The organism is Leifsonia sp., from assembly GCF_051955155.1.
GTDB lineage: Bacteria > Actinomycetota > Actinomycetes > Actinomycetales > Microbacteriaceae > Leifsonia.
In genome coordinates this window covers 1-44,218 of the sequence record NZ_JBQCGZ010000107.1, presented here as the reverse complement: position 1 = coordinate 44,218, position 44,218 = coordinate 1, and the positions used below count along the sequence as shown (strand labels likewise).

Below are 44,218 nucleotides of genomic sequence, written 5' to 3'. Positions count from 1 at the left end.
GGCGGGCCATGGTCGCGGGGGGGCGGGGCGGCCCCCGCCCGGCGACGGTGGGGGGGGCGTCCGGGAGTGCACGCCCACCCCACCGTCTCCGGTGAGTCCGTCCCCGTCGGCGCAGAGCCGGATGCGCGTGTCGGGAGGCGCGGCGAGCAGCGCTCGCAACACCCCCCCGGCGTCGGCTCGCGCCGCGAGGCTACCGCCCGTCAGACCCCGAAGGTCGCCAGCCAGGTGTCGACCGACGGGATGTCCACGCGCTGGTAGCCGCCGAGGTAGCGGCAGTTGTCCGTGTAGCCGTAGCTGGTCACGGCCACCAGCTGGTCGCCGAGGAAGACCGGGCCGCCGGAGTCGCCGAAGCAGGTGCCGCCGGTTCCCCGCGTGTCGTTGGGGTTGCCGTTCGTCTGCAGGATCTGCGGGGTCAGCTTCTGGCCGGGCATGTCGACGTAGCGGCGCAGCAGCGGGTAGGTCATCGGCTGCGGCTTCTGCGGGCCGGACTCCGGCTTGCGGACCTCGGTGCCGTATCCCACCGCGGTGAACAGCGTCTTGGAGAGGTTGCTGGTCTTGATCGCGTCCAGTGTGCCGACCGGCGCGATGGCAGGATAGCCGGACCCGAACGAGGCGACCGGGTGGTCGAGCACGATCACGCCGACGTCGTTCCAGTTCGCGGTGTCCGTGAAGTCGGAGTAGTCGGGGTGCGTGTACGCGGTGCCGGAGAGGTAGCCGGCCGCGGCGATCTCGGCGGAGGTGTACCCGGCGCTCGGGTCCGCGGCCACCGGGAACGGCGTGGGCGGCTGCTCGGCGATCACCGAGTCGAAGGTGACGAGCGTCTTGCCCAGCGTGCCGGACGTGCAGTGCGCGGCGGTGAGCACCACCGTCGGCGACACCAGTGTCGCCGAGCACCGGAAGCGCCCGTCGGCGTCGTAGAACAGGATGAGGCCGACGTCGGGATGCCTGTTCCCGTCCGCGGTTCCTCCCGTGCTGGCGACGGCGGGTGTGCCGACGGCCAGTGCGGCGAATGCGGCCAGCGCGATGGCGGCGGCCAGGATTCTCTTACGCATGGATCCTCCTTCGGATCGTGCAGCGGTTCTCGATTGCTCCGAGTATGCCGATCCCCCGGACAGGGGCCAAGAGTGAAAAACCCTTCAGGCAGACGTCTCCGGCGCGACGGGTGGCTTGGAGCGGCGGGCCGCGGCCTTCCAGACCAGGTCGATCAGCACGGCCAGCGCGATGATAGCCAGCAGCGCCCAGGCGGTCGCGGGCTCGGCGACGAGGGTGGTCGTGCAGAAGATGACGAAGGTGCCCAGGGTGGCGACCCGGCCGATCGGCAGGACGACGATCGAGGCGCCGGTCTGCGCGCGCACGCGCAGGTGCGCGATGCTGACGGAGGAGAACACGAGCAGCGCGACGGCGCTGCCGATGGACGCGATGGCGTTCAGGTTGAAGAACGCCACGAGGACGATCGCGAACGCCGCCATGACCAGCAGGCCCGCGGGGAAGCGTCCGGCCGAGCGGCCGAAGAACGGCGGGAACTGGCCGACGCGGGCGAGGTGCTGGGTCATCCCGATCGACGGGTACAGGCCGGCGTTCACGGCCCCGGTCGTCGAGAACAGCGCGGTGATCACCATGAGCACGTAGCCCGCGTCGCCGAGGATCGGCTTCGCGGCCTCGGCGAGCGCGGTGGGACCGTACCGGACGACGTCGTCCGCCGGCAGCGTCCCGAACACGCCGAGCGAGACGGCGACGTACACCGTGGTGGCGATGAGCAGCGCGAGGAAGATCGCTCTCGGCAGCTGCTTCGCCGGGTTGGGCAGGTCCTTCGCCGTGAAGGTGATCACGCCGAAGCCGAGGAACGCGAAGAAGGTGAGCGCGACGCTGGAGACGATCTGCCGCCAGTCCGGGTAGCCCGACGGCGCGAGCAGGGCGGGGTTCCAGGTGGCGATCGTGACGACGGCGAACAGCACCAGGATGATCAGCACCACGGTGACGATGACCGACTGCACGCGCGCGACCGCGCGCGAGCCGATCGCGTTCAGGCCGGACATCACCAGGCTCAGGAACGGACCTCCCGCCCGTGCACGGTCACCGCGTAGATGACCAGCACGTCGAGCGCGACCATCACGATCGACCACCAGGGCTGGGCGGGGAGCGACATCAGGTGGGACACCGCGTTCACCGCGACGATGATCGCGACGAGCACGCGCGCCCAGGTCCTGCCGGTCAGCAGGAAGAACGCCGCGACGACCAGCGCGATCCCGACGATCAGCGACCACCACCCCCAGGCCGCGACGTCGAACGACGCGACGCCGCCGCGCGGGCCGACGAAGTACGCGGTGTTCGGGCCGACGATCGCCATGATCCCGTAGAAGATGTCGATGGCCGCCCCGATCAGGAGGACGATGCCGGCGAAGTACACCCAACCGACCCACCCGGTCCGCTGACGTGCCTGACTGCTGGTGTCTGTCTGAGCCATGATGACTAACTCCCTGCGGTCTCGGTGGTGCCCCGGAACTCCCGGTCAGCCGCATGATGCAGCGCGAGCACGGGCCTTGGCAATGGGGCAGAATCGCGCCGAACTGACCCCTGCCCGGGGCCTCCCCGCGGCGTTACCGTGTGGCTGCCGCGGGACCCACCCGGCGGCGGAGACCAGGCCGGCCCGGCGCAGGCCCAGCAGAACGGAGCAGGAGATGGCTGATCAGCCGTACACCGCGATCGCCGCGCAGTACGCGAGCGAGGACGAGGCGGTCGCGGATTTCGACGCGCTGCACGCGCACTTCAAGCAGTCGGGTAAGCACGCGGCCTTCGACGCCGCGGTGGTGAACCGCGACCTGGAGGGCAACGTCAGCATCCCGAAGCGGGACGACGGCGGCAAGCACCACGGTGGCAGGAAGGGCCTGGCGATCGGCCTGGCCGGCGGCCTCGTCGTCGCGCTGTTCCCCGCGGTCGCGCTCGGCGGAGCGCTGCTTGCCGGCGGTGGAGCGGGAGCGGGCATCGGCGCCCTGGCCGGGCACCTGTCCAAGAACGCCTCGGCGGACGCTCTGAAGTCGATCAGCGAGACGCTGCACGCCGGAAGCGCCGGGATCGTGGCAGTGGTCGACCCGTCCCTCGCCGACGAGGTCGCGGGGCTGCTGACCCACGCGACGGGCGTGACGCGCAGCGAGCTCGCGGTAGACGAGGAGAAGCTCGACAACGAGGTCCAAGACGCCGCCGACTGACCCCGCACCCCTCACGACTGACCCCGTCCGGTACGTCCGTCCCCGCGCGAGCAGGGTCGGGACGTACCCGCCGGGGTCCCGTCGCGGGAGGTGGCGGACTGGGCGGGACTACGCCGTCGCCTCTGCGGAGCCGCGCGCCTCGGACGGCCGCGCGGGCAGGAAGCCGGAGACGGCCGCCCCGCCGACGGCCACAACGACCAGCACGATCATGGCGAGCACGTAGCCGCCGGCCCGCTGGCCGACGCCGAATCCGAGGACCGTCCCGACGATCGCCGTGCCGAAGCTCGAACCGAGGTTCGAGACGCTGCGCGAGAGCCCGGAGATCTCGCCCTGCTGCGCCTCCGGGAACGCCGACTGCACGACGTTCACGCTCGGGGTCAGCATCACGCCGATCCCGAGCCCGATCACGAGCAGGCCGGGAGCGAACGGCCACGCCCCCGGCACCGCACCGACCAGGAGCAGCAGGAGCGTGCCGATCCCGGTGACGAGGAACCCGCTCAGGATGAGGGTCCGCTGGGCGATCCTGCGCGCCAGCCGGCCCGCCGCGAGCGAGGAGACGAGGATGCCGAGGGTCGCCGCCGTGAAGATGACGCCGGTCTCGATCGCGTTGTACTTGCGCACCACCTGCAGGTGGCTGGAGACCAGGAACGAGACGCCCATCAGCAGCAGCCACTGGAAGTTCTGCGTGACGAGCCCGAGGTTGGAGACGCGGTTGCCGAACAGCGCGGTGGACAGCAGCGGTTCGCGGCCGCGGCGCTCCAGCCGCCGGATCCACGCGAAGAACGCGGCGATGATCCCGGCGCCGACCACCAGCAGGACGATCGCCAGGAGCGGCGTGCGGTCGATGGCGAGGATCCCGGCGACGAAGACGATCAGGCCGCCGCCGGAGAGCAGCGCTCCGACGACGTCGTAGGGGCGGTCGGGATCGGCGGGCAGCGGGTCCCTCAGCGCGAGCGCGAACAGGATGATCACCACGATGATCAGCGCCTGGAACAGGAAGGCCGCCCGCCAGCTGATGGCGCTGCAGATCCAGCCGCCGATCAGCGGCCCGGTCGCGGCGCCGATGCCGCCGGCGGCGCTGACCAGGCCGAACGACCTGGCCCTGCCCTGCATGTCCTTCCAGTACAGCGTCACCAGGATGTAGACGGGCGGGATCAGCAGAGCGGTCCCCGCGCCCTCCAGGATCGAGTTGCCCAGGATGAGCAGGCCGAGCCCGGGCGACAGCGCGCTGAGCACAGCGCCGACGCCGTAGATGCCGAGCCCGAGCAGGAAGCAGGTCTTGCGTCCCAGCCAGTCGGTCAGCTTGCCGAACGGCACCATCAGCGCCGCCATGGTGAGCAGGAACAGCGTGATCGACAGCTGGATGCCCGCGACGGTCGTGCCGAGATCCCTGCTCATGTCGGTGAGCATGACGTTCATGTTCGACCCGGCGAACGAGCAGATGAATTGGGCGAGCGCGAGCGGGACCAGCGTCCAGCCGGCAACCGCCCTCCCCGTAGAGCTGCTCATCGTGCGCCTCCGTCCGATCCGGCGTGCGAACGCTAACGCCGCCGGCCGGCCGCTGGCTAGACCGGACGGAGGGGGGCTCCCCACCCGTCGAGTACGCAGAAAGTGGGGCCGAAACGGCCGAGTACGCAGAGAATCTGCGTACTCGGCGGTTTCGGGGGGCGGGCGCCGGGGGAGGGGGTGCTGAGGCTAGTTCGAGGTGTCGTTCCAGGACCAGATGTCGTCGCCGCGCAGCGTCGCGTCGGCGCCGCCGTCGTCGTAGATCACCTGGCCGGCCATGTGGGTGTTCTCGGTGCTGGTCAGCCAGATCAGCAGCGCGGCGATCGACTCCGGGGGCTGGTGGTAGTTCAGCGGCATCGGGACGCTCGCGTCGACCATCGCCGCGCCCTCCGGCGTCTTCAGCAGGTCGGCGGTCATCGGCGTGATCACGGTGCCTGGCGCGACCGCGTTCAGCGGGATGCCCGCCCCGGCCCACGCCGGGGTGATGGACTCGCGGCGCACCCAGCGGGCCAGTGCGCGCTTCGAGGACGGGTAGACCAGGTATCCGGTCTCCGGTCCCTGGGCGGTGAGGCCCTCGGCGATGGCCAGAGCGCCCGCCTCATCGCCCGCGAGCGCGGCCTCCACCATCTCGGCCGAGTTCGCCTGCAGGGACGCCATCGACGAGACGACCGCGGCGCGCGGAGCCTCGGAGGCGGCCAGGGCGGGCAGCAGCGCGGTCAGCAGCTCGGTGACCCCGAAGTAGTTGACCGAGATGGTCTTCGGGATCGGCGCGGCGATCCCCGCGCACGCGATCACCGCGTCGATGGTGCCGCCGGCGAGCTCGATCGCGCGGGCCGCCGCCTCGGCCCGCCCCTCCGGGACGGACAGGTCGGCCTCGACGTCGGCGTTCTTCAGGTCGATGCCGATCACGCGCTCTCCGCGCTCGGTCAGCCTGCGGGCGGTGGTGGCGCCGATGCCCGACGCCGATCCGGTGACCACATAGGTGCGGGTCATTCTCTACCTCTTCTTCTTCTTCTTCTTCTTCTTCTCTGGCGCGGCGGGTCCCGCCGTGCTGGGCTGCTTCCCGGCTCCGCCGTCGACGGCGAGGGCGGAGACGAACCGGGAGAGGTCTCGGGCGAACGCGTCCGTGCCGGCCGCATCCCACTCGGCCAGGGCGGCGTGGACGATGGCGATGCCCTCGCTCACCAGCCGGTCGTATGCCTCCCTGCCGCGTGCGGACAGCGAGAGGGTGGAGGCGCGCGCGTCGCCGGGGTCCGGCTCGCGCTCGACGAGGCCGGCCTCGGTCAGCCGGCGGAGCTGCTTGCTCATCGTCGGGCGGCTGAGCCGCAGGGTGTCGGCGAGGGCGCTCGCGCGCTGCGGGCCGAGCTGGCCGAGCGCGTAGAGCGGCTGCACGTCGACGGGGTCGACGTCGACGCCGGCACGCCGGGCGATCGCCTCCTGCGTCGCGACGGACGCCCAGTCCGCCACGAGCAGCGTGAGCGCGGCGAGCAGCTGGCGCTCGGGGCCGTCGGATGGGGTCGTCACTCCGACAGGATACGTCCGACTAGTTGCCTGAGGCAACCAAACTAGCGCGACTGCTCGGGACCGAGCGGGTCGCCGGAGGCGGGGGAGGCCGGCGCGTCCTTCAGCTCGACGATGATCGTGTGGGTCGGGGTGTCGCCGGTGTTGCGGCCGGTGTGCGACTGTGCGGGGATCCAGACGGCCTGCTCGGCGGCCAGCCGCACGTCCCTGCTGCGGTCGCCCGAGGCGAGGCGAGGCGTCGCGAGAACGACGTGAGGGTGACCATGACGGAGTCCGGGTGCCGGTGCGGGGTGGTCTCGTCGCCGGGGGCGTCCCGGTACTCGAGAACGCGCACGCGCTCGTTCTCCCACAGCAGCGCATAGTGGTCGGGGTTGCTCACGACCGGGTCGTCGTCCACGCACGCAGGGTAGCGCCGGGGGTGTGGGTTCGGGGAGGGGTGAGGACGAGTTAGTATCTGCGTATGGATGCAGATAAGCCGATTTGCGGCCGCCTCCCCGACAGCCAGTTCGTGGAGCTCGCGGTCGAGGTGTTCGCGATGCTCGCCGACGCGACCAGGGTGCGGATCGTGCTCGCGCTGAAGGATGCGGGCGAGCTGTCGGTGAACCACTTGGCCGACATCCTCGACAAGCAGCCGTCCGCGGTGTCGCAGCACCTCGCCAAGCTCCGGCTGGCCCGGATCGTCGCGACCAGGCAGGACGGCCAGCGCGTCTTCTACCGGCTCGAGAACGAGCACGCGAGCCGCCTGGTGGCCGACGCGATCTTCCAGGCCGAGCACTCCCTCGGCGGGACACCGCGGCACCACCACGCCGAGGCTGCGTCCGCGGAGGAGGCGTCGGCGTGAGCGGGGGTGGCGTCCCCCACGTGCATGGGCACGGGACCGCGCATCCGCACGACCACGACAACCCGCACGACCACGACCACGACCAGCCGCACGACCACGACCACGACCACGACCACCCGCACGACCACGACCACGACCACCCGCACGGCGGCGTGCGCGGCTTCCTCTACGACCTGTTCGTCCCGCACACGCACGACGCCGCGGACGCGGTGGACGACGCGCTGGAGGCGAGCCGGGCGGGCGTGACCGCCGTGAAGGTGTCGATGTTCGTCCTGCTCGGCACCACCCTGCTGCAGCTGCTCTTCGTCTGGTTCACCGGGTCGGTCGCCCTGCTCGCCGACACCATCCACAACTTCGCCGACGCCCTCACGGCCGTTCCGCTCTGGATCGCGTTCGTCCTCGGCCGGCGCGCTGCCACCCGCAGGCACACCTTCGGCTACGGCCGCGCCGAGGACCTCGCCGGCCTCTTCATCGTCTTCGTCGTCGCCCTCTCCGCCGTCATCGCCGGGTGGGAGGCGATCGACCGGTTCATCCACCCGCGTCCCGTCGAGAACGCCTGGTGGCTGATCGTCGCCGGCGTCATCGGCTTCGCGGGCAACGAGCTGGTCGCGATCTACCGCATCCGCGTCGGCAGGAGGATCGGCTCCGCAGCGCTGGTCGCGGACGGCATGCACGCGCGGCTGGACGGCGTGACCTCGCTGTCCGTCGTCCTCGGCGCCGTCGGCGTCCTGCTCGGCTTCCCGCTCGCCGACCCGATCATCGGCCTGCTGATCGCGGTCTCGATCCTGGTGCTGCTCTGGGGGACCGTGAAGTCGATCGGCGCGCGGCTCATGGACGCGGTCGATCCGGGGCTCGTCGAGCGCGCGGAGCACGCGCTCCAGCGCACCGAAGGGGTGGCGGCGGTCCGCGACGTCCGGCTGCGCTGGTCGGGGCACCGCCTGCTCGGATCGGCGGTCGTGGCGACCGGAGCCGTGAGCCTCGCCGACGCCTCCCTGATCGCGGAGCACGCCGCGGAGTACGTGCGTGCCGAGCTGCACAGCGTCGACGACTTCGTGGTGACGCCGACGCCCGCCTGACCGCCGGACGTGCCGTTCAGCCCCGGGTCGGGATGCGGCCGAGACGCACCAGGAGCTCGAAGCGGTCCGGGACGCCCCAGTGCTCCACGATGCGGCCGTCGGCGATCCGCGCGATGTCGATCACGGTGAGCCGGACCGGGAGCCCGGTCGGCGGCCCGGCGAACGGGCCGGTGTTGGTGCCGGCCCCCTCCGCCCGCACCCAGACGATGTCGTCGCGTTCCGCCCAGTCCTGCACGGTGAAGCGCAGGTCGGGGAAGGCCGCATGCACCTCCGCGATGCCCTTCTTGACCTTGGCGATGGCCTCGGCGCCCGTGCCGGAGAGCCCGAACTGGTGCTCAACCAGGTCGGGCGAGCACAGCTCGTCGACGATGGCGGTGTCCCCGGTGGCGAAGCCCTCCGCGAGCATCCGCTCGATGATCCGGAGCCCCGAGGGCTCGGTTCGCGTGCCGACCATGACAACTCCCTTGTTCGCAGTGGTCATGCATTGGATGCAGTGTGACTGCACCCAATGCAGTCACTAGTATCGATCGCATGGATCGCGCCGTCAAGACCGGAGTCTCGACCTACCGCCAGCAGCAGGCGGCGGAGACGAAGCTCCGCATCGCCACCGCGGCGCAGACGCTGTTCGCCCGGGACGGCTACGCGGTGACGAGCATGGAGGCGATCGCTCAGGCGGCCGGGGTGGGCACGCGCACGGTCTACGCGGCCTTCGGGGCCAAGCGCGAGATCCTGAACGCCATCTGCGAGCGCTGGCTGGAGCGCGCGAGGGCGCGCGAGCTCGCGCAGGAGGTGCTCGCCCAGCCGGACACCGACGCCAGGATCGCGGGCGCAGCGCACTGGCTGACCGTCCTCTACTCCACCGACTTCGACGTCGTCCGCATCCTGGACGCCGCCCTCGACGAGGATGCCGAGACCCAGAGCCTGCTGCGCGCGAAGCTGCGCGGCCGCAATCGCGTGATGGACGGGCTGATCGCCTCGATCGAGCCCGCGCTCGCGCTGCCGCTCGCGGAGGCGCAGGCCGTCTACCGCGCCCTGGCCGCCCGGGGCGTGTACGAGGAGCTGGTCGTCGGCTCGCGCTGGCCGGTCCCGCGGTTCGAGTCCTGGCTCGCCGCGACGCTCAGGGCACAGCTGCTCGGAGCGCCCGCCTCCTAGTTGAAGATCGCCCAGTCGGCGCGGTCGAGGACCATGGGCTGGCCCTTCGCGACGACCTGCCAGTGCTGGTCGTCCCGTCCGGCGTACTCGACGAGCATTGTCGTGTACTTCCAGTCGCCGGCGACCCGCTGCCAGTGGATCAGGGAGATCAGCTGACCGTGGCGCAGGTAGGGGACGGGGGCGTTCTCGTCGGGGTGCGGTTCATGCTGAACAGACGCGTGCATCGTCATGGGCGGACCTCCTCAGCACCGGTGCCCGTCACCCGCCGCGGAACGCGCCGGCGGTACCGGATGCGCACAGTGTGACTCCTGTCAATCCCTGCGGCTAGACCTGATTTGTGCACTAAGAGAAACGGGTCGCGCCGGCCCGCGCGCGGCCCTCGGCACATCCACGGGAACCCCCCGGTAGCCGCAGGAAGCCGGGCACCGCGCGCGGCGCCGACACTTGCAGGATGCCCCGCGCAGAGCGGTTCGGCAATGCCGATTTTTCCGGGATCGGTGCCGCTGCGTCAGCGGCCGTCGAGGGCGATGTACCAGGCCTCGACGCTCGTCAGGTCGACCTCCTTCACCAGGATCTGGTCGACGCCCGTCACGGTCATGCCGAGCAGGTCGACAGGGTGCGGGCCGTCGGCGCATTCGGCGTCTCCCGGCACTGTCGTGGACCCGTGCGCCGTCCTGGCGGTGATCGTGACGTGGGCGCTCCCCGGGCCGAGGCACCAGATCGTCGCGCCGGTGACGGTGGCGGGATCGCCGAGGTCGAGGGTGATGGTCCCGTCCCGACCGTGGACGCCCGGTGTGTCGCCGACACCGCCGCCCCCTCCGAGCGTCCCTCCGCGGTGCCGGTCCATCCAGCGCGAGATCTCGGCGTCCGAGTGCCGTGGCGGCGCGCTCGCGCAGCCGGCGAGCAGGGCCGCGATCAGCGCGGGGACGAGCAGGGCGGCGCGGTGCGGGCGGCGGGTCACGGAGAGAACATAGCGCGCCGGGGCTCGACCGCGGCGGCGGCACACTCCGGCGCCGAGTGCCGGCTGACCGAGAACGATGCCGGAGGCGCCTGCTCGTCGGCGTCGGACTCGCCGCGCGCGCCATCATCCGGCGGCCGGCGCTAGTCGTCGAGGTAGAGGCCGAGCTTCTCGGCGAGGCGGTCGCGCTCCAGCAGGCGGCGGCCCGCGCCCTTGGCGCTCGCCGTGGTCAGCGTGGTGAGGATGTGGATGACGAGGGCGACGGACGTGGGCGAGTTGGCGAACGAGGCGCTCGCCGTGTCCACGATCAGGCACTCGTCGGCGATCGACACCAGCGGAGCGTCCGCGGCATCGGTGATCACCACGAGCGTGCCGCCCGCCTTCTTGAAGAGCTCGGCGATGTCGACCGTGTACTTGCGGTAGCGGGCCAGCGAGAACGCCACGAGCACGTCGCTCGTGCGCACGTCGCTCAGCACGTCGAGCGGGCGCACGATGGTGCCGTCGATCAGCACGACGTTCGCCAGTCCCGCGCTCAGGTCCATCGCGAGCAGCGACGCGTACGTGAACGACTTCGCCGCGCCGAGCACGAAGCGGCGGCGCGCGGCGACGATGAGCCCCGCGGTGCGCTCGAAGGCGGGGTCCTCGGCCGCCCAGTCGAGCGCGTGCGCGAGCTGCTCGCGCTCCTGCTCGATCACGCGCCGCTTCAGCACGAGCGCCGACCGGCGCTGCACGCGGGCGTCGTACCGCTCGTGCGGGCTTCCCAGTTCGACAGCGTTCACATCTCGCCTCTCGGGGGACATAGCAGAAGTATCACAGGGCGCCGCCGCCGGGGCGGGATTCCGCGAGCCGGTTCCGTAACACGTCGCCCGCGGAGCGCATGACGGCGAGCACGCGGTCGCGGGCGTCGACGTCCCGCGGCCAGTTCGCCAGCACGGCGTACGCGACCCGGCGCTCGGGCGACATCACGAGCCCGGTGTCCGCGCGCACCGTCGAGATCGTGCCGGTCTTGTTCCAGAGCCAGACGTCGCGGTCGAAGGAGTAGTGGGCCAGCGGGTCGAGGCCGAACGCGGACGCGACCATCGACAGGTCCATGCCGGCGCCCAGCCAGCGCTGCAGGGTGTCAGCGGAGGCCGGGCTGAGGTCGGCCGCGGTCGCCGTGTTGCGCACGAACCGGACGAGCTCGGAGGCGGTGGCATGCGAGAGCGTGCGCGGCGCGCCGGGCGGAAGCGGCCAGCGCACGACGTCGTCGAGGCCGGAGTCCGTGTACCCGAGCGCACGGGTGTGCTCCTGCACCACGGGGAGGCCGATCACCCGGCACAGCGTGTTCGTCGCCGCGTTGTCGCTGACCGCGCCGATCAGCGCGGCCACGTCGTACAGCGACAGCGTGTCCGCCTGCAGCAGATACCAGAGGCCGGAGTTGTCCATCCACTCGGACGGTCGTCTGGTCACGCGCTCCTCGAGCGTGCGCGTCCCGGCGTCCACCTCGGCGAGCAGCCGGTGCAGCAAGAACACCTTCCCGACGCTCGCGGTGTCGAGCACGAGGTCCGGCCGGTGCTCGAACAGCGTCTCGCCCGAGTCCACATCCACGGCGAGGGCGGAGAAGCGCAGGCCGTCGAGCTCGCGCTCCGCCTCGGCGAATCCGGCGCTCATGCCCTGGCCATCCCGGTGACGTGGGCGCGCAGCTGCTCGCCGATCGCGTGCATGGCGTCGAGCACCGGCGCGCGCAGGTCCGTCTCGGAGTCCTTCCAGTTCGCGGCCACGGCGTAGGCGACGGAGGCCGCCGGTCCGGCGAGGTGACCGATGTCGGCGCGCGCGAACGAGGTGCTTCCCGTCTTGTGCCGCAGCACCATGCCCTGATACTCCGGCTCGACGTGCGCGAGCGGGTCCAGCAGCAGCGCGTCGGCGACGAGGGAGGTGTCGGTGTCCGCGGCGAGCCAGTCGAGCACGCGGCCGCTCACGCCGGGCGAGATCACCTCGCCGGCGCCCAGCCGGCGCATGAGCTCGGCGAGCTCGGCGCCGGTGCCGTAGGACGGCGTCCACGGCAGGTCGGGCGTCCGCTCGTTCCGGATGAAGTCGTGCAGCGACGTGTCGGCGAAGCCGAGCGACGGCGCGACGGCGCGCACCGTGTCCAGCCCGCACAGCCAAAGCAGGGCGTTCGTCGCCAGGTTGTCGCTGACGGCGCCCACCAGCAGCGCTGCGTCCTCGACGGTCACCCGCTGGTCGCGCATCCGGTACAGCAGCCCGGAGTCCGCGACCCGGTGCTCGTCCGGGATCTCGATGCGGCTTCCGGGGTCCAGCTCGCCGGCCTCCAGCCGGCGGGCCACCTCGATGAGCAGGAAGACCTTGCCGATGCTGGCGGTCTCGCAGACGACGTCCGGCGCGTGCGACGCGAGGACGGACCCGTCCGCCGCGTCGAGCACGCGGATCGACCAGCGCACCCGGGGATCGAGCGCGGGAAGCGCGACCGCCATCAGCGGTCCTCTCCCACCACGAGCCGGACCGGGCCGTCCTGGGGCGCGTCGAGCACGCCGTCCACGTTCAGCGGAACGCTGAGCGCGTCCGGGTCGTGCCCGAAGCCCTGCTCCCACAGCACAGGGACGCCGAGACCGGGCAGCAGCTCCTCCGCGAGCGCGCGCACCGCGTCCAGCTCGCCGCACTGGTGCCACGAGCCGAGCACGACGGCGGCGGCGTCGCCGAGCCGGCCGGAGCGGGCGAGCTGGACGAGGAAGCCGTCGAGCCGGTAGGTGTCCTCGTCCACGTCCTCCAGGAACAGGATGCCGCCGGGGCGATCCAGGGACTCGGGGGCGCCCATCGCGCCGGCGAGGAGGCTCAGGTTGCCGCCGGTGAACCGGCCGCTCGCCGCGCCGGGCACCAGCACCTCGGTGCGCGGGCCGACCAGGTCACGGCCGCGCCACGGCTCGAACAGCCAGCGCCGCACGTCCTCGCGCACGAACGCGGAGTCGCGGAACACGTCGTTGCCCGCCATCGGGCAGAACAGCGTCGGCACGTCCAGGTGGACGCGGAACGCCTCGTGCAGCGCGGTGATGTCGGACGAGCCGGTGAGCAGCTTCGGCCGGCCGTCGCGGCGGGTCGCCGCCCGCCGCATCCGCTCCCAGTCGATCCCGTCCAGCAGGCGCATGGCGCCGTAGCCGCCGCGGATGCACACCACGGCGTCGGCGTCCGGGTCGAGCCACGCGTCCACCAGATCCTGCCGGCGGGCGTCGTCCGCTCCGGCCAGGTAGGAGGCGCGCGGGTGCGGGTCGAGCACGTGCTCACCGACGACCACGTCCAGCCCCCAGTCCCGGTAGTAGCCGACCGCGCGCTCCAGGCTCTCGGCGCTGCCGAGCCCGGAGGGCGAGACGAAGCGCACCCGGTCGCCCGGCTTCAGCGGCGCGGTGTCGAGGTAGGCGAGCCGTGCGGTCTCGACGGCGGCGGCGGTCACACGAGCCTCCGCTCGATGCTCGGGGCCGCGGCGAGCAGCCGGCGGGTGTACGCGTGCTGCGGGTCGAGGAGCACCTGCTCGGTCGGCCCGTACTCCACGATCTCGCCCTCGTACATGACGGCGACCGTGTCGGCGATGTTCCAGGCGAGCCCGAGGTCGTGCGTGATCACCAGCGCGCTCAGGTCCAGCCGGTCGCGCAGCGAGAGCAGCAGGGCGAGGATCTCGCCGCGCACCGAGGCGTCGAGCGACGCGACCGGCTCGTCGGCGACCAGCAGCTGCGGCCCGACCGCGAGGGCGCCCGCGATCACCGCGCGCTGCCGCTGGCCGCCCGACAGCTCCTGCGGGATGGCGCGGAAGAACCGCTCCGGAGGCAGCAGCTCGGCGTCCGCCAGGCTCTGCGCGACGCGCTCCTGCTCGTCGCCGGCGAAGCGCTGCACGCGCAGCCCCTCCGCGACCGACTCGTAGACGCTGATCTTGGGGTTGAGCGCGGCAGACGGGTCCTGCAGCACCATCTGCACCTGGCTGCGGAACTCGCGCAGCGCCCGGCCGCGGTGCGGGATGTCCGTGCCGCGGAACCGGATGACGCTGCCGGCGTCGGCGCGCTGCAGCCCGACGATGGTGCGGGCGAGCGTCGTCTTGCCGGAGCCGGACTGGCCGACCAGGGCGAGGATCTCGCCGCGGCGCAGGCTCAGGTCCACGTTCTTGACCGCCGACAGCGGTCGTCCGCGCCCGCGGTAGGTGACGGTGACGCCTCTGGCCTCCAGGAGCACCTCGTCGGACAGCGTCCGCTCGCGGTCCCGCATCGCGCCGGGGTCGGCGCGGCGCGTGACCGGGTTGAGCCGGGAGGCGGGGTCGCCGATCGTCGGGAACGCCTCCGCCAGCTGACGGGTGTACGGGTGCTGCGGGTCGGTGCAGACCTCGTACGCGTCGCCGAGCTCGACCAGCTCGCCGTCGCGCATGATCGCGATGCGCTCGCACGCGGTCGCGAGCACCGAGAGGTCGTGGCTGATCATCAGCAGCGAGATGCCGCGCTCGGACACCAGGGTGCTGATCATGTCGAGGATCTGCTTCTGGACGATCACATCCAGTGCGGTCGTCGGCTCGTCCGCGATGATGATGTCCGGCTCGCACGCGAGCGCCATCGCGATCATCACGCGCTGCTTCTGGCCGCCGGAGAGCTCGTGCGGGTACGCGTCCTTCTTGGCGGTGGCGAGGTCGACGGCGTGCAGCAGCTCGACGACGCGGGCGGCGCGCGCCTTCTCGGTGCGCCAGCCGTCCGCCACGTGCAGCTCGAGGGCCTCGGTGATCTGCTGGCCGACCGTCCGCACCGGGTTGAGGGAGTGCATCGCGCCCTGGAAGACGATGGACGCCTCCGCCCAGCGCACGGCGCGCAGCTCGCCGAAGCGCAGGTCGGCGATGTCGGTGTCGCCGATCCGCACGCTGCCGCTCAGGGTGGCGTTCGGCGGGAGCAGGCGGAGCACGCTCATGGCGAGCGTCGACTTGCCGGAGCCGGACTCGCCGGCCACGCCCAGGGTGCCGCCGGTCGGGAGCGACAGCGAGACGTTCCGCACCGCGGCGACCTCGCCCCGGTCGCCGGTCCTGCCGGCGGTGCGGTAGGTGATGCTCACATCGTCGAACGTCAGCTCCGGCATGTCAGCGGCTCCTCAGGGTCGGGTTCACGATGGTCTCGACCGCGCGGCCGACCAGGGTGAAGGCGAGCACGACCAGCACGATCGCGACGCCGGGGACGAGCACGTACCACCAGTAGCCCGCGGTGGCCGCGGACACGTCCATCGAGTTCTTGAGCACCGAACCCCACGACTGCAGCGTCGGATCGCCGAGCCCGAGGAACGACAGCGTCGACTCGGCGATGATCGCCGACCCGACCGTGAGCGTCGTGTTCGCGAGCACCAGCGGCAGCACGGCGGGCAGCAGGTGCTTGACGATGATGTGCCAGTGCCCGGCGCCGAGCACGCGGGCGCGCTCGATGTAGTCGCGGGACTCGACGGACAGTGTCTGCGCGCGCACCACGCGCGCGGTGCCCGCCCACGAGGTCAGGCCGATCGCGATCACGATCGTCCACACCCCGCGCGAGAGCACCGAGGAGAGCACGATCGCCAGGATGAGCGAGGGCAGGACGAGGAAGAAGTCGACGATGCGCATCAGCAGGCCGCCGGTCCAGCCGGTGAAGTGCCCGGCGGCGATGCCGACGATGGTGCCGATGATCATCGAGACGGCGGTGGCGGCGAAGCCGACCAGGAGCGACACCCTGGCGCCCCAGATCATCCGCACCCACAGCTCGCGGCCCTGGTCGTCGGTGCCGAGCGGGTGCGCGAGCGACGGCGGCGCGAAGCGCGGCTGGTCGAGCAGCTTGGTGACATCCAGCATCCAGGACGGCGCGAGGACCGGCGCCAGCAGCGCGAGCACGATCACGACGACGAGGAAGATCAGGCCGACCATGCCGGCCCGGTTGTGCGAGAACTCCCGCGAGAACTCGGCGAGCGCGCGGCGGCGCCGCGCCCAGGCCATGCTGCGAGGCGACCGGGCGACGGTCGCGGTGGAGCCGCTCATCCGCGCCTCACTCTCGGGTCGAGCCGACGGTACACGAAGTCCGCGACGAGGTTCATGACGATGATGATCGCCGAGAAGACGACGAAGGTCCCCTGCAGCAGCGGCAGGTCGGGGCCCTGGATGGCCTCGTAGGTCAGCTTGCCGAGGCCGGGCCAGGAGAACACCGTCTCCACGGTCACGGCGCCGGCGATCAGGCCGCCGATGTGCATGAAGACGAGCGTGACGGTGGGCAGCAGCGCATTCGGGACGGCGTGCTTGCGGCGCAGGTCGTCGTCCTTGAGGCCCTTGGCGCGGGCGGTGATCAGGTAGTCGGCGCTCTTCTCCTCCATGACGGAGGCGCGCATCACCATGACGTACTGCGCGTAGACGACCGCGACCATCGTGATGACCGGCAGCACCATGTGCGAGATGACGTCGAGGGCGAGGCCGAGCGGATCGTCCGGCGCGTCCGGGGAGACCATGCCGCCGGTGGGGAACCAGTGCAGGGTGCCGCCGAAGACCATCAGCAGGATGAGCGCGAGCCAGAACGTCGGCACCGACCACAGCACGAGCGAGGTGGACGTCGTGAGCTTGTCGAACCGCGAGCCGGCGCGCCAGCCGGAGAGCTGGCCGAGCCAGAGGCCGAGCGCGATCGCCAGGACGGCGGAGGTGCCGGTGAGCAGGATGGTGTTCCAGAAGTACTCGCCGATGAGCGAGGCGACGCTCTGCTTGTAGACGTAGCTCTGGCCGAAGTTGAGCGTGAACACGTTGCCGAGGTAGTCGATGAACTGCTGCCAGAGCGGCTTGTCGAGGCCGAGCTGCGCGCGCAGCTGGGCCATCTGCTCGGAGGACATCGGGTGCTCGCGCGCCATCGCGGCGACCGGGTCGCCCGGCAGGATCTTGAACGCGAAGAAGCCGAGCAGGATGACCATGACCAGGCTGATCGCGGCTCCGCCGATCTTGCTCAGCGCGAACTTCAGGGCGGGCGCGCTGCGGACGCTCGCCTCGCCCTGTTCTTCGAGGATCACCGCCTCGGTGACCGGGGTTGCATTGCTCATATGCCTTCTTCTCTGACGCGGCGGGAGAGCGGTGGCCGCGCCGGGCGGAGCCCGCCGCGGCCACCGTATCGGTCATTCGACGTCGGCACTCCTGCGCCGGCGGACGGCGAAGAACACGATCGCGCCGATCACGATGACAACGATCACGCCGCCGGTCACGAGCAGCCCCACGTTCGGGCCGCCGTCGCCGCTGCTGCTCCCGGCGCCGTCGCCGGCCGGGGCGACGTCCATGAATCCCCAGTAGCCGGACTGGTTGGCGATGATCCCGCCCTTGGCCGGCATCATCCGGAAGTCGGTGAACCGGTCGGAGCGGTAGGCCTCGAGCCCGCTGGCGTACCAGTAGACGATCTGGGCCGTGTCGGTGTAGTTCAGCTGCAGCATCTTCTGGACGATCGCCTGGCGCTTGTCCGGGTCGGTCTCGGTCTGCTGCTGCTTGTACAGCTCGTCGTAGGCCGGGTTGCACCAGCCGTCCTGCGAGGTCGCGCCGGTGCCGTCCGTCTTGGTGGGCAGGCTGCCGCAGGTGTTGATGCTGAGCTGGTAGTCGGGGTCGGGCCCGACGCTCCAGCCGCTGAAGTAGATGTCGTAGTCGCCCTTCACGGTCGCGGCGTTGATCGTGTCGGAGTCGGTCGCGACCTGCTTGATCTCGACGCCGATGTCCTTCATCCACGGCTGGAAGTACTGCGCCGCGGCCTGCTCGGTGGGGTCGGAGGAGTCGACGAAGAGGCGGAGCGAGAGGCGCTGGCCGTCCTTGACGCGGATGCCGTCCGCTCCCGGCTTCCAGCCGTCGGCGTCGAGCTTCTGCTTGGCCTTCTCCGGGTCGAACGCGAGCTCCTTCACGGCGGCGTCGTCGGTCGGGAGGGTCCACTGCGGGTAGGAGGACGGAATGAAGCTGGTGCCCGGCTCGCCCAGGCCGTTCAGGACCTTGTCGAGCAGCGTCTTGGTGTCGGTGCCGAGCCGGATGGCCTGGCGCACCTCCACGTCCTTCAGCGCGGGGTTGCCGTTGCCGAACGCCTGGCCGTCGACCGTCTTGAGCCCGGAGTTGAAGCTGAACGAGGAGAACCGGCGGCCGATGCCCGCGTGCTCGGTGATGCCGTCGGCGCCCTTCAGCGCCGTGTACTGCGTCGGGGTGAGACCGGAGACGAAGTCGACATCGCCGGAGCGCAGCGCCTGCACCTGGGCGTCGGAGTTCGTGTAGTAGACGTACTGGATGGTGTCGATCTTGGGAGCGCCCCGCCAGAACGTGGGGTTGGCCTTCAGGGTGATGAACTGGTTGGCCTTGTAGCTCTCCAGCAGGAAGGGACCGGAGCCGACGACGTCCTTGTCGTTCGGGTACTTCGCCGGGTCGGAGACCTTCTCCCAGATGTGCTTGGGCAGGATCGGGACCTCGATGCCGGGGTTGGGGGCCTGCGCCGCCTTCAGGTCGATGATCACGGTCTTCTCGTCCGGCGCCTGCACGTCGGCGAAGTTCGCCACGAAGCTGCCGTTCGCGACCGCGAGGTCGGGGTTGGTCATCATCTGGTCGAACGTGTACTTCACGTCGGCGGAGGTGATCGGCTCGCCGTCCGACCACTTCAGGCCGTCCTGCAGCGTGAACTCCCACTTCTTGCCGCCGTCCTCGGCCTTCCAGTGGTCGGCGAGGCCCTTGGTGGGCGAGCCGTCGACGTCGCTGTTCTGCACGAGGTTCTCGTACATGTAGCGGAAGATGTTCGTCGGCAGCAGGTAGATCGACGTCCACGGGTTGAAGCTGTCCACGAAGCCGGAGGTGGCGATCCGCATCGTCTTGCCGTCCTTCGCGCCGGAGGTCGGGGTCGCGGAGGCGGCGTGCAGGCTGTCGCCGGTCGCGGCGTTCGCGGCGCCGGCGGGCGCGGCCATCACGGCTGCGGCGGCGGCGAAGGCGAGCGCCCGGATGAGATGCGTGCGGGGTCTGGTGCGCATGTGAGTCCTTCCATCGGGCCCAGGTCCAGCGATTCAGGACCACCAGGGTTGGAGTAATGGAACAGCATGGAGCGCGTCCAGGTCAACGTATTCGTTCCAGATATTCGACGAGGGATGAAGATTCGGTGAACGCTCTTCGCGTGACGGGTGATGTGGTTTGCGCGCAATATGCACCATTGAGCGGTGTCACAGAGCATAGAACGTGCGTCAACGAGGGCAAGGGCGCGCATTATGTGCACGACGATCCGATTCGGATGCGTTGACGCCACGACCGGCGATGGGAGATGATCCGTTCCAAATCATTCCGCGCCGAGGAGAGGGAGCCGATGTCGTCGGAACCGAGAGCCCGCTTCTGGTGCACGTCCCTGGTGCGCGCCGCCGTCGATGCGGGCTGGGAGGGGCGCACCTGGACCTCCACCGCGCTCGAGACCGGCTGGAGCGACGGCGTCGCCGCCGACCAGGCCGTCGCCTCCTGGAATCTCGACGCGGGCACGACGGCGCTGGTCGAGATCCGCGCGCGGACCACGGACGGCTCGTGGCAGCCGTGGCAGCTGCTCGCCCGCTGGGGCGCGCCGGGGGAGCGACGCAGCGGCGAGCGTGGTGACGCCGGCGCCGGGCCGGCCGTGGACACCGACGTCCTGACCGCCGGGGCGGGCGGCCGGTTCGACGCGGTGCAGCTGCGGGTGACGCCGGCGGACGACGCGCAGGGCACGGGCCTGCGGCCGCTGCGCCTGGCCGCCGTGAGTTTCAGCGCGCCGGACGGGACAGGCCGGCCTGCGTCGGTGGCCGGCGGCCCCGGCGTCGCCCCGCACGGCGCCGCCGCCTCCCTCGCGCCGCTCTCGCAGCGGGCGTACCCCGCGCGCGCCGGCCTCGGCGGCGGCGGTCCCGCCTGGTGCTCGCCGACCTCCCTCACGATGGTCGCGCTGGCCTGGGGCGCCCGCATCCAGGGCGCCGCGCAGGAAGAGGTGCCGCCGGGCGCCGACCCGCGGGTCCCGTGGCTGGCGCGCGCGGTCTACGACGCCGCCTACGACGGCACAGGCAACTGGTCGTTCAACGCGGGCGTCGCCGGGGAGCTCGGCTTCGACGCCGTCGTGACCCGGCTCGCGTCGCTGGCCTCCGCCGCTGTGCTGACGGACGCCGGCATCCCGCTGATCGCCTCGATCTCGTTCGGTCCCGGGGAGCTGGCCGGCGCCGACTACGACACCGCCGGCCACCTGCTGGTGATCCGCGGGTTCGACCAGGACGGCGACGTGCTCGTCGCCGACCCGGCGAACCCCGGGGGTGAAGCGGGGCTCCGCAGCTACCCGCGCGCAGCGTTCGACGCGGCGTGGCAGCACAGCAGGCGCACGGTCTACCTGATCGTGCCGCGGGGCTATGCGCTGCCGGCAGCGCCGGACGGGGAGTGGTGAGGAGGTCGGGCCGGCGCGGGCCGGTCCGCCGGTCAGCCCGCGGCGGGCGGGTCGGCGAGCACGGCCTCCAGCAGGTCGATCCGCTCGGCCAGCGAGGCGAGCGAGAAGTGCTCGCCGACCGCGTGCGCGCCGCCGCCGCGCGGACCGAAGCCGTCGACCGTCGGCACGCCCATGCTGCCCAGCAGGTTGGTGTCGCCCGCTCCGCTCGCCGGGCGGCCCGTCACCTGCTGGCCGATCCCGCGCCCCGCGGCCGCGATCCTCGCGAGGAAGGCGTCGTCCGCGGCCGACGGACTCCACGCCGGGCGGTGGCTCAGCAGCCGCGCCTGGAGCTCCGCTCCCCGGCGGACCGGTTCGAGGGCGCGCAGGGCGCCGAGCACGGCCTCCTCGGTCGCGCCGTCCACGAAGCGCAGTCCGATCTCCGCCTCCGCCGCGGCCGGGACGACGTTGGCGCGCCCGCCGCCGCGGATCGTTCCGACATTGCAGAGCACCTCCGACGGCAGCGCGTCGTCGCCGACGATGCGTCGCACGGCGATCAGCTGGTCCACCAGCTCGTCGATCGCCGAGACGCCGCTCTCCGGGTCGAGCGCGGCGTGCGATGCGCGCCCGCGCACCCCGAGCAGGACGCGGGTGCTGCCGCGCCTGCCGACCTTCAGGGCGCCGTCGGGATGCGGGGACTCGAAGCCGATCGCACCGGCGACGCCCTCCGCGCACGAGCGCAGCAGGCCCTGCGTCGTCGGGGAGCCGACCTCCTCGTCGCACACGATCACCGCGCGGACGGCGCGATGCGGGCGGCCGGCCAGCCGCTCGACGGCGGCGAGCATCGCGAGCAGCCCGCTCTTCATGTCGAACGCGCCGGGACCGCGCACGGTGTCGCCGTCCACCGACCACGGGACATCGCCATCGATGGTGCCGCGCGGCCAGACGGTGTCGGAGTGGCCGACGAGCAGCAGCGGATCGCCCGTCCCGTCGACTTCGGCGACGAGGTTCGCGCCCGCGTTGGTGCGCTCGATGCGCACCGCCGCGCCCGCGTCGCTCCACCAGCCGGCCAGGAGCTCGGCCGTCCGCTCGCTGGCCCGCACGTCCAGCGAGGGCGATTCGATGCGGGTCAGGCGCTCCAGCCGGGCGAGAACGTCGTCGGTCATGTCGTCTCCGATCGCAATTTTACGAATCATATCTGTTGCTCTATCCGGCGAACTGATAAACATAATCTGCGCACCAAGCTTTCAGCGGCCAAACATAGGAAACGTATCGTGCCCCAGGCTCCCTGCTCCGCCCTCCGCACGGAGACGCTGACCACCGGCGACGACTTCCGCGCCGCCGCCGAGCTGTACACCCGGGTGTTCGGCTACGAGCGTCCCGAGTTCTCGCTCAACCCGAATCTTCTCAGCGCGCTGGCGCGCAACGGCGGATCCGCGGTCGGCGTGCGCGGCGCCGGAGGCGAGCTGATCGGGTTCGCCTACGGCTTCGCCGGCCGCGACGACCGCGGGCGCGACTTCCACTACTCGCAGGCCGCCGTCGTCGACGCCGCGCACCAGGGCGAGGGGATCGGCCGGATGCTCAAGGAACGGCAGCGCGAGGTGGCGCTCGGCTGGGGGCACCGCACCATGCGCTGGACCTTCGACCCCGTGCTCTCCCGCAACGCCCACTTCAACTTCAGCTCGCTCGGCGCCGACGGCATCGGCTTCGTTCGCGACTACTACGGCAGGCCGGGCACCGACCGGATCGTCGTCGAGTGGACGCTCACGGACCGCGCCGATCCCGTCGCCGACCTGCGCAGGGCCGCCGCTCCCGCCCTCGGCCGTTCCGACTGGGGCCGCGTCTCCCGCGGCACGGTGACCCGGCCGGACGGCACCGTCCAGGATGCCGCCTGGCTGGCGATGCCCGCCTTCTCTCTCGCGCTCTCCGACGACGAGGAGGAGCGGGCGTCGCACGACCTGCTCCGGCTGCACGTGCGGGACGCGCTGGAGGCGCTGCTGGCCGAGGGCCGCGTCCTCGTCGCCTGCACGCGCGTCGACGCGAGCACCTCCGCCTACCTCGCCGTGGACGCCGCGGCCCTGCGCGCACCGAACGCATCCCGAACGCCCGCGAACGACCAGGAGGTCACCGCATGAGGATCGACCGGCTGCGGCTGTTCGACGTGAATCTGCCGCTCGTCCACGGCTTTGAGACCAGCTCGCACCGCAAGACCGGACTCAACCACCTGCTGGTCGAGGCGACCGACGCGGACGGCAGGGTCGGCTGGGGCGAGATCGCGACGCCGGCCGACCCCTACTACGGCTCGGAGACGACGCGCGCGGCCTGGGACATCGCGCAGCGCTACCTCGTGCCCGCCGCGCTCGGCGCCCCCTGGGAGACGCCGGAGGAGCTGGAGGCGACCTGGCGGCGGATCCGCGGCCACGAGTTCGCCAAGGCCGGCTTCTCCGCCGCGGCCTGGGACCTGCACGCGCGCGCCGCCGGCGTCCCGCTCGCGACCGCGCTCGGCGGCACGCGCACCGAGGTGGTCGCCGGCGTCTCGCTCGGCATCGAGCCGACCATCGACGAGCTGCTCGCACAGGTCGGCCGGCAGGTCGAGGCGGGCTACGGGCGGGTGAAGCTGAAGATCGCGCCCGGCTGGGACGTCGAGCCGGTGCGCGCCGTCCGCGCGGCGCATCCCGGGCTCGACCTGCACGTCGACGCCAACGGCGCGTACCGGGACACCCCCGAGTCGGCCGCGATCATGCGCGCGCTCGACGGCTTCGGGCTCACGATGATCGAGCAGCCGTTCGCACCGCGCGACTTCGTCGCCCACGCCCGCCTGCAGTCCGCGATCGCGACGCCCGTGTGCCTCGACGAGTCCGTGGTCGACATCGCCGATCTGCACACCATGCTCGCGCTCGACGCGGGCCGCGTGCTCAACATCCAGGTCTCGCGGATGGGCGGCCTCACCGCCGCGCGCCTGGCTCACGACGTCGCCCGCGACGCCGGGGTGCCGGTGTGGTGCGGCGGGATGCACGAGTTCGGGGTGGGCAGGGCGGCCAACGTCGCGCTCTCCTCGCTGCCGAACTTCTCGCTGCCGTCGGATGTCTCCGGCTCCGACAAGTACTACGCGCGCGACGTCATCGTCCCACCCGTCGTCGCGCACGACGGGATCGTGCGCGTCCCGGTCGCGCCCGGCATCGGCCACGATGTGGATGTGGACTGGGTGCTCCAGAACTCCGCGCGCACGCTCGACACCGCGGCCGTCGCCGCCTGACACCGAGGAACCCATGCACACTCTCACCCTGCACCGCCTCGATCTCGCCTCGGACGCCGCTGCCGCGGACTGCCTGACCCGCATGGAGCCGGGGGAGGCGCTGCTCGCCGCCACCGACCTGTCGGCGACGCGCGGCGACGGCATCTTCGAGACCGTCGGCATCGTCGACGGCGTCCCGCAGGCGCTGGACGCGCATCTCGACCGGTTCGAGCGCTCCGCGGAGATGCTCGACCTGCCCGCGCCGCGGCGCGAGCTGTGGCGGCTCGCGGTCACCGAGGCCGCCGCCGCGCTGCGGGAGCACACGCCGCGCGCCGCCGTGAAGTTCGTGATGTCGCGCGGCGACGAGGCGGGCGAGCCGGTCCCGACCGGCTGGGCGCTTGGCTTCGCGCCGGACAGCCGCCCGGGCGGCGTCACGCCGGAGGTGGACGTCGTCCTGCTCGATCGCGGCTACCGCCACGACGTCGCCCAGACCTCGCCGTGGCTGCTGCAGGGCGCCAAGACGCTCTCCTACGCGGTCAACATGGCCGCGCTGCGCGAGGCGAGGAGGCGCGGGGCGCAGGACGTGATCTTCACGAGCATCGACGGGATCGTGCTCGAAGGCCCCAACTCGACCGTGATCGCGCGCATCGACGGCGTCTACGTGACCCCGCCGACCGACCTCGGCCTGCTGCCGGGCACCACGCAGGCGGACGCGTTCGCCGCGTTGCAGGGATGGGGCGAGCCGGTGCAGACCCGCCGGATCACCGTGCAGGAGCTGCGGGAGGCGGATGCCGTCTGGCTGTGCTCCAGCACCAGGGGCGTCGCCCCGGTGCGCTCGCTCGACGGCGCGGAGGTGACCGTCGACGCCGCCGTCACCGCGCGGCTGAACGCGGCCCTCGACGCCAGGGAGGCCTGAGCATGATCCCGGTGATCGACGGGCACAACGACCTGGCCTGGGCACGCCGCGAGGCGAACGGTTACGACGTCTCCGCGGTGGACGGCCCGTGCCCCGGCCTGCACACCGACCTCCCGCGCCTGACCGCGGGCGGCGTCGGCGGGCAGTTCTGGTCGGTGTGGGTGGACCCGGTGCTCGAGGGCGCGGAGCAGGTGACGGCGACCCTCGAGCAGATCGACTTCGTGCACCGGCTGGTCGACGCGCACCCCGAGCGGCTGCGGTTCGCGCGCACCGCCTCCGACGTGCGCGCCGCGATGGCCGAGGGCAGGATCGCCTCGCTCATCGGCATCGAGGGCGGCGACCAGCTGAACGGCTCGCTCGCGGTGCTGCGCCAGTTCGCCCGGCTCGGCGCGCGCTACCTCACCCTGACCTGGTCGCGGACGACGGACTGGGCGGACTCGGCGACCGACGAGGCGCGCCACGGCGGGCTGACCGACTTCGGCAGGGAGGTGGTGCGCGAGCTCAACCGGATCGGCGTGCTCGTCGACCTCTCGCACGTCGCGCCGACCACGATGCGCGACGCGCTCGCCGTGACGACGCGACCGGTGATCGTCAGCCACTCGTGCGCGCTCGCGCTGTGCGACCATCCCCGGAACGTGCCGGACGACGAGCTGGCCGCGATCGGCGCCGGCGGCGGTGTCGTCATGGTCGCCTTCGTGCCGTCCTTCCTCTCGCAGGCGCGGGCCGAGTGGGTGCGCGCGGGGGAGCACGGCGAGCCGCCCGCCGTCGGCATCGCCGACGTCGCCGACCACATCGAGCACGTCCGCCGGGTGGCCGGTGTGCACGCGGTCGGCCTCGGCGCCGACTACGACGGGACGGACGCGATGCCGGCCGGTCTCGGCGACGTCTCGCACTACCAGGAGCTCTTCGACGAGCTGCGCGCTCGCGGCTGGTCGGAGCAGGATCTGGCGGCGCTCGGGCACGGGAACGTGCTGCGCGTGCTCGAAGCGTCCGACGCCGACCACCTGGCCTTCCTGGCCGGCGACGCCCCCGCCCCGCGGCCGGCGGCGCTCGTCCCCGCCGTCGACACGACCGAGCGGACCGCCGACGAGCGGCCGCGCGTCCTCGTCGTCGTGAACGCCAAGGAGTCGGCGCCGCGCCGGCTCGGCGTCTGGCTCGAGGAGCAGGGCATCGCGGTCGAGCCGGTCCTCGGCACGGACGGCCTGCCGGAGAGCCTCGACGGCTACGCCGGGCTGGTCATGCTCGGCGGCGGGCTGATGCCGGACGACGACGACCGCGCCCCGTGGCTCGCGCGCGAGCGCGAACTGGCGGCGGCGGCCATCCGGGCCGATGTCCCGACGCTCGGGATCTGCCTGGGCGGCCAGATCATCGCGCACGTCGCCGGCGGCGAGGTGCGCGCGGCGTTCGGGCCCAAGGAGCGCGGCGCGACCATGATCGCCGCCTCGGAGGCGGGCCGCGCCGACCCGGTCATCCGCGGCTTCGGCGACGCGGCGCCCATGATCGAGAACCACCAGGACATGATCACGGAGCTGCCGGCCGGCGCCGTCCTGCTCGGCTCCAGCGATGCGGTCGCCAACCAGGCGTTCCGGATCGGCGAGCGGGTCTACGGGCTGCAGTTCCATCCCGAGGTCTCCGCGGACGACCTGGAGCGCTGGACGGAGCCGACAACGCCGGCACCCGGCGACCGGCCCGTCGCCGAGCTGGTGGCGGAGGCCAGGGCCCTGGACGAGCAGAACACCCGGGCCAGCCGCGCGCTGGTCGCCGGCTTCGGCGAGCACGTTCTCGCGTTCGCCGCGGAAGGCGCCCGCCGATGATCGACGATGGCGCCCTCGCGGGCCACGCGCGCGACGCCCTCTCCACGCGGCTGGATGCGCAGACGCTGCGCCGTGCACCCGCGTCGATCGCGGCCGTCGTGCGCGACGGCCGGGTGGTGGCGTCGAGCGCGCACGGCGAGCCCCGGCGCGACGGCGCGCCGACGACGGACGGCACGGTCTTCCGGATCGCGTCGATGTCGAAGAGCTTCCTCGCGGCGACGGCGCTCGCGCTGAGCGACGACGGCCTGCTCGATCTGCACGCGCCCGCCACCGCGTACGTGCCGGAGCTGGCGTCCGCCCGCTTCGGCGACGACGGGGCCGAGCCGACGCTCGACGACCTGCTGGCGAACCGGGCCGGGCTCGCGGAGGACAACGCCTGGGGCGACCGCATGCTCGGGGCGCCGCGCGCTGAGCTGGCCGCGATCGTGGCTGCAGGCCTGCTGCCGGCGACCCGGCCCGGCACGGCCTACGAGTACTCCAACCTGGGCATCTCGCTGATCGGCCGCGCCGTCGAGCGGGTCACCGGCCGGCCGGTCGAGGACGTGATCCGGGAGCGGATGCTCGACCCGCTCGGGATGCGCGACACCCGCGCGGAGGCCGGGCTCTATCCCGCGGGGGCCGACCTCGCCGCCGGTTTCCGAACCTTCGACGACGGCGCGACGTTCGTGCCGGAGCCGTACGTCGGCACCGGCGCCCTCGGCTGCATCGGCAGCCTCTTCAGCACCGTCGGGGACATCGCGCGCTGGACGCACTTCCTCGGCTCGGCGTTCGGCGACGCCCCGCACGCGGGCGACGTGCTCTCCGCCGCGTCCCGCCGCCGGATGCAGACGGCCCGCACGCTCATCCCGACCGGCTCCGGCTGGCTCGCCGACCGCGCGCTCGACGGCGCGGGCTACGGCTACGGCCTGGTGGTCGAGCACGACCGCCGCTTCGGCCGCCTCGTGCAGCACGCCGGCGGCCTGCCCGGCTTCTCGTCGCACATGCGCTGGCATCCGACGACCGGGATCGGCGTCGTCGTCTTCGGCAACACGGACGCGTTCGGCGCGGGCGGGATCGCCGCCGACTTGCTCACCGACGTGCTCACGCGGGCCGACGCCCCGGCCGCCGTCGTGCGCCCGTGGCCGGAGACGGTCGCAGCGGCGCGCGGCATCGACGCGCTGCTGGCGGCCGGCCTGCCGCTGGACGCCGGCGACGTTCCGCTCGCCGACAGCGTCCTGCTGGATGTGCCGGCGCCGGTGCGCGCCGAGCGGCTCGCCGCTGCGCTCGCCGAGACGGGCGCGATCCTCCCGGAGAGGCAGCCGTTCGCCGAGCGGATCCTGAACGCGGCCGACCGCTCCCGGCTGCGCTGGCGCATCCCGTGCGAGCGCGGCGCGCTGATCTGCGACGTCCACCTCGTCGGGCTGCACGAACCGCTGGTGCAGGAGTTCGACGTCGCGGTCGCGGACGCCGCCGGCGCGAAGCCCGTGGACGAGCGGCCGATGGTCACCGACCACCATCGGGTCGCTCTCGGCTGAGCCGCGAGTCGAACCCCAGGTCGTCGAGCACCTCCTCCGCGTGCCGCAGGAACAGAGCCGCCGTCTCGGCGGGAGCGGTCGGCGCGACCAGGGCGAACACCTCGCGGGAGAGCCGCAGCTCCGGGACGTCCAGCACCTCGACGCCCGCCGGCAGGTCGCCCAGTGCGATCTCGGGGATCAGGGACGCCGCGTAGCCGGTCGCGACGATGTCCAGGGTCACGGCGAAGTCGTCGCAGCGGGCGACGGCGCGCGGCTGCAGGCGGTGCTCGTCGAGGAACGCGTCGACGACCGCGGCGTCGCTCGACCCCGGGTGATGCAGGATCCACGGGCGGCCCACCAGCTGGTCGGCGGCGACCGCGCCCTGACCGTGCAGCCGCCAGGCGCTCGGGACCACGAAGCGCATCGGGTCCTCGCCGATCCGCACCGGTTCCAGCGAGCGCGGCCAGCTCAGGCCGCGCTCGCCCACCCAGTAGACGAGCGTCACGTCGGTCTCCTCGCCGCGCCGCATCGCCTGGATGGCCGGGGAGGGATCCCGCACGCTCAGCCGCAGGGCGATGTCGTGCGCCAGCCAGCCGGGGGAGCGCAGCAGCCGGGGCAGCACGGTGCGGGCCAGGCTCGGGTAGAGGCTCACCCGCAGCTCCTGGCGCGCGTGGTCCGCGCTGCCCGCGGACTCCAGCAGGCGGTCGATGTCGGCGAGCACGATCGTCGCGTGCCCGGCCATGACGGCCGCCGCTTCGGTGGGCCGGACGCTCCGGGCGGTCCGCTCGAACAGCCGGATGCCGGTGTCCTGCTCGAGCGCCGCCATCTGCTGCGAGACCGCGGACGCGGTGTAGCCCAGCCGGTTGGCCGCCGCCGCGAAGGAGCCCAGCCGGATCACTTCGAGGAGGGTTCGGAGGTGGACCGGATTGACCATAAGCGTTCCTTGCTCTCAGCGTCGAGAATTCGCGCCCACGGCCGAATCTCGCCTGGATAGCCTGACAAGACGCGCGAGAACGCGCCCCCATCCTAAGGAATGCTGATGGTCACGACCCTGTACCGCCACCCCGCGATCCACCTGCTGGACGGTCGCGGCGGCACCGCGGACGCCCTGCTGGTGCGCGACGGCGTCATCGTCGCGATCGGCGCCGCGGCCGAGGTGGCGGACCGTGCGCCGGCGGGCACCGCGATGCGCGACCTGCCGGGGGCGGCGGTGATCGCCGGCTTCCACGACGCGCACATCCACACGGCGAGCCTCGCCCGCAGCCTCGACGAGCTGGACCTGCGCGAGACCACGAGCCTCGGCGAGGCGCTCGCCGCCATCGACCGGTTCGTGCGCTCCCGCGAGGGCGGAGACGGCTGGATCACCGGTGGCCGCTGGGACGCGAACCGCTGGAGCGACGGCGTGCCGAGCCGCGCCGCGCTCGACCGCATCTCGCCCGTCCGGCCGCTCTGCCTCTCCAGCGTCGACGGCCACTCGGTCTGGCTGAACAGCGCGGCGCTCGCCGCGGCCGGCATCGACGTCACGACCGCCGACCCCGCCGGCGGCCGCATCGAGCGCGACCGGGACGGCGTGCCCACCGGCATCCTGCGCGAGACGGCGGCCGACGCCGTCATCGAGCGCGCCGAGCGCGAGACGCCCGCCGACCTCTCGGTTCTGCTGGAGCGCGCCCAGGACCGGCTGCTCGCCGAGGGCATCACGCACGTGACGGACCTCGACGGCGAGGACGCCCGCGCGGCGTTCCTCCGGCTGCGGAACGCGGGAGAGCTGCGGGTGCGCGTGCACAAGGGCACGCCCGCGCACGCGCTGGAGGACGCGATCGCCGAGGGCAGGCGCACCGGCGACGGCGACGACTGGTTCACGAACGGGCCGGTCAAGCTGTTCTCCGACGGCTCGCTCGGCTCGCACACCGCGAGCATGGGCGCCGACTTCGCCGATCAGCCGGGCAACCACGGCGTCGAGGTGCTCGACCTCGACGAGCTGTCGCGGCTCGTCGCGCTCGCTGTCTCGTCCGGGATCGCCGTCGCCACCCACGCGATCGGCGACCGGGCGAACCGCACGGTGCTGGACGCGTACGAGCGCGCGCACGAGGACGCGGTCCGCGCCGGGCTCCGGCTGCGCGTCGAGCACGCGCAGCACCTGCGCCCGGAGGACGTCGCCCGGTTCGCGCAGCTCGGCGTGATCGCGTCGCTCCAGCCGACGCACTGGGCGAGCGACATCCCGCTCGTCTCCCGGATGCTGGGCGGCCGCACGCTGGCGAGCTACGCGTGGTCGGCGCTGCTGGACGCCGGCGCGGTCGTCGCCTTCGGCTCCGACGCGCCGGTCGAGCCGTCCGCGCCGATGCTCGGCGTGCAGGCCGCCGTGCTGCGCGGCACCGCGGCGTCGCCCGGCGGCGTCGAGCCGGGGCTGCGCCCGCTCGGCGTCGAGGAGGCGCTGTCCGCGTACACCGCCGGACCCGCGTTCGCTGCGGGGCTCGACGGCCGCGTCGGGTCCCTCGCGGTCGGGATGCGCGCCGACTTCGTCGCGCTCGACCGCGACCCGTTCACGACCGAGCCGTCCGAGCTCGGCACCATCCGTCCCGTCGCCACCGTTGTCGACGGGCTGCCGGCGTTCGGCCTCGGCTGAGCACGGCGCACCTCGTCACCCAGGGAGATCAGCCATGCGATCCACGACCCTCATCCGCACCTCCATCGTCGCCGCCCTCGCGGGCCTGGTGGCCGCGAGCCTGGCCGGCTGCGGCGCGCAGAGCCTCAGCGAGGCGGCCGATGCCACCGACCGTCCCGCCGCTGCCGCGATGCCCGTCCCCGCCGACGAGCCGGCCAAGGCCGTCATCGAGGCGGTGAAGGCGGACGCCGACCTGACCGCGAAGCTGCCCTCCGGGATGGCGTCCGCCGGCATCAAGTGGACCACCTCCGTCGGCTACCCGCCGATGGAGAAGTGGGGTGCGAACGGCAAGGAAGTGATCGGCGTCGACGCGGCGATCGCGCAGGCGATCAGCCGCAAGCTCGGCACCGGCATGACCATCCAGGATCAGGAGTTCAACTCGATGATCCCCGGCCTCATCTCGGGGCGCTACGACGCGCTCATCTCCTCGATGACGGACAATGCAGAACGGCAGAAGACGACCACGTTCGTCGACTACGTGAAGGCGGGCAACGCCTTCCTCGTGATGGCGGGCAACCCGCAGCACATCCGGAACCCGCAGGACCTGTGCGGCAAGACGGTCGCCGTCGTCGCCTCCGGCTCGTCCGCCGGGCTCGCCGAGCAGTACTCCGCGGACTGCACGAAGGCCGGCTCGCCCGCGTACGACATCCTGAAGTTCGAGGGCGACAGCGAGGCGAACCTTGCGGTGCAGAGCGGTCGCGCGGTCGCCACGATCACCGACTACCCGGTCGCGGAGGACCGTGCCGCCGACAAGGCGAACAACGTCGCGGCCGTGAAGATCGACGGCGACGAGTCGCTGTGGGGGATCGGGATCGACAACTCCAAGAAGGCGTTCGCCGCCCTCATCCAGAAGGCTCTGCAGGCGCTGATGGACGACGGCTCGTACGGCAAGATCCTGGAGGCGTACCACGTGACCGGCATGGCCATCGACGCCGCCTCGATCAACGGCGGCGCATGAGCACCCGTCGGGAGCCCATCCCGCTGGCGGACGGCACCGCCGTCCCGATCGCCCCGCGCTGGCACTGGGGGCGCTGGATCGTCGGGATCGTCGCGGTCGCGGCCGTCGGCTGGGCCGTCTCGATCGTCGTCCTGAACCCGCGGATCCGCTGGAACGAGGTCTGGCACTATCTGTTCTCGCCGAACATCCTGAACGGCGTCGTCGTCACGCTCTGGGTGAGCGTCGCGGCGACGCTGCTCGGGCTGGTGCTCGGCGTGCTGTTCGCGATCATGAAGCTGTCCAAGAACCCGGTGCTGCGCTGGATCGCCGAGGGCTACATCTGGTTCTTCCGCGGGACGCCCGTGCTGGTCCAGCTCATCTTCTGGTTCAACCTGGCGTTCCTGCTGCCGTACATCACCCTCCAGGTCCCGTTCACGCAGATCGGGCTGCGCTGGGACACCAACCAGCTAATCAGCGGGTCGGTGGCCGCGCTGCTCGGCCTCGGCCTCAACCTGGCCGCGTACTTCGCGGAGACGGTCCGCGCCGGCATCCAGGCCGTCGACCACGGCCAGACCGAGGCAGCGCTCGCGGGCGGGATGACGCGCACGCAGGCGATGCGCCTGGTGGTGCTGCCGCAGGCGCTGCGCATCATCATCCCGCCGACCGGGAACGAGTTCATCTCGATGCTGAAGACAACATCCCTGATCGTGGTGGTCGCCGGCAACGACCTGATGACCAACGCCAGCAACATCTACAAGCAGAACAACCTGATCATCGAGCTGCTGATCGTGGTCAGCATCTGGTACATGTTCCTGACCGCGGTGGCCACCTACCTGCAGTCGCTGCTGGAGAAGCGCTTCGGCCGGGACCGGGTGCGGCTGGTGCGCGGCAGCGGCTTCAGCCAGCAGCTGGTGCGGCTGGCCACCGGCGCGGTTCCCGCCCAGCGCAGGCGCGCGGCCAGGGCGACCGACGAGGAGGCGGTGTCATGACGGACACCCTGGTTCAGGCGCGCGGACTCTCGAAGTCGTTCGGCGACCACGAGGTGCTGCACGGCGTGGACTTCACCGTGCGCGCGGGCGAGGTGAGCTGCATCATCGGCCCGTCCGGCTCCGGCAAGTCGACGTTCCTGCGCACCATCAATGCGCTGGAGACCGTGGACCGCGGCAGTCTCGTCGTCGCCGGCGAGCAGGTCGGCTACTCGCTGGAGGACGGGCGCTACCGGCCGTGGCGGGACCGCGACTTCGCGCGCTTCCGCTCCTCCATCGGGATGGTGTTCCAGCGGTTCAACCTGTACGCCCACCTGGACGCGCTCGAGAACGTCGCCGCCGGCCTCATCCACGTGAAGCGGGTGCCGAAGCGCGAGGCGCACGAGCGCGCCGAGCGAGAGCTGGCGCGCGTCGGCCTGGCCGCCCACGCGCTGAAGCGCCCGCACCAGCTCTCCGGCGGCCAGCAGCAGCGGGTCGCGATCGCGCGCGCGCTCGCCATGGACCCGGCCCTGATGCTCTTCGACGAGCCGACGAGTGCGCTCGACCCGGAGCTGGTGGACGAGGTGCTGGAGACGATGCGGTCGCTCGCCGCGGGCGGCATGACGATGGTCGTCGTGACGCACGAGATCGGCTTCGCCAGGGAGGTCGCAGACACCATCTCGTTCTTCGACGACGGCCGGGTCGTCGAGCGCGGCGTCCCGGAGCAGGTGCTGACCCGGCCGGGGCACGAGCGGACGCGGAGCTTCCTGGAGCGGGTGCGGTGACGGCCGGAGGACAGGCGCGCGCCCGCCTCGCCGACCTCGGCGTCGGGCCGGGCGCCTTCCCACGCGGGCCGGAGGACGCGATCACGGACGTCCCCGGCGTGCGCGTCGGCCATGCCACGGTGCACACCGACCGGCTGCACACCGGGGTCACCGCGATCGTGCCGGAGCAGCTGGGCGCACAGCGGCGCTGGCTGCCGGCGGGACTCGCGGTCGGCAACGGCTACGGCAAGCTGATCGGCGCGACCCAGCTGCAGGAGCTCGGCGCGCTCGAGACGCCCGTGCTGCTCACCAGCACGCTGTCCGCCTACCGGGTCGCCGACGCCCTGCTCGGCCACATGCTGGCGCGGCCCGGCCACGAGTCGACGACCACGCTGAACCCGGTCGTGGGCGAGACGAACGACGGCTTCCTCTCCGACATCCGCACCCGCCCGCTCGGCGTCGCCCACGTGGAGGAGGCGCTCGCGTCCGCAACGGCGGGTCCTGTCGCGGAGGGTTCGGTCGGCGCGGGCGCGGGCACGGTCGCCCTCGGCTTCAAGGGCGGCATCGGGACCTCCTCGCGGATCGTGCCGGTGGCGGGCGAGCCGTTCACGGTCGGCGCGATCGTGCAGACGAACTTCAGCGGTACGCTGTCGATCGCGGGCGTCCCGATGCCGTCCGCGGAACTCGTGCCGGGCCCGACGGCGGAGACGGTCGGCAACTCGTGCATGATCGTGGTGGCGACGGACGCGCCGCTGGACGGCAGGCAGCTGGCCAGGTGCGCGCGCCGCGCCGTCTACGCAATGCGCGGCGTGGGCGCCGACTTCGCCCAGGGCAGCGGGGACTACGCGATCGCGTTCTCGGTCGGCGCGGGCGCCCCGCCCGAGGACGCGGTGCTGTCGCCGATGTTCCAGGCGACGATGGACGCGGTCGAGGAGGCGCTGGTCAACTCGATCCTGGCCGCGACGACCACGGTGCACGCCGACGGGAACGTCGCCCACGCCATCCCGCTCGCTGCCGTGCGCGACCGGCTGGCGGCGGCGGTGCGGATCGGGGCGGACGCGCGGGCCGTGTGAGCTGCGGTCAGCGCGGCAACCGGGTGAGGACTTCCGCGCCGGCCTCGGTGATCGCGATGGTGTGCTCGCTGTGGGCGGTGCGGCATCCGGTCGCGCTGCGCAGCGTCCAGCCGTCGGGGTCGGTGACGAGCTCGTCGGTGTCGGCCATGACCCACGGCTCCAGCGCGAGCAGCAGGCCGGGACGCAGTCGGTAGCCGCGCCCCGGCCGGCCGGTGTTGGACACGTGCGGGTCCTGGTGCATCGTCGTGCCGATCCCGTGACCGCCGAACTCGGTGTTCACCGGGTAGCCGGCCGAGGTGAGCACATCGCCGATCGCGTGCGAGAGGTCGCCGAGCCGCGCGCCGGGGCCGGCGACGGCGATCGCGGCGTCCAGCGCGCGCTCGGTCGCGGCGATCAGTGCCGTGCTCTGCTCGTCGGCCGCGTCGCCGACGACGAAGCTGACCGCGGCGTCGGCCGCGATCCCGTTCAGCCGCACCGCGAGGTCGAGGGTGAGCAGGTCGCCGTCGGCGAGGGCGTCCGCGTGCGGCATCCCGTGCAGGACGGCGTCGTTCACCGAGGTGCAGATGTGGTGGCCGAACGGTCCGCGCCCGAACGACGGCGCATAGTCGACGTAGCAGGACTCCGCGCCCGCCTCGGCGATCAGCGCACGGGCCCACCCGTCGATCTGCAGCAGGGAGGTCCCCACCGCCGTGCGCTCCTTCAGGGTGTGCAGGATGCGGGCGACGAGCGCTCCGGTCTCGCGTGCCCGGCTCAGCTCGTCGGGGCTCAGGATCTCGATCATGGGGATAACAATACCGGTATTGTTATCCCGGTATTAGAATCGTCGGCATGGTCCGTCTCCCGCTCACACCGGAAGAGGTCGAGCGCGGCCGCCGCCTCGGCGCACTGGTCCGCCGGGCACGGGGCGAGCGCCCCATGCTGCGCGTCGCCCTCGACGCGGGCGTCTCCCCGGAGACGCTCCGCAAGATCGAGTCCGGACGCGTGGCAACGCCCGCCTTCCCGACGATCGCGGCGATCGCGGCGGTGCTCGGACTCTCCCTCGACGCGGTCTGGGCGGAGATCAGCGGGGCCGAGGAGCGGCAGGCCGCCATCCGTTCCTGAGTTGTTCACGCGACACGCCGGTGCGGGGCGTGAACAACTCAGGAACGGATGGCGAGTGCGGCGTACGCGTCGGGGCGCCCGCTCAGTGCGCGGCCGTGAAGCGGCGCCGCCGGTGGGCGTGGTTCTCGACCTCGTCGACGATCGCGACCGCGAGGTCCGTCGCGGAGATCGTGGAGGTGCCGTCCGCCGCGCGCAGCAGCACGTCGTCCCCCAGCCGGTAGCTGCCGGTCGCGGGGGCGGGCGCCCACGCGCCGTAGACCTCGGGCGGGCTGACGTAGAACCAGTCCACGGACTCCGGCGTCGCCTTCAGATCGTCGAGGATGGTCAGGCCGGTCTCGATCTCCGGCTTCACCGTGTCCGGCAGGCCGTCCTTCGTCACGTCCCAGAGCCGGGGGCCGTCGGGCGCGACCAGCAGCGAGGAGGCGCCGCCGACGTGCGCGACGCGCGTCGGGGTCCCGTCGACGCGGCGGGCCAGCTCGCGGATCACGCCCTCGACCTCGCCGGCCATGTCGCCGCGCGGCGACAGCGCGCTGATCACCGCGTCCCGGTCCGGGACGACCGCGTCCAGCACCGAGGGATCGAGCACCGAGCCGATCACGTAGCCGACGCCGTCGATCCGTTCCGCCGGCTCCGACCGGCTGACGGAGGGCACCTCGTGCCCGCGCCGCGCCGCCTCTGCGACGATCGCCGCTCCCGTGTATCCCGTACCGCCCAGTACCGTGATGCGCGCCATCCGCAGCCTCCTTCGCTCGTCTCTGTCACCGTACCTCGCGGTCGCCGTCCGTGCGACGCGCCGCCCGGCGCAGGGCGACCGCGTCGGCGAGGACGACGACGAGCAGCACCAGATTGACCGCCCAGCTGAGCGCGAGCGGGGTCAGCGCCAGCGCCCAGGACAGCGGGAACAGCGCGAGCGCGACCGCCGCGCCGATGAGCTGGGCGAGCAGCCACGGGCCGCCGACCGCGCGCCGGAACAGCGCGTTGCCCACCAGGTAGACCGCCGCGGCTCCGGTGAGCAGCCCCGCCGCCCACGGCTCCGTCTCGCCGGTCGGCCGCTCCAGGACCAGCCCGTCGGCGACCGCGGTGAGCACGATGCCGACGACGAGCAGGATCGGGATGTAGGTGAACGCCGTCTGCGCGATCATCCCGCGTTCGTCCGCCTGCTCCAGGTACTCGCTGCCGCGGCGCTGGTTGTGCGTGAAGTAGAGCAGCCACATCAGCACCGTTCCGGCGAACGCGCCGACGAACGCGCCGAAGGTCGCCCCGTCGATCTCGCCGGTGCCGAAGGTGGAGCCGGTGACGACGATGGACTCGCCGAGCGCGATGATCACGAACAGGCTGACGCGCTCCGACATGTGCTCGCCCGAGACGTTCCAGCTCTGCAGGTCGGAGGCGCCGAGGCCCGGCGTCCAGAACCGGGCGCGCGGCCCGACCAGGTCGATCAGCAGCGCCGCGAGCCAGACCCAGAGCCGTGCCTGTTCCGGGACGAGCGCACCCGCGATCCAGACCGCTCCCGCCGCGGCGTGCCAGACGCTGATGCGCACGAAGTTCACCGCGTGCGCCGGTCGCGTGCGCGCGAACGCGAGGATGGTGAACAGGCTGCGGCTCAGCTGCAGGGCGACCATGCTGACCGCGAACAGCAGCGCGCGGTCGCCGAACGCCTCCGGGATCGCGATGGAGACGAGCATCCCGAAGAACATCATCACGACGAACAGGGCCCGCACCGCGCCGGTCTCCGGGTTCAGCCAGCTCGACGCCCAGGTCGTGTACACCCACATCCACCAGACCGCCCAGGCCAGGACGAGCGTGTGCACCAGCTCCAGCCCGCTCTGGTGGTGGATGAGGATGTGCGAGACCTGCGTGATCGCGAACACGAACACCAGATCGAAGAACAGCTCGATGTAGGTGACGCGGTGCGAGGCGTCACCCGTGGCCGGCCGCAGGAGGTCGGCGGTGAACCCGATGCGCGGCATGAGGTCAGAGTAGCCGCCGGCCGGTCCTTGTTGCGGGTGCGGCCGCCGTGCAACACTGTCCATCGTGATCCGGTAGCAGCGATTCCCCTTCCTCCCCACGACCGTGGGTGAGTCGATCGATCCTGCGAACCGAGGTCACCATGTCAGCCAGCCCCGCCTTCACCATCGCGCCGGTCACCGTGCCGGAGAGCGTCGACGCCCCCGACGCGGCCGCCTTCGTCGGCATGGCTGCCGTGCGCAGCGCCGTCATCGCCGAGCTGCGCGGCGACACGTCCCCCCAGCCGGCGCCGGAGGTCGTGGCCGCCGAGCTGCTCCCCGACTGGAAGGACGAGTCCACCAGGAGCGTGGGGCTCGTCGCCGTGGTCGACGACCGCGTCGTCGGCCGCGCCACCCTCGCGATGCCCGCCGACGCCGCCGAGTGCTGGGCGGCGGTCTCCGTGCTGCCGGAGCACCGCGGCGCCGGCATCGGCTCCGCCCTGTACCGCGGCGTCGAGCGACTCGCGGTGGACGCGGGGCGCCGGACGATCCAGAACCAGACCGACTTCGCGGCCGGCATCGGCGGCGAGGCGCTCGCGGCCCCGACCGGCTTCGGCTCCGTGCCGCGCGACCTCGCGTCGACGCGGTTCCTGCTCCGGTTCGGCTTCTCGCTGGAGCAGGTCGGCCGGCTGAGCAGCCTGACCCTTCCCGGCGACGCCGACGCGATCGCCGCGAGCCTCGCCGCCTCGCGCGCGGCCGCCGCCGGTTACCGCACGGTCACCTGGCGGGGACGCACCCCGGAGGAGTGGCTGGAGGGCATGGCGCTGCTGCGCACCCGGATGAGCACGGACACCCCGAACGCCGGCATGGAGCAGACCGAGGACGTGTGGACCGCCGAGCGCATCCGCGCGTTCGACGACCTCCAGGCGCAGAGCCCGCGTGCGGTCCTCACCACCATCGCCGTGCACGAGGCGACGGGCGAGCCGGCCGGCTACACCGAGCTCGCCGTGCCGGCCGAGCCCGGCCGTCCCGTCGACCAGATGGACACGCTCGTCCTCGCCGGCCACCGCGGGCACCGGCTCGGGATGCTCATGAAGCTGACCAACCTGCGCGAGCTGGGCGAGCGGTTCCCGGCCAGCGCCACAGTCGAGACGATGAACGCGGAGGACAACCGGCACATGCTCGAGGTGAACGAGGCGGTCGGCTTCCGCCCGCTCGCCTACGCCGCCCGGTGGAGGAAGACGGTCGGCCGATGACCGCGCGCCGGCACTCGCGCGACTCTACGATGCCGGTATGAGCAGCGAGGGACGCACCACGTACACGTCGACGTTCATCTTCGCCACGAAGCCCTACGACGACGAGTTCCACCGCCTGAACGACGAGATCGCCGAGCGCGCCAGGGCGATTCCGGGCTTCCTGGGGGAGGAGGCGTGGGAGAACCCGGAGACCGGACTGCACTCCGAGGTCTACTACTGGGACAGCCTGGAGGCGCTGCACCAACTGATCGGGATGGACACCCACCGCGAGGCGAAGCGGCTGCACGAGCGCTGGATCGGCCCCTACCGGGTCGTGATCGGCCAAGTGCTGAGCACGTACGGCGAACCGGGTCTCGCGCTGGAGCACGTCCCGGCGGGCGGGACGGCCGGGTGAGCGCGGCTCGGGAGGCGGTGCGGACCGCGTACTCGGGCCGTTCGGCGGAGTACATCGACCTGTTCGGCTCGATCGACGCCGCGGACGACCGGGACAGGCAGTGCGTGGAGCGCTGGGCCGACGGGCTCGACGGTCCCGTGCTCGACGCGGGCTGCGGCCCCGGCCACTGGACGCACCACCTCGCGGCGCGCGGGATCGCCGCCGCGGGCGTCGATCAGGTGCCGGAGTTCGTCGAGCGCGCCCGCAGGGAGTACCCGGACGTCCCGTTCCGCCTGGGCAGCATCGACGCGCTGAACGAGCCGGACGCCGCCCTCGGCGGCGTGCTCGCCTGGTACTCGCTCATCCATCACGACCCGGCCACGGTGCGCACGCCGCTGCGCGAGTTCGCCCGTGTGTTGAAGCCCGGCGGCGGCCTGCTGGTCGGCTACTTCACCGGCGACCGGCTGGAACCGTTCGACCACGCGGTGATCGCCGCCCACCGCTGGCCGCCGGACCTCCTGGCCGCCGAGCTCGACGCCACCGGCTTCGACGTGCTCGAAGCGCACGAGCGCGCCGAGGGCGGCCAGCGCCCGCAGGGAACGCTCATCGCGCGCCGGCGGCGGTAGGCGCGGGCATGACATTTGTGCCAAATCGTTGCTCCGGGCGCCCGCGAGCACCGATTTGGGACAAATCGTCACCCGCTCAGCCCCCGGCGTACTCGATCGTCACCGCCCCGATGCTGCCGTCGAACGCGAACGGCATCCTCTCGGCGTAGGCGCGGGAGACGGCGCCGCCGTACGCGCGGCCGATGTCGAGGCAGTCGTTCGCGGAGAACAGCAGCGGTGCGCTGACGGGCACCGTGCCCGACGCGACCTCGGTGCCGTCGACGCGGAGCGAGACGGTCAGGGGACTGCCCGGCCGCGGCTCCTGGAGCGCGGTCACGATCTCGATCGTCGCATCCCCGGCGGCCAGCGCGGCCGGGGCCGCGATGATGGTCCGCTGCACCAGGAACAGGTTGTACTCGTAGGTGAGGACGCCGTCTACGACATAGCAGGTGAGCCCGCCGCCGGCGCCGCCCAGCTTGTAGAGCACACCGTTCGCGCGTTCCGGGGCGGTCAGCCGGATGCTGACGGTGTTCGGCCGGTTGCCCAGGGCCGGAGCGCAGAACTCCGGCACGCGGACCGTGTCCCCTGTCATCTCCCAGCGCGTGTACGGCGGGCTGAACCGGTCCTCGGGATGCATCACCGGCACCCAGAGGCCGCCGCCGATCGGCAGGGCGTCGTTCCTCGCCGCCTCGATCGCGAACACCTCCCGCAGCTCGGCCAGCTTGTCCGGGTGCTCGGCGGCGAGGTCGTGCGCCTGGCTCCAGTCCGATTCGAGGTTGTAGAGCTCCCAGCGGTCGTCGTCCGGCGTCCAGGTGCGGATCCCGGGAGGCGCGCCGGGCACCCAGGGCAGGCGCGGGCCGAGCGCCGACGCCATCCAGCCGTCCGCGTACACCGACCGGCTGCCCATGATCTCGAAGTACTGCACGCGGCGGGTGCTCTCCGCCGCCGGGTCGTCGAGCGAGTACACCATGCTGACGCCGTCGATCGGGTCTTGCGGCTGCCCGTCGACGGTGTCCGGCGGCGTGATGCCGATGATCTCGTAGAGCGTCGGGGCCACGTCCACGACGTGGTGGAACTGCGTGCGCGGCACCGGGTCCGGCTGGATGCGGCCGGGCCACTGGACGAACAGCGGGTTGCGGGTGCCACCCAGGTGCGAGGCGAGCAGTTTCATGCCCTGGTACGGAGTCGAGCCCGCCCAGGCCCACGCGGCGTGGTACTGGTTGTCGGTCGCGGGCGTGCCGAGCGCATCCAGGCCGCCCAGCTCGTCCAGCGCTGCGATGTGCTGGTCGACGGTGGTGGGGATCATGTTCTGAGCGAGCAGCTCGCTGATCGTGCCGTTCTGACCCTCGCCGGAGGAGCCGTTGTCGCCCCAGATGTAGATGACGATCGTGTTGTCCCCGTAGCCGAGGGCGTCCAGCTCGTCGACGACGCGCCCCGCCTGCACGTCGGCATGCTCGCCGAAACCGGCGGCGACCTCCATCAGCCGGCGCTGGAACGGGCGCTGGTGCTCCGGCACGTCGGCCCAGGCCTGGAGGCCGTCCGGGCGCGGGGTCAGCTCCGCGTCCTCGGGGATCCAGCCGGCCGCCTTCGCGCCCGCGTGCGCGCGCTCGCGGTACGCGTCCCAGCCGTCGTCGAAGACGCCGCTGTACCTGTCTGCCCACTCCTTCATGATGTGGTGCGGTCCGTGCAGGGCCCCGGTCGCCCAGTACAGGAAGAACGGCTGGTCGGGCGCGAGCGCCCGATGATCACGCAGCCAGCCGATGGCGTCATCGGCGATGTCCTCGCTGAGGTGGTAGCCCTGCTCCGGCGTCTTCGGCGGCCGCACGATCGTGGTGTTGCGGACGAGGTTCGGTTCGTACTGCGAGGCCTCCCCGGCCAGGAAGCCGTAGAAGTAGTCGAAACCGTAGCCGGTGGGCCAGTGGTCGAAGGGGCCCGCGGCGCTGGTCTCCTCGGCGGGCGTGTTGTGCCACTTGCCCCACGCCGCTGTCGCGTAGCCGTACTCGCCGAGGACCTTCGCGAGCGTCGCGCTGGTTTTCGGGATCCGCCCGGAGTACCCGTCCCAGTCGTTCGCGAGCTCGGCGATCTGGCCGTAGCCGACCCGGTGGTGGTTGCGCCCGGTCAGCAGGGACGCGCGGGTGGGGGAGCACATGGCGGTGGTGTGGAACCGGTTGTAGCCGACGCCGTTGTTCCGGATGCGCTCGAGGGTCGGGGTGCGTACCGCGCCGCCCAGCGGCTCCGGCAGCGCGGGCCCGGCGTCGTCGATCAGGATGACGAGCACGTTGGGGGCATCGGCGGGCAGATGCCGCTCCGGCGGTCTCGGGCTGTAGGTCGACTCCTGCATGGTCCGGCGGGCGACGCTGCCGGAGGTCTGCGGCGGGAACGGGAGCGTTCGCGCCGGCGGCAGCGGGCTTCCGGCGATCGGTTCCTGCGTGTTCTCGCTCATGCGCTCGCTCCGCTCCGTCCCCGTGCACGGACGGGGATGCGAGCGAAAGCTAACCCGCGGGCCTCCGGCGTGGCTAGTCCCGGACGCCGTCAGCGCCCGTCGAACGCGTTCCGCGCGACCTCGACCGCCTCCGCGCGCGAGCTCACGCCGAGCTTGCGGTACAGCGCCCTGACCGTGGACTTGAGCGTGTTCGGGCTGATGTAGAGCTCGCCGGCGATGCGCGCCATCGACCGCCCGGTGGTGAGAAGGTCGAGGATCTCGCGCTCGCGCTTGGTGAGCCGGGGGAGCGCGGGAGGGCGGCCGTCGGTGATCGTTCCGCTGTGCACCGGTTCGCCGGTCAGCTCGGCCAGCGCGATCACCGTGCCGGCGGGGACGAAGGCGTACGCGGAGAGCATGCGCTCCTCGGCGATCACCCGGTTGGCGATCCGGAAGGCATCGGCAGCGGTTCCGGTGTGCCCGAGCGCCAGATGAGAGGCGGCGGCGATCAGGTTCGCCGGACCCTCCACCCGGGGCACGCTGGTCAGCGAGAGCGCGTCGTCGCTGTGCTGGAGGGCTTCGGTGTGGTCGCGGCGCGCGTGAGCGGCGGTCGCTGCGAGCAGGTGATCGAGGGCCGATGGTGAGGGTGGAAACTCCGGGGCGATCCGCAGCCGCGGGCGCAGCCGGGCCAGGCGCGCCTGCGCGGCCTTGAGGTATCGGCCGTTCGCGCCCTGCAGGCTCTTCGCCTCGGGGTGACGCTCGAGCTCGAGCTCGAGCCGAGCGTGGACGGTGCTGGCTCCCGGCTTCGTCCGCTCGACCAGCGCGGCCATCCACAGCGCCGCAGCCCAGTGCTCGCCAAGGGGCAGGCCGAGCGCGCGGGCGAGGTCGAGGGCCGCGTCAGGATCCTCCCGGTCGTGCTTCAGGAGCGCCGACGCCAGGAAGACGACGACGTCGTACCGGCCGTTCGTCGCCGGCTCCGAGCGCGCGCGGGCGAGCCACAGGTCGGCCAGACGCAGCCGGCCTCGCTCGGCGTGCGACCAGGCGATGTGACCGGCCGCCCTCCTCGCGATCACCGACTGTCCCGTCAGGCGGGCGAGCTGGTACGCCTCCTCGTACTCCACGAGCGCGCCTGGGGCGTCGGCGGCATCGAACGTGCGTCCCCATTGAAAGCGGAGGTGCGGGAGCGAACCCACGATCGGAGCGCGTTCGGCAGGGGGCAGCGCGAGCAGCGCGTCCCGCGCCTCCGCGGCCGCGCGGCGGCCCTCGTCGAGGTGCCCTGCGGTGCGCGCGCCCGCCGCCTCCGCGGTGAGCAGGATGAGAGTGTTCAGGTCGGCCGTGCGGTGCTCGCCCGGTCGCGGCGCGAGCCGGCCGTCGTGGAAGAACCGTCGCGGGTCGCCGTCGATCGTGACGTGCTGCAGGTAGTTGGCGGCCACGAGGAGACCCGGCGTCTCGACGAACGCTTCGCCGGGCAGCGCCTTCAGCGCTTCGAGCAGCTGCTGCGGTGCCTCGCTCGCGAAGGCGTCCCAGTGCCGCTGGATGACCGCAGCCGCCTGGCGCCAGCCGCGCCGCGCCGCCACGTCCGCGACCAGCGGGGGGAGAGCGCGCGGATTCCGTCGCACGTCGACGGAATCCTGGACACCGTCATCGTCATTCCGGATGGAACTCATCGTGCATTCACCTCGACAGATTGCCAGACCGTGGGAGGGGCCCCGCCGCGTCGCAGCCCCGTGGGCGCCGCGGGCCGCACTGTTCGGCGCCTACCCCGAACGAGGGGGCCCGCATATCCACATCAACCACCCCCATACGGGGGGTTCAAGGGGTTAAGTTCCTGGTTCCGGGGGGTGGTATTCGTGAATCGGCGCAGGGGCCGGCGTGTCGCCGCCGCCAAGCTGATTCCCGACGTGGGGGATGGTCTGTCCTCCGGCGGTGATATCGGGGAGGTCTCTGTGGGGACGCATGGCACGACGAAAGCGAGAGCCGGGCTGCTGCCGCGCTTGAGGTCGCGGCGGCTTCGCACGTCGGCTGCGAT

At 72.3% G+C, this 44,218-nt stretch carries 44 protein-coding genes; 19 read left to right on the top strand and 25 right to left on the bottom strand.

Annotated elements, in window-relative coordinates; all coding sequences use genetic code 11:
- Positions 1 to 200: 200 nt before the first annotated feature.
- The 3 genes from ACTHMF_RS11865 to ACTHMF_RS11855 form a co-directional block, all read right to left on the bottom strand.
- A complete protein-coding gene (locus tag ACTHMF_RS11865) occupies positions 201 to 1,052 on the bottom strand; it encodes a trypsin-like serine protease (RefSeq protein ID WP_440317779.1) in 852 nt (283 codons plus the stop codon).
- An 84-nt stretch (positions 1,053 to 1,136) separates the two neighbouring features.
- Positions 1,137 to 2,036: an APC family permease gene (locus ACTHMF_RS11860; protein ID WP_440317778.1), complete on the bottom strand. Its 900-nt coding sequence runs from the start codon at positions 2,034 to 2,036 to the stop codon at positions 1,137 to 1,139.
- A gap of 8 nt (positions 2,037 to 2,044) precedes the next feature.
- Positions 2,045 to 2,464: a DUF7144 family membrane protein gene (locus ACTHMF_RS11855; protein ID WP_314147762.1), complete on the bottom strand. Its 420-nt coding sequence runs from the start codon at positions 2,462 to 2,464 to the stop codon at positions 2,045 to 2,047.
- A gap of 214 nt (positions 2,465 to 2,678) precedes the next feature.
- Between ACTHMF_RS11855 and ACTHMF_RS11850 the strand changes: the two genes are divergently transcribed.
- Entirely contained in the window at positions 2,679 to 3,206 is a 528-nt protein-coding gene (locus ACTHMF_RS11850; protein WP_440317776.1) for a DUF1269 domain-containing protein, read from the top strand.
- A 108-nt stretch (positions 3,207 to 3,314) separates the two neighbouring features.
- Here ACTHMF_RS11850 and ACTHMF_RS11845 read toward each other — a convergent pair whose 3' ends face one another.
- The 4 genes from ACTHMF_RS11845 to ACTHMF_RS11830 form a co-directional block, all read right to left on the bottom strand.
- On the bottom strand, positions 3,315 to 4,715 hold the full coding sequence (locus ACTHMF_RS11845; protein WP_440317774.1) for an MFS transporter: 1,401 nt from the start codon (positions 4,713 to 4,715) through the stop codon (positions 3,315 to 3,317).
- Positions 4,716 to 4,901: 186 nt separating this feature from the next.
- Positions 4,902 to 5,705, bottom strand: a complete 804-nt coding sequence (locus ACTHMF_RS11840) for an SDR family oxidoreductase (protein WP_440317773.1) — start codon at positions 5,703 to 5,705, stop codon at positions 4,902 to 4,904.
- A 3-nt stretch (positions 5,706 to 5,708) separates the two neighbouring features.
- Positions 5,709 to 6,236, bottom strand: a complete 528-nt coding sequence (locus ACTHMF_RS11835) for a MarR family winged helix-turn-helix transcriptional regulator (protein WP_440317771.1) — start codon at positions 6,234 to 6,236, stop codon at positions 5,709 to 5,711.
- Positions 6,237 to 6,277: 41 nt separating this feature from the next.
- Complete coding sequence (locus ACTHMF_RS11830) at positions 6,278 to 6,436, bottom strand: hypothetical protein (protein WP_440317769.1); 159 nt, start codon at positions 6,434 to 6,436, stop codon at positions 6,278 to 6,280.
- Between the two features lie 257 nt (positions 6,437 to 6,693).
- On the opposite strand from ACTHMF_RS11830, the gene ACTHMF_RS11825 reads away from it, so the two are divergent.
- Both ACTHMF_RS11825 and ACTHMF_RS11820 read left to right on the top strand, forming a co-directional pair.
- On the top strand, positions 6,694 to 7,074 hold the full coding sequence (locus tag ACTHMF_RS11825) for an ArsR/SmtB family transcription factor (protein ID WP_314147756.1): 381 nt from the start codon (positions 6,694 to 6,696) through the stop codon (positions 7,072 to 7,074).
- A gap of 20 nt (positions 7,075 to 7,094) precedes the next feature.
- Positions 7,095 to 8,150 carry a cation diffusion facilitator family transporter gene (locus tag ACTHMF_RS11820; protein WP_440317766.1) on the top strand — a complete coding sequence of 352 codons (1,056 nt, stop codon included), beginning with the start codon at positions 7,095 to 7,097 and terminating at the stop codon, positions 8,148 to 8,150.
- 16 nt (positions 8,151 to 8,166) lie between these two features.
- On the opposite strand, the gene ACTHMF_RS11815 is transcribed toward ACTHMF_RS11820, so the two are convergent.
- Entirely contained in the window at positions 8,167 to 8,604 is a 438-nt protein-coding gene (locus ACTHMF_RS11815) for an ester cyclase (protein WP_440317764.1), read from the bottom strand.
- Between the two features lie 77 nt (positions 8,605 to 8,681).
- Here ACTHMF_RS11815 and ACTHMF_RS11810 point away from each other — a divergent pair, with 77 nt between their 5' ends.
- Complete coding sequence (locus ACTHMF_RS11810) at positions 8,682 to 9,302, top strand: TetR/AcrR family transcriptional regulator (RefSeq protein WP_440317762.1); 621 nt, start codon at positions 8,682 to 8,684, stop codon at positions 9,300 to 9,302.
- On the opposite strand, the gene ACTHMF_RS11805 is transcribed toward ACTHMF_RS11810, so the two are convergent.
- From ACTHMF_RS11805 to ACTHMF_RS11760, 10 genes are all read right to left on the bottom strand, one after another.
- A complete protein-coding gene (locus ACTHMF_RS11805; RefSeq protein WP_440317760.1) occupies positions 9,299 to 9,532 on the bottom strand; it encodes a hypothetical protein in 234 nt (77 codons plus the stop codon). The two genes, ACTHMF_RS11810 and ACTHMF_RS11805, sit on opposite strands and share 4 nt — an antisense overlap.
- 278 nt (positions 9,533 to 9,810) lie before the next feature.
- Positions 9,811 to 10,263 carry a hypothetical protein gene (locus ACTHMF_RS11800; RefSeq protein ID WP_440317758.1) on the bottom strand — a complete coding sequence of 151 codons (453 nt, stop codon included), beginning with the start codon at positions 10,261 to 10,263 and terminating at the stop codon, positions 9,811 to 9,813.
- Positions 10,264 to 10,403: 140 nt separating this feature from the next.
- Positions 10,404 to 11,039 carry a MurR/RpiR family transcriptional regulator gene (locus ACTHMF_RS11795; RefSeq protein ID WP_440317756.1) on the bottom strand — a complete coding sequence of 212 codons (636 nt, stop codon included), beginning with the start codon at positions 11,037 to 11,039 and terminating at the stop codon, positions 10,404 to 10,406.
- 31 nt (positions 11,040 to 11,070) lie between these two features.
- Positions 11,071 to 11,910 carry a serine hydrolase gene (locus tag ACTHMF_RS11790; protein WP_440317754.1) on the bottom strand — a complete coding sequence of 280 codons (840 nt, stop codon included), beginning with the start codon at positions 11,908 to 11,910 and terminating at the stop codon, positions 11,071 to 11,073.
- Positions 11,907 to 12,731 (bottom strand): serine hydrolase, encoded by an 825-nt coding sequence (locus ACTHMF_RS11785; protein ID WP_314147749.1) that lies wholly within the window; start codon positions 12,729 to 12,731, stop codon positions 11,907 to 11,909. Before ACTHMF_RS11785 ends, ACTHMF_RS11790 begins: the two co-directional genes overlap by 4 nt.
- Entirely contained in the window at positions 12,731 to 13,702 is a 972-nt protein-coding gene (locus ACTHMF_RS11780) for a S66 peptidase family protein (protein WP_314147748.1), read from the bottom strand. Before ACTHMF_RS11780 ends, ACTHMF_RS11785 begins: the two co-directional genes overlap by 1 nt.
- Complete coding sequence (locus ACTHMF_RS11775) at positions 13,699 to 15,354, bottom strand: ATP-binding cassette domain-containing protein (protein WP_440317752.1); 1,656 nt, start codon at positions 15,352 to 15,354, stop codon at positions 13,699 to 13,701. Before ACTHMF_RS11775 ends, ACTHMF_RS11780 begins: the two co-directional genes overlap by 4 nt.
- A gap of 1 nt (position 15,355) precedes the next feature.
- Entirely contained in the window at positions 15,356 to 16,273 is a 918-nt protein-coding gene (locus ACTHMF_RS11770) for an ABC transporter permease (protein WP_314147746.1), read from the bottom strand.
- Positions 16,270 to 17,310: an ABC transporter permease gene (locus tag ACTHMF_RS11765; protein ID WP_314147745.1), complete on the bottom strand. Its 1,041-nt coding sequence runs from the start codon at positions 17,308 to 17,310 to the stop codon at positions 16,270 to 16,272. The genes ACTHMF_RS11770 and ACTHMF_RS11765 overlap by 4 nt, the downstream gene beginning before the upstream one ends.
- 72 nt (positions 17,311 to 17,382) lie before the next feature.
- Positions 17,383 to 19,245, bottom strand: a complete 1,863-nt coding sequence (locus ACTHMF_RS11760; protein ID WP_440317750.1) for an ABC transporter substrate-binding protein — start codon at positions 19,243 to 19,245, stop codon at positions 17,383 to 17,385.
- Between the two features lie 326 nt (positions 19,246 to 19,571).
- Between ACTHMF_RS11760 and ACTHMF_RS11755 the strand changes: the two genes are divergently transcribed.
- Complete coding sequence (locus ACTHMF_RS11755) at positions 19,572 to 20,654, top strand: C39 family peptidase (RefSeq protein ID WP_440317748.1); 1,083 nt, start codon at positions 19,572 to 19,574, stop codon at positions 20,652 to 20,654.
- A 32-nt stretch (positions 20,655 to 20,686) separates the two neighbouring features.
- On the opposite strand, the gene ACTHMF_RS11750 is transcribed toward ACTHMF_RS11755, so the two are convergent.
- Positions 20,687 to 21,796 carry a M20/M25/M40 family metallo-hydrolase gene (locus tag ACTHMF_RS11750; protein WP_440317746.1) on the bottom strand — a complete coding sequence of 370 codons (1,110 nt, stop codon included), beginning with the start codon at positions 21,794 to 21,796 and terminating at the stop codon, positions 20,687 to 20,689.
- Positions 21,797 to 21,904: 108 nt separating this feature from the next.
- Between ACTHMF_RS11750 and ACTHMF_RS11745 the strand changes: the two genes are divergently transcribed.
- From ACTHMF_RS11745 to ACTHMF_RS11725, 5 genes are read left to right on the top strand one after another with little or no spacing between them, the layout of a single operon-like run.
- The gene (locus ACTHMF_RS11745; RefSeq protein WP_440317744.1) at positions 21,905 to 22,765 is read left to right on the top strand and encodes a GNAT family N-acetyltransferase; all 861 of its coding nucleotides are present in this window, start codon (positions 21,905 to 21,907) and stop codon (positions 22,763 to 22,765) included.
- Positions 22,762 to 23,886, top strand: coding sequence for an o-succinylbenzoate synthase (menC, locus tag ACTHMF_RS11740; protein WP_440317742.1), 1,125 nt, complete (start codon positions 22,762 to 22,764; stop codon positions 23,884 to 23,886). The genes ACTHMF_RS11745 and menC overlap by 4 nt, the downstream gene beginning before the upstream one ends.
- A 13-nt stretch (positions 23,887 to 23,899) precedes the next feature.
- Positions 23,900 to 24,781 (top strand): aminotransferase class IV, encoded by an 882-nt coding sequence (locus tag ACTHMF_RS11735; RefSeq protein ID WP_314147252.1) that lies wholly within the window; start codon positions 23,900 to 23,902, stop codon positions 24,779 to 24,781.
- Between the two features lie 2 nt (positions 24,782 to 24,783).
- A complete protein-coding gene (locus ACTHMF_RS11730) occupies positions 24,784 to 26,595 on the top strand; it encodes a membrane dipeptidase (RefSeq protein ID WP_440317740.1) in 1,812 nt (603 codons plus the stop codon).
- Positions 26,592 to 28,109, top strand: coding sequence for a serine hydrolase domain-containing protein (locus tag ACTHMF_RS11725; RefSeq protein WP_440317738.1), 1,518 nt, complete (start codon positions 26,592 to 26,594; stop codon positions 28,107 to 28,109). The genes ACTHMF_RS11730 and ACTHMF_RS11725 overlap by 4 nt, the downstream gene beginning before the upstream one ends.
- On the opposite strand, the gene ACTHMF_RS11720 is transcribed toward ACTHMF_RS11725, so the two are convergent.
- Positions 28,078 to 29,022 carry a LysR family transcriptional regulator gene (locus tag ACTHMF_RS11720; protein ID WP_314147255.1) on the bottom strand — a complete coding sequence of 315 codons (945 nt, stop codon included), beginning with the start codon at positions 29,020 to 29,022 and terminating at the stop codon, positions 28,078 to 28,080. The two genes, ACTHMF_RS11725 and ACTHMF_RS11720, sit on opposite strands and share 32 nt — an antisense overlap.
- 105 nt (positions 29,023 to 29,127) lie before the next feature.
- Here ACTHMF_RS11720 and ACTHMF_RS11715 point away from each other — a divergent pair, with 105 nt between their 5' ends.
- Genes ACTHMF_RS11715 through ACTHMF_RS11695 form a run of 5 tightly spaced genes read left to right on the top strand, consistent with a single transcriptional unit; the run spans position 29,128 to position 34,489 of the window.
- A complete protein-coding gene (locus ACTHMF_RS11715; RefSeq protein ID WP_440317736.1) occupies positions 29,128 to 30,711 on the top strand; it encodes an amidohydrolase in 1,584 nt (527 codons plus the stop codon).
- A gap of 34 nt (positions 30,712 to 30,745) precedes the next feature.
- On the top strand, positions 30,746 to 31,708 hold the full coding sequence (locus ACTHMF_RS11710; RefSeq protein WP_440317734.1) for a transporter substrate-binding domain-containing protein: 963 nt from the start codon (positions 30,746 to 30,748) through the stop codon (positions 31,706 to 31,708).
- Positions 31,705 to 32,676, top strand: coding sequence for an amino acid ABC transporter permease (locus tag ACTHMF_RS11705; RefSeq protein WP_314147258.1), 972 nt, complete (start codon positions 31,705 to 31,707; stop codon positions 32,674 to 32,676). Before ACTHMF_RS11710 ends, ACTHMF_RS11705 begins: the two co-directional genes overlap by 4 nt.
- Positions 32,673 to 33,437: an amino acid ABC transporter ATP-binding protein gene (locus ACTHMF_RS11700; protein WP_440317732.1), complete on the top strand. Its 765-nt coding sequence runs from the start codon at positions 32,673 to 32,675 to the stop codon at positions 33,435 to 33,437. Before ACTHMF_RS11705 ends, ACTHMF_RS11700 begins: the two co-directional genes overlap by 4 nt.
- Positions 33,434 to 34,489 (top strand): P1 family peptidase, encoded by a 1,056-nt coding sequence (locus ACTHMF_RS11695; protein WP_440317731.1) that lies wholly within the window; start codon positions 33,434 to 33,436, stop codon positions 34,487 to 34,489. Before ACTHMF_RS11700 ends, ACTHMF_RS11695 begins: the two co-directional genes overlap by 4 nt.
- A gap of 7 nt (positions 34,490 to 34,496) precedes the next feature.
- Here ACTHMF_RS11695 and map read toward each other — a convergent pair whose 3' ends face one another.
- Positions 34,497 to 35,270 (bottom strand): type I methionyl aminopeptidase, encoded by a 774-nt coding sequence (gene map / locus ACTHMF_RS11690; RefSeq protein WP_440317729.1) that lies wholly within the window; start codon positions 35,268 to 35,270, stop codon positions 34,497 to 34,499.
- A 47-nt stretch (positions 35,271 to 35,317) separates the two neighbouring features.
- Here map and ACTHMF_RS11685 point away from each other — a divergent pair, with 47 nt between their 5' ends.
- A complete protein-coding gene (locus ACTHMF_RS11685; protein ID WP_440317727.1) occupies positions 35,318 to 35,590 on the top strand; it encodes a helix-turn-helix transcriptional regulator in 273 nt (90 codons plus the stop codon).
- 82 nt (positions 35,591 to 35,672) lie between these two features.
- Here the strand turns inward: ACTHMF_RS11685 and ACTHMF_RS11680 are convergent, their stop codons facing one another.
- Positions 35,673 to 36,323 (bottom strand): NAD(P)-dependent oxidoreductase, encoded by a 651-nt coding sequence (locus ACTHMF_RS11680; RefSeq protein ID WP_440317725.1) that lies wholly within the window; start codon positions 36,321 to 36,323, stop codon positions 35,673 to 35,675.
- 25 nt (positions 36,324 to 36,348) lie between these two features.
- Complete coding sequence (locus tag ACTHMF_RS11675; protein WP_440317723.1) at positions 36,349 to 37,560, bottom strand: low temperature requirement protein A; 1,212 nt, start codon at positions 37,558 to 37,560, stop codon at positions 36,349 to 36,351.
- Between the two features lie 140 nt (positions 37,561 to 37,700).
- Here ACTHMF_RS11675 and ACTHMF_RS11670 point away from each other — a divergent pair, with 140 nt between their 5' ends.
- The 3 genes from ACTHMF_RS11670 to ACTHMF_RS11660 are packed head-to-tail and all read left to right on the top strand — an operon-like array spanning position 37,701 to position 39,791.
- Positions 37,701 to 38,792: an N-acetyltransferase family protein gene (locus tag ACTHMF_RS11670; protein WP_440317721.1), complete on the top strand. Its 1,092-nt coding sequence runs from the start codon at positions 37,701 to 37,703 to the stop codon at positions 38,790 to 38,792.
- A 37-nt stretch (positions 38,793 to 38,829) separates the two neighbouring features.
- Entirely contained in the window at positions 38,830 to 39,186 is a 357-nt protein-coding gene (locus ACTHMF_RS11665; protein ID WP_314147267.1) for an antibiotic biosynthesis monooxygenase family protein, read from the top strand.
- Positions 39,183 to 39,791 carry a class I SAM-dependent methyltransferase gene (locus ACTHMF_RS11660; RefSeq protein WP_440317720.1) on the top strand — a complete coding sequence of 203 codons (609 nt, stop codon included), beginning with the start codon at positions 39,183 to 39,185 and terminating at the stop codon, positions 39,789 to 39,791. Before ACTHMF_RS11665 ends, ACTHMF_RS11660 begins: the two co-directional genes overlap by 4 nt.
- A 76-nt stretch (positions 39,792 to 39,867) precedes the next feature.
- Here the strand turns inward: ACTHMF_RS11660 and ACTHMF_RS11655 are convergent, their stop codons facing one another.
- Both ACTHMF_RS11655 and ACTHMF_RS11650 read right to left on the bottom strand, forming a co-directional pair.
- Positions 39,868 to 42,213, bottom strand: a complete 2,346-nt coding sequence (locus ACTHMF_RS11655; RefSeq protein ID WP_440317718.1) for an arylsulfatase — start codon at positions 42,211 to 42,213, stop codon at positions 39,868 to 39,870.
- A gap of 89 nt (positions 42,214 to 42,302) precedes the next feature.
- Positions 42,303 to 43,808, bottom strand: coding sequence for a LuxR C-terminal-related transcriptional regulator (locus ACTHMF_RS11650; protein WP_440317716.1), 1,506 nt, complete (start codon positions 43,806 to 43,808; stop codon positions 42,303 to 42,305).
- Between the last annotated feature and the right edge of the window lie 410 nt (positions 43,809 to 44,218).

Coding starts and splice junctions, on each gene's coding strand:
- ACTHMF_RS11865 (WP_440317779.1), bottom strand. CDS start 1,052: ATGCGTAAGAGAATCCTGGCCGCCGCCATCGCGCTGGCCGCATTCGCC.
- ACTHMF_RS11860 (WP_440317778.1), bottom strand. CDS start 2,036: ATGTCCGGCCTGAACGCGATCGGCTCGCGCGCGGTCGCGCGCGTGCAG.
- ACTHMF_RS11855 (WP_314147762.1), bottom strand. CDS start 2,464: ATGGCTCAGACAGACACCAGCAGTCAGGCACGTCAGCGGACCGGGTGG.
- ACTHMF_RS11850 (WP_440317776.1), top strand. CDS start 2,679: ATGGCTGATCAGCCGTACACCGCGATCGCCGCGCAGTACGCGAGCGAG.
- ACTHMF_RS11845 (WP_440317774.1), bottom strand. CDS start 4,715: ATGAGCAGCTCTACGGGGAGGGCGGTTGCCGGCTGGACGCTGGTCCCG.
- ACTHMF_RS11840 (WP_440317773.1), bottom strand. CDS start 5,705: ATGACCCGCACCTATGTGGTCACCGGATCGGCGTCGGGCATCGGCGCC.
- ACTHMF_RS11825 (WP_314147756.1), top strand. CDS start 6,694: ATGGATGCAGATAAGCCGATTTGCGGCCGCCTCCCCGACAGCCAGTTC.
- ACTHMF_RS11815 (WP_440317764.1), bottom strand. CDS start 8,604: ATGGTCGGCACGCGAACCGAGCCCTCGGGGCTCCGGATCATCGAGCGG.
- ACTHMF_RS11810 (WP_440317762.1), top strand. CDS start 8,682: ATGGATCGCGCCGTCAAGACCGGAGTCTCGACCTACCGCCAGCAGCAG.
- ACTHMF_RS11805 (WP_440317760.1), bottom strand. CDS start 9,532: ATGACGATGCACGCGTCTGTTCAGCATGAACCGCACCCCGACGAGAAC.
- ACTHMF_RS11790 (WP_440317754.1), bottom strand. CDS start 11,910: ATGAGCGCCGGATTCGCCGAGGCGGAGCGCGAGCTCGACGGCCTGCGC.
- ACTHMF_RS11785 (WP_314147749.1), bottom strand. CDS start 12,731: ATGGCGGTCGCGCTTCCCGCGCTCGATCCCCGGGTGCGCTGGTCGATC.
- ACTHMF_RS11775 (WP_440317752.1), bottom strand. CDS start 15,354: ATGCCGGAGCTGACGTTCGACGATGTGAGCATCACCTACCGCACCGCC.
- ACTHMF_RS11770 (WP_314147746.1), bottom strand. CDS start 16,273: ATGAGCGGCTCCACCGCGACCGTCGCCCGGTCGCCTCGCAGCATGGCC.
- ACTHMF_RS11765 (WP_314147745.1), bottom strand. CDS start 17,310: ATGAGCAATGCAACCCCGGTCACCGAGGCGGTGATCCTCGAAGAACAG.
- ACTHMF_RS11760 (WP_440317750.1), bottom strand. CDS start 19,245: ATGCGCACCAGACCCCGCACGCATCTCATCCGGGCGCTCGCCTTCGCC.
- ACTHMF_RS11755 (WP_440317748.1), top strand. CDS start 19,572: ATGTCGTCGGAACCGAGAGCCCGCTTCTGGTGCACGTCCCTGGTGCGC.
- ACTHMF_RS11750 (WP_440317746.1), bottom strand. CDS start 21,796: ATGACCGACGACGTTCTCGCCCGGCTGGAGCGCCTGACCCGCATCGAA.
- menC (WP_440317742.1), top strand. CDS start 22,762: ATGAGGATCGACCGGCTGCGGCTGTTCGACGTGAATCTGCCGCTCGTC.
- ACTHMF_RS11735 (WP_314147252.1), top strand. CDS start 23,900: ATGCACACTCTCACCCTGCACCGCCTCGATCTCGCCTCGGACGCCGCT.
- ACTHMF_RS11730 (WP_440317740.1), top strand. CDS start 24,784: ATGATCCCGGTGATCGACGGGCACAACGACCTGGCCTGGGCACGCCGC.
- ACTHMF_RS11725 (WP_440317738.1), top strand. CDS start 26,592: ATGATCGACGATGGCGCCCTCGCGGGCCACGCGCGCGACGCCCTCTCC.
- ACTHMF_RS11720 (WP_314147255.1), bottom strand. CDS start 29,022: ATGGTCAATCCGGTCCACCTCCGAACCCTCCTCGAAGTGATCCGGCTG.
- ACTHMF_RS11715 (WP_440317736.1), top strand. CDS start 29,128: ATGGTCACGACCCTGTACCGCCACCCCGCGATCCACCTGCTGGACGGT.
- ACTHMF_RS11710 (WP_440317734.1), top strand. CDS start 30,746: ATGCGATCCACGACCCTCATCCGCACCTCCATCGTCGCCGCCCTCGCG.
- ACTHMF_RS11705 (WP_314147258.1), top strand. CDS start 31,705: ATGAGCACCCGTCGGGAGCCCATCCCGCTGGCGGACGGCACCGCCGTC.
- ACTHMF_RS11700 (WP_440317732.1), top strand. CDS start 32,673: ATGACGGACACCCTGGTTCAGGCGCGCGGACTCTCGAAGTCGTTCGGC.
- map (WP_440317729.1), bottom strand. CDS start 35,270: ATGATCGAGATCCTGAGCCCCGACGAGCTGAGCCGGGCACGCGAGACC.
- ACTHMF_RS11685 (WP_440317727.1), top strand. CDS start 35,318: ATGGTCCGTCTCCCGCTCACACCGGAAGAGGTCGAGCGCGGCCGCCGC.
- ACTHMF_RS11680 (WP_440317725.1), bottom strand. CDS start 36,323: ATGGCGCGCATCACGGTACTGGGCGGTACGGGATACACGGGAGCGGCG.
- ACTHMF_RS11675 (WP_440317723.1), bottom strand. CDS start 37,560: ATGCCGCGCATCGGGTTCACCGCCGACCTCCTGCGGCCGGCCACGGGT.
- ACTHMF_RS11670 (WP_440317721.1), top strand. CDS start 37,701: ATGTCAGCCAGCCCCGCCTTCACCATCGCGCCGGTCACCGTGCCGGAG.
- ACTHMF_RS11665 (WP_314147267.1), top strand. CDS start 38,830: ATGAGCAGCGAGGGACGCACCACGTACACGTCGACGTTCATCTTCGCC.
- ACTHMF_RS11655 (WP_440317718.1), bottom strand. CDS start 42,213: ATGAGCGAGAACACGCAGGAACCGATCGCCGGAAGCCCGCTGCCGCCG.